The organism is Pandoraea sp., assembly GCF_004297875.1.
Taxonomy (GTDB): domain Bacteria; phylum Pseudomonadota; class Gammaproteobacteria; order Burkholderiales; family Burkholderiaceae; genus Pandoraea.
In genome coordinates this window covers 1-55323 of sequence record NZ_SCSK01000005.1, presented here as the reverse complement: position 1 = coordinate 55323, position 55323 = coordinate 1, and the positions used below count along the sequence as shown (strand labels likewise).

At 64.6% G+C, this 55323-nt stretch carries 54 protein-coding genes and 2 pseudogenes (1 of these 56 only partly in view); 28 read left to right on the top strand and 28 right to left on the bottom strand.

Annotated features, from left to right (window positions below; genetic code table 11):
* The 3 genes from EPN80_RS02175 to EPN80_RS02165 all read left to right on the top strand — a co-directional run.
* Window positions 1-1197 carry the 3' portion of a HipA domain-containing protein gene (locus tag EPN80_RS02175; RefSeq protein ID WP_293023130.1) on the top strand. 123 nt of this gene lie to the left of the window's left edge, so the window shows 1197 of its 1320 coding nt (coding positions 124-1320); the start codon falls outside the window, past its left edge; its stop codon occupies window positions 1195-1197.
* A gap of 257 nt (window positions 1198-1454) precedes the next feature.
* Window positions 1455-5135, top strand: a complete 3681-nt coding sequence (locus tag EPN80_RS02170) for an EAL domain-containing protein (protein ID WP_293023128.1) — start codon at window positions 1455-1457, stop codon at window positions 5133-5135.
* Window positions 5136-5200: 65 nt separating this feature from the next.
* Window positions 5201-7543 (top strand): PAS domain S-box protein, encoded by a 2343-nt coding sequence (locus tag EPN80_RS02165; RefSeq protein WP_293023126.1) that lies wholly within the window; start codon window positions 5201-5203, stop codon window positions 7541-7543.
* A 160-nt stretch (window positions 7544-7703) separates the two neighbouring features.
* On the opposite strand, the gene EPN80_RS02160 is transcribed toward EPN80_RS02165, so the two are convergent.
* The 5 genes from EPN80_RS02160 to EPN80_RS02140 all read right to left on the bottom strand — a co-directional run bounded on the left by EPN80_RS02160 (window position 7704) and on the right by EPN80_RS02140 (window position 11523).
* Entirely contained in the window at window positions 7704-8036 is a 333-nt protein-coding gene (locus tag EPN80_RS02160; protein WP_293023124.1) for a ribbon-helix-helix domain-containing protein, read from the bottom strand.
* Window positions 8037-8112: 76 nt separating this feature from the next.
* Window positions 8113-8694 (bottom strand): DJ-1/PfpI family protein, encoded by a 582-nt coding sequence (locus EPN80_RS02155; RefSeq protein WP_293023122.1) that lies wholly within the window; start codon window positions 8692-8694, stop codon window positions 8113-8115.
* Between the two features lie 137 nt (window positions 8695-8831).
* Complete coding sequence (locus EPN80_RS02150; RefSeq protein WP_293023120.1) at window positions 8832-10418, bottom strand: GMC family oxidoreductase; 1587 nt, start codon at window positions 10416-10418, stop codon at window positions 8832-8834.
* 24 nt (window positions 10419-10442) lie between these two features.
* The gene (locus EPN80_RS02145; protein ID WP_293023117.1) at window positions 10443-11057 is read right to left on the bottom strand and encodes a twin-arginine translocation signal domain-containing protein; all 615 of its coding nucleotides are present in this window, start codon (window positions 11055-11057) and stop codon (window positions 10443-10445) included.
* Between the two features lie 67 nt (window positions 11058-11124).
* Complete coding sequence (locus tag EPN80_RS02140) at window positions 11125-11523, bottom strand: VOC family protein (protein ID WP_293023115.1); 399 nt, start codon at window positions 11521-11523, stop codon at window positions 11125-11127.
* 256 nt (window positions 11524-11779) lie between these two features.
* Here EPN80_RS02140 and EPN80_RS02135 point away from each other — a divergent pair, with 256 nt between their 5' ends.
* Window positions 11780-12691 carry a bestrophin family protein gene (locus EPN80_RS02135; RefSeq protein ID WP_293023113.1) on the top strand — a complete coding sequence of 304 codons (912 nt, stop codon included), beginning with the start codon at window positions 11780-11782 and terminating at the stop codon, window positions 12689-12691.
* A gap of 60 nt (window positions 12692-12751) precedes the next feature.
* Here the strand turns inward: EPN80_RS02135 and EPN80_RS02130 are convergent, their stop codons facing one another.
* Both EPN80_RS02130 and EPN80_RS02125 read right to left on the bottom strand, forming a co-directional pair.
* Window positions 12752-13087: a hypothetical protein gene (locus tag EPN80_RS02130; RefSeq protein ID WP_293023181.1), complete on the bottom strand. Its 336-nt coding sequence runs from the start codon at window positions 13085-13087 to the stop codon at window positions 12752-12754.
* Window positions 13088-13307: 220 nt separating this feature from the next.
* Window positions 13308-14300 carry a GGDEF domain-containing protein gene (locus EPN80_RS02125; RefSeq protein WP_293023111.1) on the bottom strand — a complete coding sequence of 331 codons (993 nt, stop codon included), beginning with the start codon at window positions 14298-14300 and terminating at the stop codon, window positions 13308-13310.
* A gap of 182 nt (window positions 14301-14482) precedes the next feature.
* On the opposite strand from EPN80_RS02125, the gene EPN80_RS02120 reads away from it, so the two are divergent.
* The 3 genes from EPN80_RS02120 to EPN80_RS02110 all read left to right on the top strand — a co-directional run bounded on the left by EPN80_RS02120 (window position 14483) and on the right by EPN80_RS02110 (window position 17131).
* Entirely contained in the window at window positions 14483-15085 is a 603-nt protein-coding gene (locus tag EPN80_RS02120) for a TetR/AcrR family transcriptional regulator (protein WP_293023109.1), read from the top strand.
* A gap of 103 nt (window positions 15086-15188) precedes the next feature.
* Window positions 15189-16346 carry an iron-containing alcohol dehydrogenase gene (locus tag EPN80_RS02115; RefSeq protein WP_293023106.1) on the top strand — a complete coding sequence of 386 codons (1158 nt, stop codon included), beginning with the start codon at window positions 15189-15191 and terminating at the stop codon, window positions 16344-16346.
* Window positions 16347-16447: 101 nt separating this feature from the next.
* Window positions 16448-17131 (top strand): type 1 glutamine amidotransferase domain-containing protein, encoded by a 684-nt coding sequence (locus EPN80_RS02110; protein ID WP_293023103.1) that lies wholly within the window; start codon window positions 16448-16450, stop codon window positions 17129-17131.
* A 112-nt stretch (window positions 17132-17243) separates the two neighbouring features.
* Here the strand turns inward: EPN80_RS02110 and EPN80_RS02105 are convergent, their stop codons facing one another.
* The 3 genes from EPN80_RS02105 to EPN80_RS02095 form a co-directional block, all read right to left on the bottom strand.
* Window positions 17244-17645, bottom strand: a complete 402-nt coding sequence (locus EPN80_RS02105; protein ID WP_293023101.1) for a hypothetical protein — start codon at window positions 17643-17645, stop codon at window positions 17244-17246.
* Between the two features lie 236 nt (window positions 17646-17881).
* Window positions 17882-18892 (bottom strand): NAD(P)-dependent alcohol dehydrogenase, encoded by a 1011-nt coding sequence (locus EPN80_RS02100; RefSeq protein WP_293023098.1) that lies wholly within the window; start codon window positions 18890-18892, stop codon window positions 17882-17884.
* An 81-nt stretch (window positions 18893-18973) separates the two neighbouring features.
* Complete coding sequence (locus tag EPN80_RS02095; RefSeq protein WP_293023095.1) at window positions 18974-19363, bottom strand: hypothetical protein; 390 nt, start codon at window positions 19361-19363, stop codon at window positions 18974-18976.
* Between the two features lie 119 nt (window positions 19364-19482).
* On the opposite strand from EPN80_RS02095, the gene EPN80_RS02090 reads away from it, so the two are divergent.
* From EPN80_RS02090 to EPN80_RS02080, 3 genes are all read left to right on the top strand, one after another.
* Window positions 19483-20391: a LysR family transcriptional regulator gene (locus tag EPN80_RS02090; protein ID WP_293023093.1), complete on the top strand. Its 909-nt coding sequence runs from the start codon at window positions 19483-19485 to the stop codon at window positions 20389-20391.
* Between the two features lie 298 nt (window positions 20392-20689).
* The gene (locus tag EPN80_RS02085) at window positions 20690-21082 is read left to right on the top strand and encodes a cupin domain-containing protein (RefSeq protein ID WP_293023091.1); all 393 of its coding nucleotides are present in this window, start codon (window positions 20690-20692) and stop codon (window positions 21080-21082) included.
* Window positions 21083-21223: 141 nt separating this feature from the next.
* Window positions 21224-21898 carry an isoprenylcysteine carboxylmethyltransferase family protein gene (locus tag EPN80_RS02080; protein WP_293023088.1) on the top strand — a complete coding sequence of 225 codons (675 nt, stop codon included), beginning with the start codon at window positions 21224-21226 and terminating at the stop codon, window positions 21896-21898.
* Between the two features lie 212 nt (window positions 21899-22110).
* Here EPN80_RS02080 and EPN80_RS02075 read toward each other — a convergent pair.
* Window positions 22111-22274 (bottom strand): annotated as a pseudogene (locus tag EPN80_RS02075) (LysE family translocator); the annotation flags it as partial.
* A gap of 128 nt (window positions 22275-22402) precedes the next feature.
* On the opposite strand from EPN80_RS02075, the gene EPN80_RS02070 reads away from it, so the two are divergent.
* A complete protein-coding gene (locus EPN80_RS02070; RefSeq protein WP_293023085.1) occupies window positions 22403-22942 on the top strand; it encodes a hypothetical protein in 540 nt (179 codons plus the stop codon).
* Window positions 22943-23123: 181 nt separating this feature from the next.
* Here EPN80_RS02070 and EPN80_RS02065 read toward each other — a convergent pair whose 3' ends face one another.
* Complete coding sequence (locus tag EPN80_RS02065) at window positions 23124-23993, bottom strand: LysR family transcriptional regulator (protein WP_293023082.1); 870 nt, start codon at window positions 23991-23993, stop codon at window positions 23124-23126.
* A gap of 85 nt (window positions 23994-24078) precedes the next feature.
* On the opposite strand from EPN80_RS02065, the gene EPN80_RS02060 reads away from it, so the two are divergent.
* The gene (locus EPN80_RS02060) at window positions 24079-25044 is read left to right on the top strand and encodes a DMT family transporter (protein WP_293023080.1); all 966 of its coding nucleotides are present in this window, start codon (window positions 24079-24081) and stop codon (window positions 25042-25044) included.
* 77 nt (window positions 25045-25121) lie between these two features.
* On the opposite strand, the pseudogene EPN80_RS02055 reads toward EPN80_RS02060, so the two are convergent.
* Both EPN80_RS02055 and EPN80_RS02050 read right to left on the bottom strand, forming a co-directional pair.
* Window positions 25122-25304: pseudogene (locus EPN80_RS02055) on the bottom strand (DUF6566 family protein); the annotation flags it as partial.
* Window positions 25305-25322: 18 nt separating this feature from the next.
* Complete coding sequence (locus EPN80_RS02050; RefSeq protein ID WP_293023076.1) at window positions 25323-25904, bottom strand: TetR/AcrR family transcriptional regulator; 582 nt, start codon at window positions 25902-25904, stop codon at window positions 25323-25325.
* A 69-nt stretch (window positions 25905-25973) separates the two neighbouring features.
* Here EPN80_RS02050 and EPN80_RS02045 point away from each other — a divergent pair, with 69 nt between their 5' ends.
* Window positions 25974-26303, top strand: a complete 330-nt coding sequence (locus tag EPN80_RS02045; protein ID WP_293023073.1) for a hypothetical protein — start codon at window positions 25974-25976, stop codon at window positions 26301-26303.
* Between the two features lie 112 nt (window positions 26304-26415).
* On the opposite strand, the gene EPN80_RS02040 is transcribed toward EPN80_RS02045, so the two are convergent.
* On the bottom strand, window positions 26416-27309 hold the full coding sequence (locus tag EPN80_RS02040) for a LysR substrate-binding domain-containing protein (protein ID WP_293023071.1): 894 nt from the start codon (window positions 27307-27309) through the stop codon (window positions 26416-26418).
* A gap of 176 nt (window positions 27310-27485) precedes the next feature.
* Here EPN80_RS02040 and EPN80_RS02035 point away from each other — a divergent pair, with 176 nt between their 5' ends.
* A complete protein-coding gene (locus tag EPN80_RS02035; RefSeq protein WP_293023068.1) occupies window positions 27486-27869 on the top strand; it encodes a cupin domain-containing protein in 384 nt (127 codons plus the stop codon).
* A gap of 79 nt (window positions 27870-27948) precedes the next feature.
* Here the strand turns inward: EPN80_RS02035 and argC are convergent, their stop codons facing one another.
* Window positions 27949-28878 carry an N-acetyl-gamma-glutamyl-phosphate reductase gene (gene argC / locus EPN80_RS02030; protein WP_293023065.1) on the bottom strand — a complete coding sequence of 310 codons (930 nt, stop codon included), beginning with the start codon at window positions 28876-28878 and terminating at the stop codon, window positions 27949-27951.
* Between the two features lie 126 nt (window positions 28879-29004).
* Here argC and EPN80_RS02025 point away from each other — a divergent pair, with 126 nt between their 5' ends.
* A complete protein-coding gene (locus tag EPN80_RS02025; RefSeq protein ID WP_293023063.1) occupies window positions 29005-29889 on the top strand; it encodes a LysR family transcriptional regulator in 885 nt (294 codons plus the stop codon).
* A gap of 218 nt (window positions 29890-30107) precedes the next feature.
* On the opposite strand, the gene EPN80_RS02020 is transcribed toward EPN80_RS02025, so the two are convergent.
* Entirely contained in the window at window positions 30108-31037 is a 930-nt protein-coding gene (locus EPN80_RS02020; RefSeq protein ID WP_293023060.1) for a LysR family transcriptional regulator, read from the bottom strand.
* 112 nt (window positions 31038-31149) lie between these two features.
* On the opposite strand from EPN80_RS02020, the gene EPN80_RS02015 reads away from it, so the two are divergent.
* From EPN80_RS02015 to EPN80_RS02000, 4 genes are all read left to right on the top strand, one after another.
* Window positions 31150-32232, top strand: a complete 1083-nt coding sequence (locus tag EPN80_RS02015; RefSeq protein WP_293023057.1) for a tartrate dehydrogenase — start codon at window positions 31150-31152, stop codon at window positions 32230-32232.
* Window positions 32233-32426: 194 nt separating this feature from the next.
* Window positions 32427-33704 (top strand): glycerate kinase, encoded by a 1278-nt coding sequence (locus EPN80_RS02010; RefSeq protein WP_293023055.1) that lies wholly within the window; start codon window positions 32427-32429, stop codon window positions 33702-33704.
* Between the two features lie 19 nt (window positions 33705-33723).
* On the top strand, window positions 33724-35142 hold the full coding sequence (gene pyk / locus EPN80_RS02005) for a pyruvate kinase (protein WP_293023052.1): 1419 nt from the start codon (window positions 33724-33726) through the stop codon (window positions 35140-35142).
* Between the two features lie 104 nt (window positions 35143-35246).
* Entirely contained in the window at window positions 35247-36560 is a 1314-nt protein-coding gene (locus EPN80_RS02000) for an MFS transporter (protein WP_293023050.1), read from the top strand.
* Window positions 36561-36660: 100 nt separating this feature from the next.
* Here EPN80_RS02000 and EPN80_RS01995 read toward each other — a convergent pair whose 3' ends face one another.
* Both EPN80_RS01995 and EPN80_RS01990 read right to left on the bottom strand, forming a co-directional pair.
* Window positions 36661-37086 carry a sulfide dehydrogenase gene (locus EPN80_RS01995; RefSeq protein ID WP_293023047.1) on the bottom strand — a complete coding sequence of 142 codons (426 nt, stop codon included), beginning with the start codon at window positions 37084-37086 and terminating at the stop codon, window positions 36661-36663.
* Window positions 37087-37100: 14 nt separating this feature from the next.
* Window positions 37101-38375 (bottom strand): molybdopterin-dependent oxidoreductase, encoded by a 1275-nt coding sequence (locus tag EPN80_RS01990; protein WP_293023044.1) that lies wholly within the window; start codon window positions 38373-38375, stop codon window positions 37101-37103.
* 358 nt (window positions 38376-38733) lie between these two features.
* Here EPN80_RS01990 and EPN80_RS01985 point away from each other — a divergent pair, with 358 nt between their 5' ends.
* Entirely contained in the window at window positions 38734-39234 is a 501-nt protein-coding gene (locus tag EPN80_RS01985) for a hypothetical protein (protein ID WP_293023041.1), read from the top strand.
* An 88-nt stretch (window positions 39235-39322) separates the two neighbouring features.
* Here the strand turns inward: EPN80_RS01985 and EPN80_RS01980 are convergent, their stop codons facing one another.
* The 3 genes from EPN80_RS01980 to EPN80_RS01970 all read right to left on the bottom strand — a co-directional run bounded on the left by EPN80_RS01980 (window position 39323) and on the right by EPN80_RS01970 (window position 42143).
* Entirely contained in the window at window positions 39323-40258 is a 936-nt protein-coding gene (locus EPN80_RS01980) for a histone deacetylase family protein (RefSeq protein WP_293023039.1), read from the bottom strand.
* A gap of 215 nt (window positions 40259-40473) precedes the next feature.
* Window positions 40474-41310 carry a DUF2182 domain-containing protein gene (locus tag EPN80_RS01975; protein ID WP_293023036.1) on the bottom strand — a complete coding sequence of 279 codons (837 nt, stop codon included), beginning with the start codon at window positions 41308-41310 and terminating at the stop codon, window positions 40474-40476.
* 38 nt (window positions 41311-41348) lie between these two features.
* The gene (locus EPN80_RS01970) at window positions 41349-42143 is read right to left on the bottom strand and encodes a DUF899 domain-containing protein (RefSeq protein WP_293023034.1); all 795 of its coding nucleotides are present in this window, start codon (window positions 42141-42143) and stop codon (window positions 41349-41351) included.
* Between the two features lie 176 nt (window positions 42144-42319).
* On the opposite strand from EPN80_RS01970, the gene EPN80_RS01965 reads away from it, so the two are divergent.
* Both EPN80_RS01965 and EPN80_RS01960 read left to right on the top strand, forming a co-directional pair.
* Window positions 42320-43540 (top strand): helix-turn-helix domain-containing protein, encoded by a 1221-nt coding sequence (locus EPN80_RS01965; protein WP_293023031.1) that lies wholly within the window; start codon window positions 42320-42322, stop codon window positions 43538-43540.
* 47 nt (window positions 43541-43587) lie between these two features.
* Window positions 43588-44262 carry a PQQ-binding-like beta-propeller repeat protein gene (locus EPN80_RS01960; protein WP_293023029.1) on the top strand — a complete coding sequence of 225 codons (675 nt, stop codon included), beginning with the start codon at window positions 43588-43590 and terminating at the stop codon, window positions 44260-44262.
* Window positions 44263-44289: 27 nt separating this feature from the next.
* Here EPN80_RS01960 and EPN80_RS01955 read toward each other — a convergent pair whose 3' ends face one another.
* Both EPN80_RS01955 and EPN80_RS01950 read right to left on the bottom strand, forming a co-directional pair.
* Complete coding sequence (locus EPN80_RS01955) at window positions 44290-45069, bottom strand: amino acid ABC transporter ATP-binding protein (RefSeq protein ID WP_293023179.1); 780 nt, start codon at window positions 45067-45069, stop codon at window positions 44290-44292.
* 14 nt (window positions 45070-45083) lie between these two features.
* Window positions 45084-45752, bottom strand: coding sequence for an amino acid ABC transporter permease (locus EPN80_RS01950; RefSeq protein WP_293023026.1), 669 nt, complete (start codon window positions 45750-45752; stop codon window positions 45084-45086).
* 75 nt (window positions 45753-45827) lie between these two features.
* Here EPN80_RS01950 and EPN80_RS01945 point away from each other — a divergent pair, with 75 nt between their 5' ends.
* Window positions 45828-46517, top strand: a complete 690-nt coding sequence (locus tag EPN80_RS01945) for an aspartate/glutamate racemase family protein (protein ID WP_293023023.1) — start codon at window positions 45828-45830, stop codon at window positions 46515-46517.
* 12 nt (window positions 46518-46529) lie between these two features.
* Here EPN80_RS01945 and EPN80_RS01940 read toward each other — a convergent pair whose 3' ends face one another.
* On the bottom strand, window positions 46530-47369 hold the full coding sequence (locus EPN80_RS01940; RefSeq protein ID WP_293023020.1) for a transporter substrate-binding domain-containing protein: 840 nt from the start codon (window positions 47367-47369) through the stop codon (window positions 46530-46532).
* 511 nt (window positions 47370-47880) lie between these two features.
* On the opposite strand from EPN80_RS01940, the gene EPN80_RS01935 reads away from it, so the two are divergent.
* On the top strand, window positions 47881-49113 hold the full coding sequence (locus EPN80_RS01935; RefSeq protein WP_293023017.1) for an MFS transporter: 1233 nt from the start codon (window positions 47881-47883) through the stop codon (window positions 49111-49113).
* A 127-nt stretch (window positions 49114-49240) separates the two neighbouring features.
* On the opposite strand, the gene EPN80_RS01930 is transcribed toward EPN80_RS01935, so the two are convergent.
* Entirely contained in the window at window positions 49241-49822 is a 582-nt protein-coding gene (locus EPN80_RS01930) for a Crp/Fnr family transcriptional regulator (protein ID WP_293023014.1), read from the bottom strand.
* A gap of 40 nt (window positions 49823-49862) precedes the next feature.
* On the bottom strand, window positions 49863-50435 hold the full coding sequence (locus EPN80_RS01925; RefSeq protein WP_293023011.1) for an aspartate carbamoyltransferase: 573 nt from the start codon (window positions 50433-50435) through the stop codon (window positions 49863-49865).
* Between the two features lie 203 nt (window positions 50436-50638).
* On the opposite strand from EPN80_RS01925, the gene EPN80_RS01920 reads away from it, so the two are divergent.
* Window positions 50639-51841 (top strand): NnrS family protein, encoded by a 1203-nt coding sequence (locus tag EPN80_RS01920; protein WP_293023009.1) that lies wholly within the window; start codon window positions 50639-50641, stop codon window positions 51839-51841.
* Window positions 51842-51886: 45 nt separating this feature from the next.
* On the opposite strand, the gene EPN80_RS01915 is transcribed toward EPN80_RS01920, so the two are convergent.
* Complete coding sequence (locus EPN80_RS01915) at window positions 51887-52603, bottom strand: cytochrome P450 (protein WP_293023177.1); 717 nt, start codon at window positions 52601-52603, stop codon at window positions 51887-51889.
* Between the two features lie 47 nt (window positions 52604-52650).
* Between EPN80_RS01915 and EPN80_RS01910 the strand changes: the two genes are divergently transcribed.
* The 3 genes from EPN80_RS01910 (at window position 52651) to EPN80_RS01900 (ending at window position 55207) form a co-directional block, all read left to right on the top strand.
* The gene (locus EPN80_RS01910) at window positions 52651-53100 is read left to right on the top strand and encodes a hypothetical protein (RefSeq protein ID WP_293023007.1); all 450 of its coding nucleotides are present in this window, start codon (window positions 52651-52653) and stop codon (window positions 53098-53100) included.
* Between the two features lie 241 nt (window positions 53101-53341).
* Complete coding sequence (locus EPN80_RS01905) at window positions 53342-54370, top strand: YeiH family protein (RefSeq protein ID WP_293023004.1); 1029 nt, start codon at window positions 53342-53344, stop codon at window positions 54368-54370.
* Window positions 54371-54484: 114 nt separating this feature from the next.
* A complete protein-coding gene (locus tag EPN80_RS01900; RefSeq protein WP_293023002.1) occupies window positions 54485-55207 on the top strand; it encodes a YceH family protein in 723 nt (240 codons plus the stop codon).
* Window positions 55208-55323 lie beyond the last annotated feature (116 nt).

Below are 55323 nucleotides of genomic sequence, written 5' to 3'. Positions count from 1 at the left end.
CAGCGGCCGACGCTGAGCCTGTCGATCTCGGTGCCGACCGAAGCGGGCCGCCGCGCCACCGCGGAGGTGTTCGACAACCCGTTCCATCCGGCGCTCTACAACACCGGCCATGCGCTGCCGCCGTATTTCGCGGGGTTACTGCCCGAGGGCGAGTTGCGCAAGCGGCTCGAACTCACGCGCCACAACCCCGGCGACAGGGACGATTTCGGCGTCCTGGCCTCAGCCGGCGAAGATTTGCCGGGCGCGGTGGTGGTGGTGCCGGCCGATCTCGACGCCTTGCCGGCGGCGGTGCGCGCGTATGGCGTGACCGGTGGCGCCGACAATCTCGAAGTCTGTGTCGTCGAGGGGGCCACCCAGGGCGCGGCGTCCGTCTCGGGGGTGCAAAACAAGCTGGCCCTGTCGACCGCCGAGCAGGGCCGTCGCTATACCCTGCCGTCGCGCGGCCGGCTCTCCGATGTGATCGCCAAGCTGCCAGCCAGGGGCGACGACTCGCAAATCATCAACGAGTCGATTTGCATGCGGCTGGCCGCTGCCGCTGGCGTCGACGTCGCGCCGAACACGGTGCTGCCGCTCTCGACGATCGAGGTCGATGGCCTCGCCGCGTCGCTGGGTGAAAATTTGCGCTACCTCGCGGTCGACCGCTTCGATCGCACGCCGAGCGCCCGCGTCCACGCGGAGGATGCCTGCCAGGTGCTGGGGCGCATGCCGGCGGCCAAGTATGCCGGGCCTGATGCCTACGTGCAGTTCGTTGCCGTGCTGTACCGGCTCAGCCAGAGCGGCGTCGAACATGTCCGTCAGTTTTTTCTGCGGCAGGCGGTCAATGCGCTGATCGGCAACAGCGACGCTCACCTGAAGAATTTCTCGGTGGTGTACCCCAACGGGCGCTTGCCGGCATTGTCGCCCGCCTACGACATCGTCTGTGTGGCGGCGCTACCTGGTTTCGCGGCATATGGCCAGAACGTCGCGATCGATCGCCTGCAACGCGAGGAGACCCTGGCGACCTACGGGCAGATCGCCGAGCAGGCCGGCGTGCCGCGGCGTATCGCCACGGCGGCTGTCAGGGACGCGGTGGCGCAGGCGCGCGCGCATTGGCCGCGCTTGCTCGACGAACTGGATGCACCGCCCGCGCTGCGCTCGGTGATCGGCCATCGTCTGGCAAGCCTGCCGCTGGCCAGGGAGGTCAGGCCGCGCGCCTAGCGCAGCCCGCGTCGGACCGGCACGCCGTTCGGACACCACCTTAGGAGATATCGCACCGGTATCCAAACGAGGTACACTGCCGTATCGCGCGCTGCGCGCACTCCCGACCCTACCCGCGGAGACATGCCACCCAGGAAAACCATCGAGCCGCATGCGGCATGTGATGCAAATTGATCGACTCAAAAGTTTGACGACTCCCTGTCCGACGATAGTCTCAATGTCGAACCCAAGAAGAAGGGAGCAACGGGGCCAATCCAGTGCGAAAGTTCTCAACACGCTGGTTCAGGGGATTGCGGGTAAGGTTGCTGCTGCTGGTGGTGTTGGCAGCGGTGCCTGCCATTGCGCTGCTTACCTATAACGCCTCGCGCGAGCGCGATGACTTGGGTCGCGCCGAGCAGGCCGAGGCGATCCGGATGGTCCAGCTGGCGGCCGACTATCACGGGTGGCTGGTCAACAGCACCAAGGAGGTGCTCTCCTCGATGGCCGCGACACCCGTGGTCGCTAACCGCAACTGGCCGCGCTGTTCGGCCTTCATGAGCCAGTTTATCGCCAAAAACCCGCGCTACAGCAACATGGGGGTCGCCTCGATCTCGGGCGAGATTCTGTGTAGCGCCCTGCCTGTCAAGCCAAATGTCAACCTCAGGGATCGCGCTTACTTTCAGCGCGCGCTGCGCGCCAAGGATTTCGCCATTGGCGAATACCAGATCGGGCGGGTCACCGGCTTGCCCAGCGTCGGCATCGGCTACCCATTGGTCGATGCGCAGGGCCGGGTAACGGCAATCGTGTATGCGGCGTTACGGCTGTCGTCGCTGCAGTCCACGGTCGATGCCCTGCCGCCCGGGCGCGAGGCGCTGCTGCTGATGTTCGACCGCAATGGCCAACTGCTCGCCAAATACGCGACGCAGACGCAGCCCGCCGTGCCGGCGCCGGTCAGCGCAGAGGTGTTCCACCGCAGTCTTGAACACCTGAGCGGCACTGTCGATGAAAAACTCGCCGGCGAGCAATGGATTTTCAGCTACGCAGCCGCCGGCTTGCCGGATGACCCGCATGGCTTGACGATCGCGCTCGGCTATCCGGTGAGTCGGCTGGTGGGCGCCGCCCAGGCGCGCTATCGCGGTAACGTTGCCGGCCTGATCGGGGTGGTGCTGGCCGCGTTGCTGGCGGGCTGGCTGGGTGCCGAAGCCTTCGTGCTCAAGCAGATCAAGGAGCTGGCCGGCGCGATGGGCAAGTTCGCGGCGGGGGATTTCAAGTCGCGCGCGCGCAACGCCGAATCACACGACGAGCTGGGCCGGCTGGCCCGGGATTTCAACCAGATGGCCGACCAGATCGAATCGCAGATGGAGCGGTTGCAATCGATCTCGTCGCGCCTGAGCGCGCAGAACCGCATCCTGCAACTCGTCAGCGCCGGCAAGCCGAACTCGACGATCTTCCAGGAGATCGTCGAGTTCGCGCAGACTTATATCCCCGGCGCGGTCTGTTCGATCATGCTGCTCGACACGCAGGGCAGGCGCCTGACGCACGCCGCAGCCTCGGCGTTGCCGCCCGATTACATGGCGGCCATCGACGGCGTGGCGATCGGGCCCAACGTCGGCTCCTGCGGCACCAGCGCCTACACGGGCCAACTCGTGGTCGCGGCCGATATCGATGCCGACCCGCGCTGGGCCGACTACAAGGCGCTGGCGCTGCGTCATGGCCTGCGCGCGTGCTGGTCGACACCCATCTTCGCTTCGACCAACCGCGTGCTCGGCACGCTTGCGGTCTATTACCGGGAGGTGCGCCGCCCCGCGCTGCAGGAGCTCGAGCTGGTCGAGCTGGCCGGCGGACTCGCGGCGATCGCGATCGAGCAGACTCAGGCCAAGCGCGCCCTGGTCGAGTCGGAACATGAGTACCGGTATCTATTCGAGCGCAATCCGAATCCGATGTGGATCCACGACGCCGAAACCCGCAAAATTCTCGCCGTCAACGATGCGGCTATTCTGGGCTACGGCTTCACCCGCGAGGAGTTCCTGACGCTGTCGCTGGCCGACATTCAGCAATTGCCCGTCGACGACGAGGCGGGTGCGGTTGAACCTCAGGACAACGCATCCTACATCGATCGGGGGATCTGGCGCCACCGAAAGAAATCCGGCGAGTGCATCGACGTGCGGGTCAAGACGTTCCGCATCCGTTTCCAGCAGCGCGACGCGCAATTGCTGCTATTGCAGGACGTGACGTCGACCCGGCGGGCGATCGCCGCGCTGGCCGAACGGGACCGGCAACTCGAACTGTTGCTCGAGTCGACCGCCGAGGCGATTTACGGGATCGACACGGCAGGGCGATGCACCTTTGTCAATCGCGCCTGCATCACACTGCTCGGCTTCGAGCGCGAGGAGGAACTGCTGGGTAAGTCGATGCACGACCTGGTGCATCACACGCGCGTCGACGGCAGCGGCTATCCGCGCGAGGATTGTCCGATCTGCCGGACTTCGCTGCAGCCGACGCCGGCGCATAAGGATGACGAAGTGTTCTGGCGCCGCGACGGCGCGGCCATACCGGTCGAATACTGGTCATACCCGATGCGCCAGGACGGCGCGCTGGTCGGCGCGGTGGTCACTTTCTTCGATATCACCGAGCGCAAGGCACAGCGGGCTGCATTGCAGCATCAGGCCACGCATGACGCGCTCACCGGCCTGCCGAACCGCGCATTGCTGGCCGAGGCGGCCAGGCGCGCGATCGAGGCGGACAGCCAGTATGGGCGCGTGAGCGCGCTGATGCTGATGGATCTCGACCGTTTCAAGGAAGTCAACGACACCCTCGGTCACCAGGCCGGCGACCAATTGCTGGCCAAGCTGGCCGAGCGGCTCGTGAGTCTGCAACGCCCCGGCGACATCGTAGTGCGCCTGGGCGGCGACGAATTCGCCTTTATCGTCACCGGCGCCGAGAACGTGCCGGCGCTCCAGCAAATCGCCCACGATTTGCTCGGCTATGTGCGACAGCCGTTCGACATCCAGGGCGCGCGCCTGCAGATTGACGCGAGCATCGGCATTGCGATTGCCGGCCTGCATGGCAACGACGCAGGCAGCCTGCTGCGCTGCGCCGACGTGGCCATGTACGCCGCCAAGCAGGAGGGACGCGGTGTGTCGGTCTACGAGCGCAGCAAGGACCCCAACTCGCAGGAGCGCCTGGCGCTGACTTCCGATGTCAAGCTGGCCCTGGCGCAGAACCAGTTCGAGTTGTTTTTCCAGCCCAAGGTCGATCTTGGCACGGGGCGCATCGTCGGGGCCGAGGCGTTGCTGCGCTGGCGGCACCCGACGCGCGGCCTGATACTGCCGGGCGAATTTATTCAGTTCGTCGAGCTTGGCGACATGATTCATCCGCTCACGCGGTGGGTGGCCCGCGAGGCGGCCCTGGCGTGCCGCAGCATGCAGCAGCGCGGTTGCGAAATCTCGGTGTGCATCAATGTTTCGACCCGAAATCTGCTCGACGAGGATTTCCCGCAGGCGCTGCATGCCATTCTCGACGAAGTGGGGTTGGCGCCGTGCCACCTCGAACTGGAAGTCACCGAGAGCGCGATCATGCTCGATCCGCTGCGCTCGCGCGATGTGCTGGAGCGAATCCGCGCCGGCGGCATCAAGGTATCGATCGACGATTTTGGCACCGGCTATTCATCGTTGGGCTATCTGCAGGCGCTGGGTGTGGACGGCATCAAGATCGACCAGAGCTTCGTGCGCCGCATGTTCGATTCGCCGGGCGACATGACGATCGTCAAGTCGATCGTCAGTCTGGCGCAGAACCTTGGCTGCGAGGTGATCGCCGAGGGCATCGAAGACCGCCGCACGCTCGAGATGCTACGCCTGATCGGGTGCGACATCGGGCAGGGTTATTATTTCGGCCGGCCGATGCCGCTGGCCGAACTGCTCGAGCGCATCAGCGCGACCGAACACTGGGGGCCCGACTAGCCGCGCCGCCACGTGGCAACGCTGGTTCAAGCAACGAATACAAATAACAATACGACATCAAGACCATGATCATTCCGGCACACCCAGACGACGAGGCGCAGCGCATCCAGACACTGCTGGCGCTCGACGTGCTGGACAGCGAGCCCGTCGAGGAACTCGATCGCATCACGCGCCTTGCCGCACGGCATTTTCAGCTGCCGATCTCGCTGGTAACGCTCATTGACGCCGAGCGCCAGTGGTTCATCTCGCGGGTGGGCATGGCGGTGCGGCAGACCGCGCGCGACGTATCGTTTTGCGCACATGCGATCCTGAATCGGCCGGGCGTGCCGATGGTGGTCGCCGATACGCGCGAGGATGCGCGCTTTGCCGACAATCCGTTGGTGTGCGGCCCGCCGCACCTGCGCTTCTACGCGGGCGTGCCGGTGTACTCCCGCAGCGGCCACGCGCTGGGCACGCTGTGCCTGATCGACCGGCAGCCGCGTCGTTTCGGTCCGGACGACGCCGATTGCCTGCGCGATCTTGGCGCGATGGTCGAGCAGTATTTCCATCTGATCGAGGAGCGGCGCGACGCCGAGCGTACACGCCGCTCGCTGGCGACTACCGAGACGCTGTTCGAGCGCACCGTGAATCAGGCCGCGGTGGGGCTTGCGCTGCTTTCGGTCGAGGGGCGCTGGTGGCATGTCAACGACCGCCTGTGCGCGATGCTCGGACATGATCGGGCGACCTTGCTGGCCGCCAACTTCGAGCAGCTCACGCATCCCGACGACGTGCCCCACAATGTCGCGCTATTCAAGCAACTGCTGGCGGGCGAAATCGAAACCTACGCGCTGGAGAAGCGCTTCATCGGCGCGGACGCACGAGTGATCTGGGTGCAGGTTGTCACCTCGGTGATGCGCGACGAGGACGGCAAGCCGCTGTACTGCATCTCGGCCGTCAGCGATATCGGCCAACGCAAGCGCACCGAGCAGGAGCTGGCGGCGTTGCGCGCCGAACTCGAGCGGCGGGTGGTTCGGCGCACCAGCGAGTTGAGCGCGGCGGTGCGCGAGCTGAACGCCGAAATCGAGCGCCGCAAGATCTTTCAGCGCGAACTGACGCAGGAGCAGGAGCGTTTTCGCGGCACGCTGGAGAATGCCATCGACGCCTTTGTCGAGACCGACGAACAAGGCACGATCACGACCTGGAATGCGGCCGCCGAGCAGATTTTCGGCTGGCCCAAGGCCGAAGCCGTTGGCGCGGCGCTGATCGAGAAAATCGTTCCGCCGGCAATGCGCCAGGAGTATCGAAGCGCGCTCGAGCGCTTTGCGCGCAGCGGCGAGCGGACTCTTTTGGGCCAGCGTATCGAGGCGACCGGCCTGCGGCGCGACGGCACCGCTTTTCCGGTGGAGGTCACGCTCGGCGCCAGCCGCGTTGGCGGCCGCCTGCGCATCAATGCGTTCCTGCGCGACATCAGCGAGCGCAAGGCAAGCGAGGCCAGCATACGCGAGAGTCGCGCGCAATTGAAGACGGTGCTCGACAACGTGCCGGCGATGATTGCCTATATCGGCCCCGATCTGCACTATCGCTTCCACAATCGCGTCCACGAACAGTGGTTCGACGTGCTGCCCGGCGGGCTCGACGGCATGCATGTTCGCGATCTTTGGGGCACCGGATTGTTCGAGCAATTGGAGCCGGACGTTCAGCGGGTATTGCGCGGCGAGCACGTGAGCGTCGAATACGAGATGCCGGCCCGCTGGGGGACGATCTGGATACATTCGTCGTTCGTGCCTGACATCGATGCCGAGGGCCGCGTGGCCGGCTTTTATGTGCTCGGGCAAAACGTCTCCGAGCGCAAGCAACTGCAACAGCAACTCGAATTCGAAGCGCACCACGATGCGCTCACCGGCTTGCCGAACCGGCGCGCCTTCATGACGATGCTAAAGGAAACCATGGCCCGCACACGCCGCCAGCAGCACCACATGGCGCTGCTGTTCATGGATCTCGACGGCTTCAAGCAGCTCAACGACGCGCGCGGGCATGAGTTCGGCGACCAGGTCTTGCAGTGGTTTGCCGCCACGCTGCACGCGTCGATTCGCGAGACCGACCGTGTCGCACGATTGGCCGGCGACGAGTTCATCGTGATTCTCGAACACCTGAAGAACGGCCTGTGCGATGCCAAGAGCGTGGCTTACAAGTTGCGCGAAAAAATCAGCGCCGCGCATGTGATCGGCGGGGTCCCGATCCGGCTCTCGACCAGCATTGGCGTGGCGCTCTATTACGTCGACAGCGGCGAGAGCGCAAGCCGCCTGCTGGCCCGCGCCGACGCGGCGATGTATCAGGCCAAGGCCGCGGGCAGGAATCAAATCGTGTTGTCCGATCCGAGCGATCCCTCGGCCGAGCCGGGAGGGTTGGCGTCGCAAGCCTGCGGCTAAGCCTGCGCGGGGCGGCCTGGCAACGGGGATTGTCCGTCGCGCCCGGCTTGATAAGGCACCAGGCCGCACGCGATGCTACGCGGGGTCGTGGCGCCGAGGCCGACGACGAGATGCCCGAATCAGCGTGAGCCGGCGTTGGCGGCCGGCAACGCGCCGGGCATCAGGCGCTTTTGATCTGACGCAGTGGCGCGACCGCCTGCCCTTTGGCTTCGGCCGCGGGCGAGCGCTCCTGCTCGCGCGATGCCAGGTACCGCAAGCAGCACACGCGCAGAAACGACGCGAAATTGGTCACTTCGCCACGCAGGGTAGTGAGTTCGTCATACAGTTTGACGACGAACTGGCTGGTGGTCAGATTCTCGCGCTCGGCAATATCGTGGAGCACATCCCAGAAGAGATTTTCCAACCTGACCGTAGTGATCACGCCGTGCACACGCAGCGAGCGTGTTCGGGACTCGTAAAGCATCGGATCTGCCTTCACATAGACATTGCACATGGCGTGCCTCCTCACTCGAATGTCGTGCCCCGCCGCGAGCATGTGCGGGACGTGGACGTTGGCGCCAGCGTCGCAATCACGGCGTGATTTGCGTGCCCAGTACTTTCAGAAATTCCGCGATGAATCGAGGATGGGCCGGCCACGCGGGCGCGGTGACCAGATTGCCGTCGACCGCCGCCTGATCGAGACCGATCGCCTGATAGATGCCGCCAGCCAGTTCCACCTCGGGTTGACAAGCAGGATACGCCGAACATTTGCGCCCCGCCAGCACATTGGCGGCAGCCAGAATCTGCGCGCCATGGCACACGGCCGCAGTCGGCTTGCCCTCGCTCATGAAGTGTTTCACGATGGCGATGACCTGCGGGTTGAGCCGCAGGTACTCCGGCGCGCGGCCTCCGGCGATCACCAGCGCATCGTAGTCTTGCGCGCGCACCGCGGCGAAATCGGCGTTGAGCGTGAAGTTGTGGCCGCGCTTCTCAGAGTAGGTCTGGTCGCCCTCGAAATCATGTATCGCCGTCTTGATGGCTTGCCCGGATGACTTGCCAGGGCACACCGCATGGACCGTGTGGCCCACCATCAGCAGCATCTGGAACGGCACCATTACCTCGTAATCCTCGGCAAAATCGCCGACCAGCATCAATATTTTTTTCTGCGCCATGACGTCTTTCTCCAATGAAAAGCGGCCTGCAGCGGCGCGCCGTGCGGGCAATCGCCGCATCGAACTCTGATGCGGCGGCTGCCCGCCGTTGCCGCCCCTGCTCAGGCCGAGTCGCTATGCATCCGCCCGGCTTTCCATCAGATCACGCGCTGACGCATTTGCTCGGCGATGTGTTCGGCCTGCCGGATGGCGAGCGTGACAATCGTGAGCGTCGGGTTTTCCGCGGCACCGGTGGTGAACTGGCTGCCGTCGGAGATGAACAGATTCTTCACGTCGTGCGTCTGGCCGAATTTGTTGCACACGCCATCGGCCGCGCGCGCGCTCATCCGGCAGGTGCCGAGGTTGTGCGTGGACGGGTAGGGCGGTACCTGATAGACGCGCTTGGCCCCGACCGCTTCATAGACCGCCGAACCTTGACGCAACCCGTGAGCGCGCATCGCTTCGTCGTTGGGGTGGTCGTCGAAATGCACATTGGCCACCGGCATGCCGTATTGGTCCTTGACCGCCGAATTCAGGGTGATGCGGTTGGTCTCGCGCGGCATGTCTTCGCCGACGATCCACATCCCGGCGGTGTGAGCGTATTCGTCCATCGCCTGCGTGAAGTTCGTGCCCCACGCGCCCGGGTTGAGGAAGGCCGCGTAGAACGACAACCCCAGCGAGATCGTTTCCATGTGATAGCCGCCCACGAAGCCCCGACTCGGATTGAACCCTGCCTCGTCGCTGATGATGCCGGCCATCGTCGTGCCCTTGTACATGTCGACCTTGTTTTCGAACACGCCATAGACCGACGCGGTGGTATGCCGCATATAGTTGCGTCCGACCTGGCCCGACGAATTGGCCAGTCCGTTGGGGAACAGTGCCGATTCCGAATTGAGCAGCAGGCGCGGCGACTCGATCGAATTGCCCGCCACGCTCACCACGCGGGCCTTCTGACGCTGCAGCTTGCCCTGGGCGTCGTAATAGAGCACCGCCGACGCATTGCCGTGCATGTCGTGTTCGATGCGCACGACGTGCGTTTGCGTGCGCAACTCCATATGGCCGGTGGCTTGCGCGTGAGGGATTTCCGTATAGAGGGTCGACCACTTGGCGCCGGTGCGGCATCCCTGAAAGCAGAAGCCGCGCTGAAAGCAGTGGCTGCGGCCATCGCGAACCTGGCTGTTGATCGCCATATGCCCGGTGTTGCATTCCTTGTAGCCGAGCTTGCTCGCGCCGGCGTGCATCACCTTGAAGTTGTTGTTGCCGGGCAAGCCGGGAATGCCGTTGGTGCGAGTCACGCCCATTTTGTTTTCGGCGCGCGCGTAATACGGGTCGAGCTCCTCGCGCGTGACCGGCCAGTCCAGCAGGTTGGCGCCGGGCAGCGCGCCGTAGGTCGTGCGCGCCTTGAACTCATGCGGCTGGATGCGCAGGCTGGCGCCGGCCCAGTGAACGGTGGTGCCGCCCACAGTCTTGCAAATCCATGCCGGCAGGTTGGGGAAATCGCGGGCAACGCGCCACGATCCCGAGGTGGTGCGCTTATCGAGCCATGAAAGCTGCTGGAAGGCGGGCCACTCGTCGGCGATGAAGTCGCCCCGGTTGAGCAGCTTTCCGGCCTCCAGCACGACTACGTCGACGCCTTTCTGGGCAAGCTCATTGGCGAGCGTGCCGCCGCCGGCGCCGGACCCGATGATGACGACCACATGGTCATCGTCGAGCGAGAAATTGATTTTGTTGTAGTTCGCGTCCATCGATGTCTCCTGCAATAAGTCTATTTAGCTATCCTGGGGGATCGGCCCGCTGTCTTCGGCGGGAGGATTGGGCAGCCAGGCCAGATCGTCGAATCCCTTGTGCAGGTAGCCGCCGTCGCCTTCTTCCCCGCCGTAGCCGAAATGGGCATAGGCCATGGTGTTGCTGTACAGGGAGACCACCGCGGTGCTCCTGACCAGTTCGAAAAACGGGTCGCCCTCCATCGATGCCACGTCGACCGCCTGCAGCGACGCCGAACGCTTGAGCCAATTGGTGCCGGCGATGCCGTCGAGCCGCTTGACGCCAGCCAGCAGCGTTTTCCTGTTGGCCGAATCGGCCTTGGCCTTTTGATCCAGCGCCTTGACGACCAGCGCATAGACGGCGTCCTCGAGCCCCTTGTGCGGATAGAGGTGGCGCGTGAAGGCCAGGATGACCGCGCCCTGATGCGCATCGAACGACGACATTTCGAGCGCCCACACGCGGCTGGGCGCCACCATCGCCAGCGTCGACGAAACCGCCAGGGTGCCCGTCAGAATGCCGGCGCCCTTGAGCAGACTGCGGCGCGTAAGCCGGATGGCAGCGATACTTTCGACGGGACCCCGGCAATCATCCGCCTGGATCGGAATCACAGCACGTTTCATGTTTGTCTCCTGAATTTTTGATGGGGGGACTGCTGTTCTATGAATGTCGACCACTTCCTACCCGGCCTCACTGATAATGGCCGTGGCGCTCCAGCACTTCTATCTTGTAACCGTCGGGATCCTGAACGAAGAAATAGCGTGCCAGCAACTGGTTGGCGCCGTCGTGAAACTCGCGGATATCGGCCGGGTTGAAGCCAAGCTCCCGCATGCGCTGATGGGCCGAAGCGACGTTGTCGACGCAAACGGCTACATGCCCATAACCGTCGCCATGGGTGTAAGGCGCCGTGCGCGACTTGTTCCAGGTCAGCTCGATCTCATTGTCGGCCTCGGCATTGCGCAGGTAGACCAGCGAGAAATCGGGAAAATCGAGTCGGTGCGAGATATGCAAATCGAACGCCGTTTCATAAAAGCGCAGCGATTTGTCGAGGTCCAGCACGCGGATCATGGTGTGAATCAATTTGGCCATTCGGCACCTCCTTGAGCACGATTTTAGGAATGCCGATCGGTGCGAAGGTAATGCCTGGCTAAATTGGCCTAGGGGATTTCCCGGGGTTGCCGGGCATGCAGGAGAAAGGCGCGGCGCCAGCGCTCGCTGAGCCGATGTGGCGCACTCATCCTATAATGCGGCTGCCCGCGAGTCGCGCTTCGGCGCATCGCCGGCAGGCTTTTTTGCGCCGCATCGCCACGTGAGCGTGCGGCGTTTCATGTTGGGTCTGACAACTATGATCGTTCGTCCTCGCCTTCACTGGTTTCGCATGCTTTTTGTCCTGCGGGGCTCGGTGTTACCCGAAATCCTGCCGCAACTGTTGCTGACCATGGCATTTGCCGTGATGGTGACACTCGCGCACGGGCGCCTTTTCGCGTGGAAGGTGTCGCTGAATTTCGTGCCGTTTTCGCTGATCGGCCTGACACTCGCGATTTTTCTCGGCTTTCGCAACAGCACCAGTTATGCGCGCTATTGGGAAGCACGGGTGTTGTGGGGTGGCGTGCTCAACCAAACCCGCTCGCTGGCGCGCCAGGCGCTCACCGTGGTCGACGATCCTATGCCAGCCAAGGCATTCGTCTACCGCCTGATTGCGTTCGTTCATGCGTTGCGCCATCAGTTGCGGGGCACCGACGCGAGCGACGATCTGGCATGCTGGCTCGAGTCGGCCGATCGGGCTCGGCTGGAGGGTCTGCGTTTTCAGCCAGCGATGCTTCTGCTGATGGCCGGCGAGTGGATGCGCGAGCGGCGCCGCGAGGGCGTTCTGGCGCCGGCGCTCGCGCAGACTATGGAAACCCATCTGGGGTATCTGACCGATATGCTCGGCGGCTGCGAGCGGATTGCCGGCACGCCGATTCCTTTCACCTATGCGGTGATCATTCATCGGACTGTGTATCTGTATTGCCTGTTGCTACCGTTCGGTCTGGTTGACTCGATCGGCTTGATGACGCCGGTCGTGGTGACGTTTATTGCCTACACGTTCTTTGCGCTGGAAGCGTTGAGCGCGGAGATCGAGGAGCCATTCGGCACCGATGCGAACGACTTGCCGCTCAATGCCATGAGCGAAAGCATCCAGGCGTCGCTGCTGGAAATGCTGGGCGAGCGCGCGTTGCCGCCAATCAACGAGCCGCAGAACTATTTACTGATTTGACGCACTGCGCCCCGTCGGGCGTGCCGGGCGGGGCGTCGAGCGTGATGGTGCAGCGCGAGGTTAATTGCTCGCGTGGCCGTATTGATGTGCCACGTGCTTGCCCTCGTGGCGCTGAGTGGTGTGGTGGCGGGTGTGCGTATAACGCGTGCGAGTGCGGGAATCCGCCAGGTTGGCGTGCATGCTGCTGCGATCTTGCGCGCGCGCCATCCCGTTATCCCGATCCGATGCCGAGAAGCCGTTGGTATTGGCCATGCCGCTGGTGCTCATATGCGAGCTCGACATGCCGCCGGCCCTCAATCCCATGGAACCGCCGTCCACGCCGGCGCTCATGCCGGCGCCGACCCCGGCGCCCATGCCGCCACCGCGGGCCTGGGCGTTGAGAGCGACCAGCGACATCGCGGCCAACGCCACGCCGATCAGATAATTTGCTTTTTTCATGCCAACTCCTTAGACCGCCTGGGGTGAATGCGCCACTGATCGTGGCAATGTGTTCACACCCAATTTAGCGGTGCGCCGGGGCGGCATGTGCTACCGGCCTGTGACGTCTGTAACCAGCTGTAAAGATTTACCGATGCGCCGTCTGATCGCCGCGGCCGAACGTCCGGAGCGGGCCGCTTCATACCGCCGCCCCATGGCTCTCGATCTCGGCGTCGGTGCGTGCGGCTGGCGTGCCGTGCTTCTTGCGCTTGTTGGCGTACATGCTCGAGTCGGCCAGCGCGAACGCCTTTTTCAGCGAGCCGGCTTCGGATTTCATCGCCAGTCCGACCGAGACACTGATATCCACCGATTTCAGCGCGGCCGTCAGGCGCGCCGAAAGGGCTTCGGCCTCGGACGGCGCGATGTCCTGCAGCAAGATGGCAAACTCGTCGGCGCCGAGCCGGGCCACGCAATCGCGGCGGCGCAGCACGGCATGGATGGTCTGGGCGGCGCGCCGCAGCATTTCGTCGCCCGCGGCGCGGCCATCCCGTTCATTGACCGCCTTGAGGTAGTCGACATCGAGCACGGTGATCATTGCGTCTTCGTCGCGCCCCTTGAGTGCCGCCTCGATCTGTTGCAGGTATTGATCCCAGCCGGTCCGGTTGAGCGTGCCGGTCAGCGGGTCGAGCAGGTCTTCGTGGCGCGTCTCGAGCACTAGCCGTTCGGTGGTGATGAGTTCGGCATGCAAGTGCATTATGCCGACCATGCTCGCCAAGGCCGGCATCACAATGCGGGTGTCGGGTGTGGGCATCTGCGTGCCGCCATGCAGCCATCCAAGCAACGCGCCGCGGCTGTGGCCGCCGCTGGGCGTGAGGATGGCCCGAAAGATTCGCGATGTGCCGGCCTGCGCGCCCAGCAAGTCGAGCTCCGCGGCATTTGCCGGGCGAAATTCGAAGGGCGCTGTATCGTCGTCGTTGACACTCGCTCCGTCGAGAATGCTTTGCGCAAGTAACGCAAGATCGGTGTTCCCGACCTCGCCCGAGACGGCCAATGCGTGCCAGTCACCGCCCTTGTGCTGGAAAACCGCCCAGGCGGTCAAAGGCAGTCCGGTCTGCAGGACCTGCAACTGTGCTGTCAGGACTTCGCGGGCGAGATAATCGGCCCGACTGCCGCGAGATTCGAACCCCTTCATTATGATTGATATCCCCGTTGAGTCTGTCGTGCCCGTCCGGTGTTGCGGGCTGTATTGCGCTGATTCTCCCACAAGCCGGCGCGCTCGGGCGATCGCAATGACGTGTGTGTCGAATCGTTGCAACAGCGGCCGGCAGGGGTTTACTAGACGACTGGTCTAATTTTTGGTTATCATAAGCCCCCATGAACGCCACCAGCGCCGCCGAAATGCGGCAACACATTCTCGATACCGCCAAGCCCATCATGCTGCGCAAGGGCTTCACCGGTGTCGGCCTGAACGAAATTCTCGCCACCGCGGGAATTCCGAAGGGTTCGTTCTACCACTACTTCGGCTCCAAGGAAGCGTTCGGCGAAGCGTTGCTCAACGCCTATTTCACCGATTACCTCGACCATGTCGATCAACTGCTGATGCGCGATGCCGGCACGGGCGCGCAGCGTTTGATGCGCTACTGGGCTGATTGGCATGCCATGCAGTCGGGCGGCGCCCCCGATCGCAAATGCCTGGTGGTAAAACTCGGCGCCGAAGTGTGCGACCTGTCGGAAGCCATGCGCGCGGCGCTCGAGCGCGGCACCGCGCAAATCGTCGAGCGTCTGGCGCGCTGCATCGAGGCCGGGCAGGGCGACGGCTCGCTCGATGCCGGCATCGAGCCGTATGCCACGGCGGCGACGCTGTACGAACTGTGGCTGGGCGCCACGCTGCTGGAAAAAATCCGGCGCGACGGCCGGCCGCTCGACGTGGCCTTGGACGCCACCCGGCAGATGCTCGGCCTGGCCGCCACTTCCTGACGTATTCACCCGAGGCGTGCGATGGCGCGGCGTTCGCGCAAACGCTGGCATGCCGTTTTTTTGCCGTCTTTCGAGACGACTGGTCTAATAGGAAACGCGTCTTATGCAAAATTTTGATTACTACAATCCCACCCGCATCGTCTTTGGCGAAAACACCATCGGTCGCCTGGCCGAGCTAGTGCCGGCCGGCGCGCGCGTGCTGGTTTTGTATGGCGGCGCCAGCGCCGAGAAAAGCGGCACGCTGGCTGAAGTGCGCGCGGCCCTGGCCAGGCACGACTTCGCGGAATTCGGCGGGATCGAGCCGAACCCGTCGTATGAAACGCTGATGCGCGCCGTCGCGCAGGTGCACCGCGAACAGCGTGATTTTCTGCTGGCCGTGGGCGGCGGCTCGGTGATCGACGGCACCAAGTTCGTCGCCGCCGCCGCGCTGTTCGACGGCGAGCCGTGGCAGATCATGGAGGCGCGCGGCGAGAACGTTACCCGCGCGCTGCCGCTGGGCAGCGTGCTGACGCTGCCGGCTACCGGCTCCGAGATGAATAGCGGCGCGGTGATCACCCGGCGCGCCACACACGCCAAGCTGCCGTTTCACAGCCAGCACACCTTCCCGCAATTCTCGATTCTCGATCCGCGCAAGACTTTCACGCTGCCGCCGCGCCAGATCGCCAACGGCGTGGTCGATGCCTTCACGCACATCATCGAGCAATATCTGACGTATCCGGCCGGCGGCCTCGCGCAAGACCGTTTCGCCGAGGGGCTGCTGCAAACGCTGATCGAAATCGGCCCGCGCGCGCTGGCCGAGCCGCACGACTACGAAGTGCGCGCCAACCTGATGTGGGTCGCCACACTCGCGCTCAACGGGCTGATTGGCGCGGGCGTGCCGCACGACTGGGCCACGCACATGATCGGGCACGAACTCACCGCAAGGTATAACATCGACCATGCGCGCACGCTGGCCATCGTGCTGCCGCCGATGCTGCAGGTGCGCCGCGACAGCAAGCGTGCCAAGCTGCTGCAATACGCGCAGCGCGTCTGGGGTATCACGCAGGGCAGCGAAGACGCGCGCATCGACGCGGCCATCGAGCGCACGCGCGCGTTCTTCGAAAGCCTCGACGTGAAAACCCGCCTGCAAGACTATGCGATCAACGCCGCCGCGCTCGACGACCTGGTCGCGCAGCTGGAAGCCCACGACATGACCGCGCTCGGCGAGCGGCAGGACGTCACCCTCGAGGTCAGCCGCCGCGTGCTCGAGGCGGCGCTTTAAGCGGTGCCCTGAGCCGCACGCCAAGCCCCATTCGAGACGCCGGCCTCAACCGGCCGGTGCCTCGCCCGCTGATCCTGAGCCCTATCCAAGGAGCCTTTCCCATGAAGATTCTCTTCGTTCTGACCTCGCACGACCAGCTCGGCAATACTGGCAAGAAGACCGGCTTCTGGCTGGAAGAATTCGCAGCGCCGTACTACGCGCTCAAGGACGCCGGGGCCGAGCTCACACTCGCCTCGCCGCGCGGCGGCCAGCCGCCGCTCGACCCGAAAAGCAGCGACCCGTCGGCGCAAACCGACGCCACGCGCCGCTTCGCCGCAGACCCCGCCGCGCAGGCCGAACTCGCCAACACCCGCAAGCTTGCCGAGGTACGTGCCACCGACTTTGACGCTGTGTTCTATCCGGGCGGTCATGGCCCGTTGTGGGATCTCGCCGAAGACAAGCACTCGATCGCGCTGATCGAGCAAATGATCGCTGCCGGCAAGCCGGTGGCCGCGGTCTGCCATGCCCCTGGCGTGCTGCGCCACGTCAAGGCGCAAGACGGCGAGCCGCTGGTCAACAGCCGCAAGGTCACGGGGTTTTCCAACAGCGAGGAAGCGGCGGTGGAGCTCACCGACGTGGTGCCGTTCCTGGTCGAGGACATGCTCGCGGCCAATGGCGGCGAGTATTCGAAAGCGGCCGACTGGGCGCCGCACGTGGTGGTCGACGGCCTGCTGATCACTGGCCAGAATCCGGCTTCGTCGGAGCCGGCGGCCAAGGCGCTGCTCGACAGACTGCGCGGCGCCTGAGGCTCAAAAAGCGCGGCCTCCGTTCGTGGCCGCTGCCATGCCAATTCGCGACGGCGGCCGGTGGCGATCCGCGCCGGCTGCCGTTGATGTCTGGAAAGTTGATTGCGCGAGCTCACATCGTGCGGTTGTGATGCGTGCGGTCATGCACCGCGTGCTGCACGTCGCGTCTGATATCGCGCCGCACCGAACGCTTCACTGCGTGCTGCCGCGTGATGGAGCGATGTATCTCTTGTCCAGAGACACGATGACGCGCGCGATCGCGCGTCATCGGCGTACGCCGGACGTCATGCCGCTGCGCCATCTCATGCGGCGGCGCCACGCGCCGGTCGTCCGGGTGCTGGCTCGGGCTGACCTGAATATCGGACCCCGCGCTTGCCCCCATATGATCCGCCCCGGAGGCGACGCCGGCCTGCATGCCGCTGTTCATGCCAATGTTCTCGCGCGCCTGCGCATTCATCGCAAGCACCGCCATCGCGGCCACCATAGCCGCCACAAAATAATTTGCTTTTTTCATATCGACTCCCGGTTACTGGCCCGCCAGACGATCAGGCGGGTCGATGAAATGCAGTCTAGCCGCGCCGATGCGCGCCGGGTGATACCGGGGAGTGACGTGTGTAACGGGGTGTAAAACGAGCGGACATCGCTGAGCAAACCGAAATAGTTGACGCATTGAGAATGCGGGGTCCAAGGCACGAGCTGAGCCGGCTGGCAGATGAGGCGGGGCAGTGAGCCAGACGGCGTAGCGCGCCATCAAGGGAGCCGCACCACCACCTTGCCGAAGGTGTTGCCTGCCTCGAAATAGCGGAATGCCGACAGCGTGTCGGCGAAGTCGAAGACGCGATCGATCACCGGTGCCGTGAGGTGAGCCGAGATCGCGCGGTTCATCGCTTCGAACTGGGCGCGACTGCCGACCGCAACGCGGCGCATGGTGGCTACGCTGCCGGCGATCGCACGAACATCGATTGTCGTGGTCTGGTTGGCAAGCCAGCCGACGATCGCGATCTGGCCTTCGATCGCTACCGATTTCAGTGACTTCTCAAGCGTGCCGCCGCCGCCCACTTCGATGACATGATCGACGCCGCGGCCGCCGGTCAATTCGCGGACCGCCGCTTGCCATTCCGGAACGGCCCTGTAGTTGAGGACTTCGTCGGCCCCCAGGCGACGCAGGCGTTCGGCTTTGTCGTCGCTGGAGGTCGTGGCGATCACCCGCGCGCCGTGCATTTTGGCGAACGCGAGTGCGAACAGCGACACCGATCCGGATCCGAGCGTCAGTACGGTGTCGCCAGGCGACGGTGGACGAAGCCCGGTCAGCGCGTTCCACGCGGTCACGCCGGCGCAGGGCAGCGTCGCCGCCTGCTCGAACGACAGGTGATCCGGAATGCGCACCACCGCATCCTCGCTTGCCACGACGAATTCCGCGAGCATCCCATCGAGCGAGCCGCCAATTTGCGCGGCGACATCCAGGCTGAATCGGCCGTCGATCCAACGCGGAAACACCGAGCCGGCGACGCGGTCGCCGACCTTGTGGCGCGCCACGCCAGTGCCGACGTCAACGATCTCGCCGGCCCCGTCGGCCAAAAGTACGACGTCGGGCTTGACGGGCAGCGTGTAATACCCGCGCAGGATCATCAATTCACGGGCATTGAGGGCACAGGCGCGGATGCGGATGAGCACCTCGCCGGGGCCCGGCGCGGGCCTTTGCCGCTCGCGAACGCTGATTCCAGCGATGCCGGCGCCCAGGCTGGCGTGATAGCTTTTCATGGCTTTTTCTCCTCGGTTCAGATGGTCACGGATATGGCCACTTGCCGGCGCGGACCCACGTCGACGCCACGCCGGCGCCGGTCAACCCCTTGTCAGCGGCTGCGCCTGGCCGGGCACGAATTGGTAGTCGGTGACGATGCGCCCATCGGTATCGAGCACCAGGAATTCAAGCCCGACGGCCAGGACCGTGTCATCGTGCCCCGCCAGCATCTCCCAGTGGAAAGTGACAACGTCGCGCAGCGCGCACGCGTCCCTGACCGCCCGGAAGCGGTTGCCCGCCTGCGCGACGTTTTTCTCGTGCGACCCGATAATCCGCTGCTCGAGTTCCTCGTAGCCACGGGCCTCGCGCGTGCCCACATAATGGGTGCCGTTGGTCACCCACAGCGCCGCGATCTGCTGTCGCCGCTGCTTGGCGTCACGCTCGTTCCAGACTTCCACATATCGGTTGGCAAGTTCCTGCGGATCAATCATGGCAACTCTCCTCAAAATGGCGGCAATGGCCGTCTCGGCAGTTATGATGGCAGTGCCAGATAGAAAAATAAATTGATATTATGAACATGGTTTAATTAGATTTTCTTAACAATGCTGCGATGACCTATACCAACGAATTCACAGGCCTTGCCGAGTTTCTGGCGGTTGCCAGGCATGCGAGTTTCCGCGCGGCCGGGGCCGAGCTGGGCGTCACGCCGTCCGCGGTCAGCCAGGCCATTCGCTCGCTCGAGACGCGCATCGGATTGCCACTGTTTCTGCGCACGACGCGCAGTGTTTCCTTGACCGAGGCAGGAGCCCGACTGATGAGCCGGCTGGCGCCTGCAGCGGTCGAAATCAATGAGGCGTTGGGGGCACTCGACGCCTTGCGCGAGCGTCCGGCCGGCAATCTGCGCCTGTCCGTGCCGCGTATCGCCATGGAATTGATAGTCGCGCGCATCCTGCCCGAATTCCGGCGGCTTTACCCTGAGGTGACGGTCGAAATTGACGTCAACGACGCCACGGTCGATCTGTCCACCGCGCAGTTCGATGCGGGGATTCGCATCGAGGAGTTTGTCGAGCGCGATATGGTTGCTGTGCGGCTGACGCCCGACTTTCGGTGGGCCGTCGTCGGATCGCCCGCCTATTTCGCGGCGCGCGGCCGCCCACGCTCGCCGAAGGATTTGATGCAGCACGAGTGCATCCGCTATCGTTTTCCATCGGCGCACACGATTTATCGCTGGCAATTCCTGCGGCGCGGCGGCGAATACTCGCTCGATGCGCCCGGTGGAATTGTCGTCAACGACCATCTCGGGATGGTCGAGTTCGCCAGGCTGGGGCTGGGTCTTGCCTATACCGTCGATCTCCTCGTGAAAGCCGATATCGAATCCGGTGCACTCGAGGAAGTGCTTGCGCCGCACCTGCCGACCAAAGCCGGCCTGTTTCTCTATTTTCCGGTTCGAAGCCAGACGCAGCCGAAACTGCGGGCCTTCATTGACATTGCGACGGCGTACTGGGGAGGGCGCAGATAGCGAGCGACGGCCACGATGGTCCGGGCGATGACGCCAAACGACTCCAGTTGCCAGAATTCCTGTCCGTGAGGACTTCGCCGCGCGACATGCCGGAGCAACTCGGCGTATTCCGGGGTTGCCGCGATACGCTGCGTTCGGTGAGCCCGTGGAGAGTGTGCTAACTTTGCCAACATCCGAAGCGAGTTGGCTGGCCGGATGGCGAATTCGAAAATTCAGTATTTGGGCGGCATGTCGAGACGCCAGCGCGCTGTTTCCGCCGTCCGGATCGACTACCTCCGATGGAGAGCGCCAGATGTTTGTGTATGAATTAACCCAACATCCCCTGCATCTCGGGCTTGGCGCGACCGCCTCCGTGGAGCCCACGTTCACCGGCTCAATGGACTGGTACTCGGCTTATGAGGCCCGTCACGCGAAGGACGGCATCGAGGGGCGTCTGGTAAGCATGCACTCGTTCGCCGAGTCCTGGGCAACGTGGGAGATGCATCCTCATGGCAGCGAGGTCGTGCTCTGTACCGGTGGACGACTGACACTGCATCAGGAGCACCCGGATGGAACGACCTCGAGCATCATCCTGGGGCCGGGGCAGTATGCCGTGAATCCGCCAGGGACGTGGCACACGGCGGATGTCGACGGTGAAGCTACGGCGGTGTTCATCACTGCGGGCATGGGTACGCAGCATCGGCCGAGGTGAGCGCGAATCACGCTCGCCTGTCCGGGGCCCGCGCTCATTGCATGCACGGGGCCGCCCGCTATAGCTTACTCAAGCGCGCACTGGCCGCCGCGGTCCGCCTGGCCCGAATGCGGGGCGCACGACACGCTAGGGAGATTCTGCATGAGACTCATGATCCAGGCCTTCGCCGGGTTGGCCTTCCTGATGTCCATCATTAGCGCGGCGTTGTTCGTGGCCGCCGGATCCTTCGCATTCTCGCTGGCGTTGGTGTATCTCGCGGTCTTCGGCGGATCGACCATCCTCATCACGGCTTACCTTGCGCTATACGACAGAGCGCTCCTTGCCGGGCGGCTGCAGGCCGGTCCGGCCGCCGAGACGCGGCCACTGCAGCGGTCGATCCAGTCGATTGCGGGCCTGCTGTTCGTTGCGATGTACGTGGTCGCGGGCCTCGACTTCCGCTACTCGTGGTCCCGCGTGCCGCCGTTGGCCAGCATCCTGTGTGAGCTTATGGTCGCGATGGGTTTTGTCATCGTGTTTCTGGTGTTCCGGGAGAATCGCTACACCAGAGGCACGATCGCGGTCTCGGCCGGCCAGCAGCTGGTCGCGACCGGGCCCTACCGGTGGGTCCGCCACCCAATGTACGCGGGCGCGCTGCTTATGCTCCTGTTCACGCCACCGGCGCTTGGCTCGCTCGTAGCCATCCCGTTGGTGGCCCCGCTCGCTGCCGCGATTGTCGCCCGGATTGGCGACGAGGAGCGACTTCTCGCAGACACGCTGCAAGGGTACCGGGGCTACCAGCGGGCAGTGCGCTACCGACTGATTCCATTCGTTTGGTAGGCGAAGGCGCCACTGGCTCGCGCCTGCCAACACCTGGCCAATGGCTGCGCCGGGCTCTACCGGTGGCTCGCCGTTGCCAGCAAGCGGCGCGCGCGAGCCTGACGTCCCGACTCTCGATGACCTGCCTCAGATGCCAACCTTGGGTGCATCAAGAATCAAACGCAGACCGAGCGCTGTAATGGGCCGGTGATCGGGCGGCCAGCGCCGCGCTATATCTTCGAGGCGACGAAAATCAGGTACGCGCCGCCCGCGATTTTCAGGCCGATGTAGAGCCATTCGACGGCCTGTAAAAGCGTGTAGAGCCCGGCTAGCGCGACGCCGCCGAAAAAATGCCTCTCCCCATCCCGAGAGCCGTGGCCAGTCCATCACGACGAGATTTCAAGGTCGCCAGCGGATGCCTGCGAGTTGGCTGTTGCACTTTCCCAGCGGCCCGGAGGGCCAGACGCAGCGGCGACGCAGTCCTGCCGCATCCGCTAACGCAGGGAAACCGGCCGGAGTTTGACTTTGGTCAAGCACGGTCAAACGCCCCGGGTATTCAATGATGGCATCCCGATTCAGACGGAAGAAAAAAGGGTGGGCACAATCATGAACATTTTGATGCGGCGCTTGGGGCTGGGCGCGGCGCTGTTGACGGCGTTGATTTTGGCGACGCCGGCAGCCCGCGCGCAACAGCAGCAGACCATTGACGGCTTGCACGTTAATATCGGCGTCGTGATCGCCCGGTGGGCCGGACACTTCCCGGAAGAGTCCACTTCGCACCCGAACCTTGGCAAGACGGGGTCCGACCATCATTTGGTGGTAAGCATCACCGACACAAAATCAGGGGCGAAGGTTGCCGATGCCGAGGTCCGCGCCGATGTTCTGGGTCCGGACCGGCAAGTGCAGGAGAAAAGACTGGTGCCTCGCGTCACGAGCGGAGTGCCTGATTACAGCGAAGCCTTCGACATGAGCAGGCCGGGGCGCTACAGGATCACCGTGTACGTGAAAACCAAGGCACACCCCAAGCCGCTCGTCGCAAGATTGAACTGGACCAACCCCGGTTGAACCCACGTATCTGACAAATCCTGCCGGGCCGACATGCGGTTGACGGCGCGTTCTGCGGCAAGCGAGTTTCCGGTTCTGTCAGGCACAACCATCATCGGCCTTCGACCAGGCCGTGCCCTTTGACATCCAACGTTGGCGCCGATGTGCTTGATCCGCGGGTCGCAAGCGCGTGCGACAAGCTTCAGTCTGACGCTGACTGGCGTAAGGTCTTGACCAGCAGGTCATGCAGGCTATCAACGGCCTTCGAGCCGCGCGAATCGCGGCTTCTGTAAGCCGCGACTTCCATCGGTTCGAGCGGGCCCAAACCTTCGTCGCGACCCAGAATCCGCAGATGCCCGGGCGCGCTGCATTGCGTCAGCGCCGCGACCGCCAACCCGCTTTGGACTGCCGCGATTTGCCCGGCAAGACTGGAGCTGTTGTAGACCACTTTGTATCGACGCCCCTGCTGCGCCAGTGAATGAATGGCGCAGCGTCGCGCCAGACTCGCACTTTCGTAGACGGCGATCGGTATCGGATCGCGACGCCACAGCTCGAACTGCGCAGCGCCGACCCAGACCATGGGCTCGTGAAACAGCAGGGTGCCGCGCCGCGCGTGATCGCGCGACACCAGCGCGATGTCCAACTCGCCACTGGCCACGCGCGGGATGAGCGAGGTGGATTGCTCGCAGATCAGCTCGATTTCGACGCCACTGTGCCGCGGCGCGAACCGCTTGAGCACTGGCGTCAGATATTTCTCGGCATAGTCGTCCGGCACGCCGAGCCGCACGCGTCCGGTCAGTTGATCGCCTTGCAGCGCAATCTTCGCTTGCGCATGCAAGTCGAGAATGCGACGCGCATAGCCGAGCAGCGTCTGGCCATCGTGGGTGAGGACAAGCGCGCGCGAGCCGCGCTCGATGAGTCGAAGCCCGAGCGCGTTTTCCAGCTTCTTGAGCTGCATGCTCACCGCCGACTGTGAGCGATGCACTTCACCCGCGGCGCCCGAGAGCGAACCGGCATCGACCACGGCGACAAAGCACTTTAGCCAGTCTGTTTGCAGATCGCCTTGTTTCATGGCTCTCACCCGCTTTCGATTTTCGAATGAATAATCTTCGAATTATGCGCTTTTCGTTCGATGGGCGCCGGTACACACTGGGTGCATGAACGCCAACCAGCACATCCACAATTCAGCCTCCTGCTTGGTGACGACCCGCCGGTCGACCGGCGCGTGGCCGTTTGTTCTGGGTTGCGTGCTGCTCGGCACTATCGGCATCTTTGTAAAAAACGCCCACGCCGATCCGCTGACGGTAACGTGGTTTCGCTGCGCATTCGGCCTGATCGTCCTGACCGGCTGGGTGACGTTGCGCGGCCAGACGCGATTGCTGCGGCTGACGCGAACGACCGGACCGTGGGTATTGGCCGCAGGCTCCTTGATGGTACTGAGCTGGGGCTTGTTCTTCTCCGCCATCGAGCGCATGTCGGTGGGGGTCGCAATCGTGCTGTTTCACTTCCAGCCGATGTGGGTGCTGGTCCTGGGCGCCCTGTTTCTCAAGGAGTCGATCGGCAGGCGCCGCATTGGCGCGGTCTCGGTGGCGATGGTCGGCCTCGTACTGGCGACCGGAATCGTCGAGCACCCCTCAGGCGGCGACGTCCCGCAAGGTTACTGGCTTGGTGTGATGTATTGCCTGGTGGGCGCTTTCTGCATGGCATGCGTGACGATCATCGCCAGACATCTGCGCGAGTTGCCCGCGGGTATTCTCGCCTGGTGGCAATGCGCGATCGGCACGCTGACGGTGTGGATCTGGCCGATGCAGCACGGTTGGCCCGGGTTGGGTGTCTCGTGGCTGTGGCTTGCCGGGCTCGGTATCATTCACACAGGCCTGGCCTACACGTTGATATACATTGGCATGGCGCGCCTGAACACAGGCCGCATCGCCCTGTTTCAGTTCGTGTATCCGGCGGTCGGCGTCTTTATCGACTGGATTTACTTCGGACAGCGTTTGAGCGGCCTGCAACTGACAGGCATCGCGTTGATGGCGGCCGCCATCTGGTTTGCCGAACGCGCTTGCGCAATGGCGCGAACGCCGCCCCCTGGCGTCGAGCCTAACGAAGTAAGCGGAACCTGATCACGCTGCGCAAAGGTCGCGATCAGGCTCCGTCTGGATTGAGTCCCGTAGCTCCCGCCGGGCACGCGGTGGCCGAGTCAAGGCTCGTCGTTCGGCGCCAGCTTGCGCTCGATAAAATGCATGCCTCGTTCGATGCCGTCGCGCACCGCTTCCGCCTCGGTGAGCCATTCGGGCTGAACTGCTGCGGGGCGAACCTCCGTGATCTCGCCTTCGGTACTGCGCACGCTGACCCTCGCCCGCCACACGCCAAGCTCGGTCCGCGCGGGCTGCGTGGACGCTCAGGGTACCGCGGGCCAAACCTGCTGCAGCGTGGATTCGGGCCAGTTGTCGGGCAGGTCGGACGTGGCGATATAACGCGCGTAGAACGAGCCGATCAGCATGCTCGCGAGTATCTCGGGGTCGGCGCTGCGCGGCAGTTCTCCGGCGTCGATACCTTCGATGAGTATCTGGCGCAGCGCGGCCCGGCGCGGTTCCACCAGCCGGCGGCGAAAAGCGTCGAGCAGTTCAGGATAGCGGCGCTCCTCCGTGAGCAGCGAACCGACCACCGCCAGGGAGTTCCGGCGCGAAAGATTGGCCTGGAAATTCCGCAGCAATGCAAGCGCGCGCTCGCGTAGCGGGCCCGCAGCGGCAGGAATGCCCTGGATGCGGAGCGAGTCGATCACGGCGACGACGATCTCTGCCTTGCTGCGAAATCGGCGCCGTACGGCGGGCACGGTCGTGCCGGCGGCTGCCGCGATCGAGTCCAGGGACATGCCGGCATACCCAGCCTCGCCAAGCTGTCGCTCGGCCGCCGCGAGGATCGCCCTGTCCAGCCCGGGGTCTCTGGGTCTTCCCGCTGGGCGCACGTCGGCAGATGGCATGGTTGCTACTCCTGATTGAAATACGTTACGATACCATGCCAAAACGAAATTACCCCGGGAGAACTGCTCATGTCCGCGAAACCGATGCCCGCTAACGCCGTCGTCCGCGTCTCACGCGGTGCATTCAATCCCGCGAGATTCGCGGAGGTCCAGGCCATGACGGAAGCAACGGGCCGCTATCTGATTCCCGCGATCGAAAAGCTGCCCGGCCTGATCAGTTACTACGCCGGAGCTTCCCCGTCCGGCTCCATGGTGCATGTCAGTGTCTGGGAGTCGGACGAGCATGCCCAGCAGATGGGGCGGCTCAGAGAGATGATCATGGATGCCAGGCAAGCCGCGGAAGAAGCCGGGGTTGAGTTCGACCCCATCGTCAACTACCCGGTTGACTGGTCTATCTGAACTTGGGCGATGTGCCGGGCCGGTTATCTCGCGGTAAAAGGCTTGGGAAAGGCGGCCCCCTTTCGCCCTCGGGCGCGGCGACGCCAACCCCCCGCCCGGGCAGGGGGCTGGCTTACGCCGTCTTCGCTGCTGCCCGTGCGCGGCGCACGCCGGCGTCGTTCGATATCGATTCGCGCACGCAGCGCGCGAATTCCTGCGCTGCGGGCTGGACCGTCGCGGGCAACCGCAGGCAGATGGCGAATGGCGGCAGCGCGGGCAAGCCGCTTGCCTTGGATGCGATCGGCTCGACATCGGCGGGCAGGGTGGAGCCGAGCCAGGTGGTGACCGCGAGACCCGCGCGCACGATTGCCGCAGTTGCTTCGATGTTGCCGTTCTCGAACACGGTACGCCAGGCGATACCGGCGTCGGTCAGCGCATCGAGCACGACGGGGCGGAAAACGCAGCGTTCGTCTACCATCGAAAGCGGCAACGGCCGCCTTTGCCACGCGCTGCTGTCGCGCCCTTTGACCCACACCAGCGGCTCGATGCGAAGCACTTCGCCGTCGGCTTCGCTGGCAACACATTCCACTATCGATACGTCCAGGCGACCGCCGTCGACGGCTTCGCGCAGTTCAGACGAGGTTGCGCACACCAGGGAAATATCGACGTGCGGATGCGCCTCGGTGAATGTCTTCATCGCGGGCGCGAGCTGCGCGACCAGATCGTGAGGCACGCCCACGCGCAGCGCGCCGCGCAGTGGCTGGCCGGTCATTTCGGCCCAGACTTCATCGTTGAGCCGCAGCAGCCTGCGGGCATTGACGAGAAACTGCTCGCCCCGGCGCGATAGTCCCAGCTTGCGCGTCCTGCGCACGAACAGTTCGCAGCCGAGCAGCTCTTCGAGGCGCTTTACCTGCTGGCTGACCGCGCCTTGCGTCATATGCAGCAGATTTGCCGCGACGGTCATGCTGCCGCTGTCGGCTACGGCCACGAACGTGCGAATCAGATCGAGATCGAGATTTCGGTTCATCGGCACATTATGCCGCGTAATGCGTCTCATAAAAATTATTGTCTTTTGCGATATATCGGTGCTCCGTACAATGCGATCTCCCCCTTGCGAAGGTGCGTCGATGGCGCCGCTTGCGCGGCTTCGACGTCGGCCGTCGTGGCGCCCGCCGCCCTTTGCCTTTCGAGCTGGAGATATGCATGGCCTCTCATCCGTTTGCCGAGTCTTTCGACCTCGAGGCGGCGTTCGCCGATGTCTCGGACTATTGGTCGCCCAAAGTCGTTGCGCAGGTCAACGATCAGTACGTAAAAATCGCAAAAGTGCGCGGGGAGCTTGTGTGGCACGACCATGAGCACGAGGACGAATTGTTCTACATCGTGCGCGGGCATCTGACGATCGAATATGAAAACGGGCGTGCCATCGATTTGCCGGCCGGTTCGATGCACGTGGTGCCGCGCGGCACGCTGCATCATCCGGTTGCCGAAAATGAATGCTGGGTCGTGCTGATCGAGCCTGTGCAAACCAAGCATACGGGCAACATCCAGTCGCCGCAGACCCGCTCGATCGAGGAGCAGTTGGGCTGAGCGCGCTGCGCTCTCCGGCCGCATGCGGATGGTGACGGGCGGCCGTGGCAGTACGCCCGCCAGCCCGGCTCGATGACTTTTATTGCCGCCCAAGCATCAGGTCCAGGTTTTGCACGGCGGCCCCGGATGCGCCTTTGCCGAGATTGTCGAACACCGCGCTGAGCACCACATGCCCATGCTCCTGGTTGGCAAACACGCTCAGGCGCATGTCGTTGGTGCCGTTCAGCGCGCACGGGTCCAGGTGCGTGATGGCATTCGACGCCTGCGGCGGCATCACTTGCACACGGGGCGCGCCGGCGTAGTGCCGCGCGAGGCTGGCGTGCAGCGCCTGGGCGTCCGCCCCGGGCGCCAATTGCCGCAACGCCAGCGGTATGGTCAGCACGATGCCCTGGCGGAACGCGCCATAGGCCGGCACAAAAATGGGCCGTTGCGCGAGCCCGGCATGCCGCTGAATCTCCGGAACATGCTTGTGCGCAAGCCCCAGGCCGTAGATCTGATACGGCGGCGCCTTGGCGGCGTCCGGCCCCTCGTGGGCTTCGACCGCGGCCCGCCCGCCCCCCGAGTAGCCCGACACCGCGTGAATGCTGATCGGGTATTGGTCAGGGATGAGGCCGGCCAGCAGCAAGGGCCGCAGCAGGCCGATGGCGCCGGTCGGGTAGCAACCTGGATTGGTCACCCGGCGTGCGCGGGCAATGTGTTGCGGCTGGTCCGGCATCATTTCGGGAAAACCATACGTCCAGTCGGAATGAGTGCGGTGCGCGGAACTGGCGTCGATGATCCTGACAGCCGGATTGACGATGACGTCGACCGCCTCGCGCGCCGCAGCGTCAGGCAGGCACAGGATGGCGATATCGCAGGCATTGAGCGCTTCGGCGCGCCGCCGCAGGTCCTTGCGTTCGGCCTCGGGCAGCGTGAGCAATTTCAGGTCGGTGCGCCCGCGCAACCGTTCGTGGATTTGCAACCCGGTGGTGCCCTGGTCGCCGTCGATGAAAACGAGAGGGAGGTTCATGCGTGAAAGACTCCGGTGACTGCCCATGACAGATTGAGCGAGCACCTATTTTGCGGATACCTATAGAATAGGAAAAGTTGAATTTCATGATGATGAAATTCAGTTTTTCTGAATCAGGATTCCGACATGCGAGAGATCAGCCTTGACCGCTTGCGTACCCTGGTCGCCATCGCCGATGGCGGCTCCTTTGCCGAAGCGGCGCGCGCCTTGCACCTGGCGCCGCCGACGGTGAGCCTGCATATCGCCGAACTGGAGGAGCGCATCGGGGCGCGACTGCTGTCACGAAAGCGCGGGCAGGTGCGGCCCACGGCGATCGGCGAAGCGCTGGTCGAGCGCGCGCGCCGGCTGCTTGCCGATGCGGCGCAGGCAATCGACGACGTCCAACGTCAGGTGATGGGACTCGCGGGGCGGGTGAGGCTCGGCGCGTCGACCGGGGCGATCGCGCACCTGCTGCCGCAAGCGCTCGAGGTGCTGCGCCAGCATCATCCGGCGATCGACGTGCAGGTCGCGGTGCTCACGTCGCATGAGACGCTCACGCGGCTGTCCGAGGGCACGCTCGACGTCGGCCTGGTCGCGCTGCCGCAGCCCCCGGTGGCGGGGCTCGTCATCAAACCGTGGCGGCGCGACCCAGTGATGGCGTTCGTGCCGGCACACTGGGGCTCGCCGGCGCGCGTCACGCCGGCGTGGCTTGCTGCCCGGCCGCTGATCCTGAACGACGCGACCACGCGGCTGTCGCGCCTGACGGCCGAGTGGTTCGCCGCGGGCGGCCATCATCCCGCGCCGCGCATCCAGCTCAACTACAACGACGCCATCAAGAGCCTGGTCGCGGCCGGTTACGGCGCGGCGCTGCTGCCCCATGAGTCGACCACGCCCACGCCCGATCCGCGTATCGTCATGCGGCCCCTGCGCCCCGCGTTATGGCGCTGCCTCGGCATCGCGCACCGTGCCGGAGGCGTCGAGCGCTCCACGCAGCATGTGCTTGATGTGTTGTGGAAACAGCGGCTGGGGTAGCAAGCGGCGCCGGCCGCATCCGATAGTTCCTTTGGGACATGTCCATGATGCGGCAGGATGAGTGTGCGCGTAACGCTCGAAAGACGCTGCTCCGATCACATCGGGACGCGCCGGCTCGCCGGGACCGGCAAGCTGACCAGTCTGGTATCGGAGGTGTTGAATTGCATGCTTCGATGCTCAATACCGTGTCTCTCATTATCGCGGTGCCGGCACAGTTACTACACTGTCGAAACCTCCCGAGACTTTCCCAATTCTCCCGCCAGGAAATCCACAAACGCCCGAATGCGCGTCGATAGCTGGTGACGCTGCGCATAGACCGCGTAAATGTCCGCTGCCGGTGTTTCATAGTCGGGCAACACGACGACAAGACGTCCGTCTGCAAGATATTCATGGATGTCCCACTCGGCGCGCATCAGTATGCCGTGTCCGTCAAGGGCCCATTTGACGGCGATTTCGCCGTCGTTAGTGGTCAGGTTGCCGTTAATGCGGATAGCTTCGACCTTGCGTGCGGCACCGCGCTCGCTGGTGAGCCGCCAGATGCCATACGCCTCATCGCCCTGGCGAATGCCGATGCAGTTGTGCCTGACCAGATCGCGCGGTGTGGCGGGCACGCCGCGCCGCGCAAGGTAGGCGGGCGTCGCGCAAAGCAGCCGCCGGTTGGGTGCGAGCCGTCGGGCAATGATACGGCTGTCGGGCGGCTCGCCGAAGCGGATGCAGACATCGAAGGTGTCGTCGGTCAGTGGCGGCGGCGTGACCGAGAGTTGCAACTGCACAGCGACCTGGGGGTATTGCACGACGAATTTCGAGATGGCGGGTGCGATGTGGCTGCGTCCAAAGCCCAGCGTCGCGTTGACGCGCAATAACCCGGTCGGGTGCTTCTTCGAACCCCCAAGCAATTCGCCGAGAGCGTCGAGCTCGTCGAGGATACGACGCGCGTGCTCCAGATAGACCTCGCCTTCCGGCGTGAGCATCATGCGACGTGTCGTGCGATTGATCAATGGCACGCCGGCCCGTTGTTCCATTTGCGTGAGTCGTTTGCTGACGGCCGCTGGTGTCAGCCCCATTTCACGGGCGGCGGCGCTGAGGCTGGCTGACGCGGCCAGCGTGGAAAAGAAGCCCAGATCGGCAGCTTGGACAGAGTCGGTCATCGCCTTATTTGTGAATTAAAGTTAATGATGCTTTGATTCTACGCCGGGTTTTTGAAACTGGGGTTGGGTAAAGTGCTGTCACATCGCGTTATCCACTTTCAAGGACGGAGACATGAAGACGTATCGCATTGCAACGATTCCTGGTGACGGCATCGGCAAGGAGGTGATTCCTGCGGGCAAGCAAGTGCTTGAAGCGCTGGCGCGCACCACGCGGCGGTTCGTCTTCGGGTTCGAGGATTTCGACTGGGGCGCCGACCACTATCGCGCGCATGGGGTGATGATGCCTGCCGACGGCCTCGATGCGCTACGCGACAAGGACGCGATATTGTTCGGTTCGGCCGGCGACCCGCACGTGCCCGATCACATCACGCTTTGGGGCCTGCGCCTGAAGATTTGCCAGGGGTTCGACCAGTATGCGAACGTGCGGCCCACCCGCATCCTGCCCGGTATCGATGCGCCGCTCAAACGCTGCAAGCCGGAAGATCTGAACTGGGTGATCGTGCGCGAGAACTCCGAAGGCGAGTATGCCGGCGTCGGCGGACGCGTGCATCAGGGTCACCCGCTCGAGGTCGCCACGGACGTGTCGGTGCTCACCCGCGCCGGCGTCGAGCGCATCATGCGCTTCGCGTTTCGCCTGGCTCAATCGCGGCCACGCAAGCTACTCACCGTCATCACCAAAAGCAATGCACAGCGCCATGCGATGGTGATGTGGGACGAAATCGCGAGGCAGATTTCGTTGGAATTTCCCGACGTCAAGTGGGACAAGGAACTGGTCGACGCGGCCACCGCGCGCATGGTAAATCGCCCGGCCTCGCTCGACACGATCGTCGCTACCAATTTGCACGCCGACGTGCTGAGCGATCTGGCCGCCGCGCTTGCCGGCAGCCTTGGCATCGCACCGACCGGCAACCTCGATCCCGAGGGGCGTTACCCATCGATGTTCGAGCCGATCCACGGATCGGCGTTCGACATCATGGGCAAGGGGCTGGCCAATCCGATCGGCACCTTCTGGTCGATCGTGATGTTGCTCGAACACTTGGGCGAGGCCGAAACGGCGGCGCGGCTGATGGGGGCGATTGAAACCGTGACCGCCAATCCGGCCCTGCACACGGGCGATCTCGGCGGTACCGCGACAACCGAGCAAGTTACCGTCGCGATTTGCCAACTGGTGGAAAGGGAAGCCGTTGCCGCCTAAGCGGCCGGCAACCGCCGGGCCAGTCGCGCATCGCGCCCCGGCGGGCGCACCACGCCGGTTCAAACGAATGCCACCGCCAGGCTGCGCCACGCGCAGCGAGTGTCGTTCGTCCGGGCGATAACGACCAACAGGAGATCTCATGCGCGCCGCAAACACAATGCCAGACTCGCGCATCACCCGGGGCCGGGGCTGACATGGATGGGCATCATGCCGAGCGCCTGCTCAAGCGAATGTTCGAAGCTGCGATCGATGTCGCGCAGCCCGCACTGCGGATACCGGCTTTTCTTCCGGCGCCGCCGCGCGGCAGAACCGTTGTGATCGGTGCGGGCAAGGCATCGGCTGCGATGGCGCGGGCGGTCGAGAGTCGCTGGCCGGGAGAACTGAGCGGCCTCGTCGTTACGCGCTACGGATATCGCGTGCCGTGCGAACGCATCGAAATCGTCGAAGCGGCCCATCCCGTACCTGATGAAAACGGCTTGCGCGCGGCGCAGCGCGTGATGTCGATGGTGGCCGGGCTCACCGAAGACGACTTGGTGATCTGCCTGATTTCAGGCGGCGGCTCGGCGCTGCTGCCGCTGCCTGCCGATGGGCTGACGCTCCCGCTCAAGCAGGAGATAAATCGCGCATTGCTCGTGAGCGGGGCAACGATTTCGGAGATGAACTGCGTGCGGCGCCACCTATCGGCGATCAAAGGGGGGCGGCTTGCTGCCGCATGTTATCCCGCGCGTGTGCTGAATCTGATCATCTCCGATGTCCCGGCCGATGCAGCAACCGATGTCGCGTCGGGCCCGACCGTGCCTGACCCCACCACCTGCTCCGATGCGCTGGCCGTGCTGCGTCGCCATGACGTGCCAGTGCCGCCGACGATACTCGACTTGCTCGAGCGGGGCGGGCGCGAAACGCTTAAACCGGGCGATGCGCGCATGTCGCGTATCGAAACGCGTTTCATCGCAACGCCTCAGATGGCTCTCGAAGCAGCCGCTTGCTGCGCGCGAGCAGCGGGTATCGACGCCCATATTCTGGGCGACGCGATCGAGGGCGAGGCTCGCGAGGCGGGCATCGTGATGGCCGGTGTGGCACGGCAAGTGGCTCTGCGCGCTCAACCATTCGACGCACCATGCGTGCTGCTCTCGGGTGGCGAGACGACAGTCAGCGTCAAGGGTCAGGGGCGGGGCGGCCGCAACGTCGAGTTCCTCCTGTCGCTGGGCGTGGCGCTCAATGGAACCCCAGGCGTGTTCGCGCTTGCCGGCGATACGGATGGCGTTGACGGGCAAGAAGATATCGCCGGCGCCTTGCTCAGACCCGACACGCTGCAACGCGCCCGCGATCTGGGCATCTCGCCGCGCGAGCGTCTTGCAGACAACGATGGGCACGGCTTTTTTCAGGCGCTGGGCGACTCTCTCGTGACCGGGCCGACGCTGACCAATGTAAACGACTTTCGGGCGATCTATATCGATCGCCGTTTTCCCTGAGGGCAAGGAGAGGATTCGCATGGGCCGTACACGCAACGCAAAAATCGTCGCCACTCTGGGACCGTCGAGCACGAGCCGAGAAATCATCGAGGCGCTTTACCGCGCCGGCGCCGACGTGTTTCGCCTGAACTTCAGCCACGGCACCCATGAAGATCACCGGCAACGCCACGAGATTATCCGGGCGGTGGAGCGCGACGCAGCCCGGCCGATCGGCGTACTGCTGGACCTGCAGGGGCCCAAGCTGCGCATCGGCACGTTTGCAACCGGGCCGGTGGTGCTGGAGAAGGGCATGCCGTTTCGGCTGGATCTCGACGCGCACGTGGCTGGCGACGCGCATCGGGTGGCGTTGCCGCATCCGGAGATTTTCGCGGCACTGCGCCCAGGCGCGATGCTGCTGCTGGACGACGGCCGAATTCAGCTCAAGGTAGAGCGCTGTGGTGGCGGGTTTGCGCAGACTACCGTGATGGTCGGCGGGACGCTTTCCGAACGCAAGGGGGTCAATGTACCCGACGTGGTGTTGCCATTGTCGGCGATGACCGGGAAGGACCGCCGCGATCTCGAATTCGGTCTTTCACTCGGCATCGACTGGGTCGCGCTTTCGTTCGTACAGCGGGTCGAAGATATTTTCGAAGCGCGCGAGATCGTGGGCAACCGTGCCGCCATCCTGGCCAAGCTGGAGAAGCCGGCGGCCATCGACGGGTTGGACGCGATTGTCGAGGCGGCCGACGCGATCATGGTCGCACGCGGCGATCTTGGCGTGGAGATGCCCGCCGAGCGGGTGCCGGCGATTCAGAAGCGGATCGTGCGCGCCTGCCGCAGCGCCGGAAAGCCGGTGATCGTCGCGACCCAGATGCTTGAGTCGATGGTCTCGGCACCGGTTCCGACACGTGCCGAGGCCTCGGACGTGGCCACCGCGATCTATGACGGCGCCGATGCCGTGATGTTGTCTGCCGAATCGGCCAGCGGCAAATATCCGGTCCAGGCGGTGCACATGATGGACCAGATCATCGCGCGCACGGAGTGCGACCCGTGGTACCGGGAGGCATTGGCAAGTTCACCTTCGCAGCCGCGTGCCGAGATCGCCGATGCCGTCGGATTTGCGATGCGCCACGTTACGAACCTGCTGAACGCGTCGGCGACCGTGGCTTACACGAGTTCCGGTTATTCAGCGTTGCGCATGGCCCGCGAGCGGCCGGGCGCGCCGATTATCGGCATGACTCCTCAGGTGGCGGTCGCTCGTCGTCTGGCGCTGGTCTGGGGCGTGCATCCGGTGCTCTGCCGGGAAGTGGTCGATCTGCTCGATATCAGCGATCTCGCATGCCAGACCGTGCGTAATGAAGGATTTGGGCGGCCAGGCCAAACCATCGCGATTTCAGCCGGTATGCCGTTCGGCACGCCCGGCACGACCAATTTGCTCCGTATCGCCACAATCGAGTGAGGCGCCGATGAAGTTCGAGCCGCGTCGCGATCCGCAGGCGCTGCTTGATTTGCAACGCACGACTATTCCAACAGAGCAACACACCACCCCAATGGAGGAGACAAGTGTACTCAGATATTGAATCCCGGGTATCCCGGAAACTCATGTGGCGCATCATCCCGTTCGTCATGCTGCTTTACTTCGTCAGCTTTCTCGACCGGGTCAACGTGGGCTTCGCCGCGCTGTCGATGAACAAGGAAATTGGCCTTTCCCCCGCTGCGTTCGGCCTGGGTGGCGGTCTGTTCTTCGTTGGCTATTTTCTGTTTGAAGTACCGTCCAATCTGATTTTGCATCGTGTCGGCGCGCGCATCTGGATCGCCAGGGTAATGATCACCTGGGGGCTGGTATCGGCCGCCTCTGCGTTGACCGCCGGCCCCACGAGCTTCTATGTACTTCGCTTTCTGCTGGGTGCAGCCGAGGCAGGCTTCTTCCCAGGGATCATTCTTTATCTGAGCCTGTGGTTTCCGATCAGGCAACGGGCGGCAGCCGCTGCATGGTTCATGGCCGCGGTGCCATTGTCGACTGCCATTGGCTCGCCGATCTCCGGCGCCATCATGCAGTTGCCGCCTATGTTCGGGCTTGCCGATTGGCAACTGCTCTACATTCTCGAGGCCGTGCCGGCCGTCCTCCTTGGTTTCGTAGTGCTAAAGCGCATGGTCGACACGCCGGCGCAAGCGACTTGGCTTGAAGCGGACGAGCGGGACTGGCTGATCGCCAAAATGAAAGAGGAAGCGGATCTGCGTCAGGCGCATGCCGGCCACACCGCCAGCGCCATGAGCGCGCTGCGCGACCTCCGGGTGCTGGCTCTGGCGCTGATCTACTTTGGCACCTCTGCCGGGCTATACACGCTCGGCCTATGGGCACCGCTAATGATCCACCACTACGGCTTCGACGCGCTGCATACCGGCTTGATCAATGTGATTCCCAGTGTCGCCGCGATCGTCGCGATGATTCTCTGGGCACGGCACTCCGACCGCACCGGGGAGCGGACCTGGCACGTGGTTATTCCTTGCGTATTGGCGTGCCTTGGTTTCGTGCTTGCCGGCCAGGCCGGTACGGCCATTACGATTGTGCTGGCGCTGATCGTGGTCAACGGGGGTATCAGCGCCGCCAAAGCTCCGCTGTGGGCGATGCCCAGCATGTTTCTGTCCGGCGCGGGTGCGGCAGCCGGTATTGCTTCAATCAACTCGATTGGCAACCTCGGTGGCTTTGTCGGGCCGGCGGTGATCGGCTGGCTCAAGGGAAGGACCGGCGGCTACACGGCGGGGCTGTATGTGGTGGCTGCGACACTCGCGATCTCGGCGATTTTGACGCTGGTGTTGGCGCGCAGGTCAAGCGCTCCGGTCGCGCTGGGCGCGGCTGGACACAAGGAGCGCTGAGACCGCCGAATTTCAGGGAGGGAAGACCTGGCCCCGAACATCGGGCGCGGGGCTGGCCCTCATTGCCTGACCCAGGCGCCCGCCTTTGGCTGCGCAACGTTTACTTGCGCGTCTCTGGCGTGTAATGGGCCTGCAGGTACGCGATGATCTCCTGCGCATCGGCTTGGTTGATAGGCGCGCCCAGCGCGGTGATCATCTTGTGCACCTCGGCGCTCCAGGTCGCGGCGCTCAGAGGCGGTTGCATGGTGACGTAGGTTACCGAATGGCACATCATGCAGTGCGCCAGCACGAGATCGCGTCCTTTTCCAGGGGCGAGCTCGGCGGTGTAGGTGGGCCACTGGCCAACGCGAAACACACTGCCGCTTTGCGCCGCGCCACGTGCCGGCTGCTGCGCCATGCCGAGCGTGCCGTCGGCATATACGCCGGCCGATTCCAGTCCGGGGCGGGTTTGCGCCTGCGCCGGGAAGCCGGCGCTCAGCAGCGCCAGGCCGATCGCGCCGAGGCAACTGGGTATGCGGATGTTCATTGACTGTCTCCCGCTTATGCCGATAGGACCGTGACTTCCTGGCGCTCGATTCGATTCCACAGATAGCCGCCGGGGTTCCACACCGCCTGGTCGGTTTGGACGCTGCCGGTTTGATCGGTCGCGCGCACCGCGAGGGTGAAGGCGCCGGCCGATTTCGGCGTCCATAGATACGTGTAGGTGCGAAACGCATAAACACCGTGGTCTTGCCCCAGCGTCGCATGCTGCCATGTCTTGCCGTCGTCGGTGGACACTTCGACTTTGGTGATGCGCCCGCGTCCGCTGAAGGCAATGCCGCGGATTTGCGCCGGCATGTTGCGTATCAGCGGGGCGCTGCCATCGGGCTCGATGATGAAGGAGCGCACGGGCATGTCGACCGTGCCGATCGGAACGGTTTTTATTTTCCCCGTGGCCATGGCTTCTGGCGTGACGTTGCCGCCGGGCGTAGCCGGAATCCGGTAGGCGGGATTCATCCAGAAGTTATTGTCGGTTTGCGTCAGGGCGCGAATGAAGGTGAGGTGCTTGGTCCAGTACGTGGCGAATTTCCCGGGCACGACCAGCCGCACCGGAAAGCCGTTGAGCATCGGCAGCGGCTCGCCATTCATCAGGAATGCCACGATGGCCTTGCCGAGTATGGCGTCGGTGGCGTCAAACGATTTCATGAATCTTCCCGATCCCTTGTCGACTGGTCCGACGCCGTGATCGAGACCCTCGAACTGGATCTGCACGGTGCCGCGGCCGATGCCGGCGCGCTCGAGGATGTCCTGCAGGCGAACGCCGGTCCACATCGCATTACCCATCGCGCCGTTGCCCCACTGGCCACCCGCCACGCGCGGCTGGAAGCGGCTGCGCGAATTACCCGAGCACTGATTGACCGCCGCGATGGAGACCGGCTTGAAGTCATGCAGCAACTGCGGCAGCGACAGCTCCATCGGTTTGGAGAAGTTGCCCTCGAGCTTGAGCCGCCAGGCGGCCAGATCGATCTCGTTGGGAATCACCGAAAGGTGGTAACGGACGAAAAACGCGGCATTCGGGGTGAACGCTTCGGTGAAATACTGGCGCGGCGTCTCGAGCTGAATCGGACGATCGGTGAGCCGTTGCAGCGGTAATTTCTGAGGATACGTGACGTAGGGCCCGACGCCGTTCCAGTAGGGATTGGGCCCGGGGCCGGTAAATGGCTGCAGCGGCGCTTCGGCTTGCGTCGAAACGACGGCAAGCGAGGGTTTTGCCGCGAGGGCAGCTCCGCTGCCGAGAAGCGCGAGCAATCGTCTGCGGGTCATGAGTTCAGCCATGCCGGGATCCTCCTCTGGTTGCGATGCTTCGAACGGACCGACGGGGATGACTCGCGCCAGGCGACAAGCCCTGGCTGCTTCTCAATGGATTGAATTCTATGTGCGGTGGGCCGGATTGTTATGAGGGAATTCCCTTCCGGTCATGCGATTGTGCGTCGTCAACGCTTGGTTTGGCCAGGATGGCGATGCTCGGCGGTTTGATGCCGCAGGGGCGTCGGCGCGAGCCGGTCCGCCAACCTCATCCATTCGTCCTAAGCCGTTTGCCTTGCGGCGTAAATTTAAGCCAGTTTTAAGCTTTTTCATCCAGACTGGATGCGGCCCCATCGGGAGTCTCGTCCATTCTCACGGAGGTATGAAAATGCACTTACGCACTGCAATTTTCGCCGGTGCCTTCGCCCTGGCGCCGGTTCTCGCATCGGCAGCGCAGCCAGCCACCCCGCAGCCGACCACGGCGCAGCCTTTGATGGTGCGCTTCGATGGCCATCTCGTGCCCGCGCAGGGCAGCACGCATATCGTGCAGACGGCGGCCGGCCCGGCGCGCGTGAGCACGTGGCACTGGCAGAGCCCGAACGGCGACGCCAGCTTCGTGGTGCAGACCAGCACCGGCGGTGCGCCGCCGGCATGGGCATTGCAGCAGATGCAGGCAATGCAGGCTCAGTTCGGGATGATGCAGGCTCAGATGCAGCAGCTCGAACAGGCGGCGTTGATTCAGCCTTTCACGCTGCCGGGGCCGCTTTCGGTGGTGTTCTCGCCCGGGTGGGTGTTCAACGGCATGCCGGACGTGGTGACGGTGGTCGGGCCGTCGCATGACAGGCCCGCAACACCGTTGCCGCACGCAACCACGTTGAAGAAGGTCTGACTTCGGCCGGCCCGGTTCGACCCTTCAGCGGCCGAAAGTGAACGCCCGCCGCCTGACGTGGTGGCCGGCGGGCGTGCCTGAGTTCACGCTATTCCCACATCAACTCCCGCACGTGCGCCATCGTTCCGGTGGCGAGCCCCTCCAGGCTGTAGCCGCCTTCCAGGATCGACACGATGCGTCCGCGGCATGCCGCCTCGGCAATTTGCATCAGCTCGCGGGTAATCCACGCAAAATCCGCGTCTTCGAGATTCAGGCCGGCGAGCGGGTCGAGCCGGTGCGCGTCGAAGCCGGCCGAGATAATGAGCAGCTCCGGTTCGAACTCGCGCAGCGCCGGCAGCATCTCGGCCTGGATGCGCTCGCGGAATGTCCCGGAGCCGCAGCCGCGCGGCAGCGGCACGTTGACGATGTTGTGACTCACGCCGGTCTCGGCCGCAAATCCAGTGCCGGGGTAAAGCGGCGACTGGTGGCTCGATGCGTAGAATAATTCGGGGCGGTTGTAGAACGCCGCCTGCGTGCCGTTGCCGTGATGCACGTCGAAGTCGACCACCGCCACGCGCGCGAGTTGGTGCATCTCGTGCGCGTAGGCCGCGGCGATTGCCGCCTGATTGAAAATGCAGAACCCCATCGCCCGGGCCGGTTCCGCGTGGTGCCCGCATGGACGCGTGGCGCAGAACACGTTGCGCGCCTGGCCGCCAAGCACCGCGTCGACACCCGCGCAGGCCGCGCCGACGCAGCGCATGACCGCTTCCCAGGAGCCGGGCGACATCACGGTGTCGCCGCCGTCGAGCGGTATAAAGCCCTGGCGCGGGGCGATGCCGGCCACCTCGTCGACAAACGCCGGGTCGTGAATCAGGTGGACCTGCTCGAGCGTGCCCAGTGGCGCATCGCGCCAGGCAAGCGCGGCAAACTGGGGCGAGCGCAGGGCGGCCAGCACCGCCCTGAGCCGCTCGGGTGACTCCGGATGGCCGGGGCCGGGGCGATGATCGAGGCATGCTGGGTGGGAAATCACAAGGGTAGGTGTCATGTGCTGCGATGCGCGGCGCAAGCCGCGTGGTCTCCTGGATTATCGTGGGCCGCCGGGGCGCGCGGCACGTTCTGGCGCCGCGCCCGGGCGGTCCGACTGCAGGCGTCAGCATACGGCGGCCCAGCTATTCAAACCAGTTAGACATTGTTTGAGACATCATAGGGATTTGCTTATGGGTGCCGCGCCCGACCAGGCGCGGGCGCGCCGCAAACCACTCAGCCCAGGCCGGCGGCCCGCGCAATGAAAAACACTCCCGCGCCGATCGCGACGAGGCCAACGACACGCGCGACGCGCGCGCCGCCCGGCAAGAGCCGTTCGGCGGTGATGCCGATGCCAACGAGCGTCATCGCGCGCACGTCCATCACGCCGACCGCCAGCAGACTGGCGGTGAGGCCCGCGCAGCAAAGGACGCAATGCCGGCCCAGGCGCAGCCCGTGGCGCAAGGCGGCGCGCACGCCCGGTGCCGGCGCGCCGCCGCAAGCCCCGTACGCCTCACGCGCCGCTGGCCTGCAACAGGCGAGGTGGCGCGATTTCCACGCGCTGAATTGGAGTGCGCCGGCCGCCAGCATCACCAGACCGGTCGCCGCTGGCGCCAGTTGCGCGAGCGCCGGCACGCGCATTTGCGCCGTCGTGAAGAGGGCGCCCAACGCGAAGGCGATCACGCCGAGCGCAGCCCACAAGAAGAAGTATGCGAGGCCCGCCAAGGCGCTCAGCCCGCCAGGATGCCTGGTACCGGTGGCGTCCAGGCTCAGGCGGTAGCGCCACAGCATCGGCGCGAGCGAGGGCAACATCATCGCAACCATCATCACGCTCCACATGGCGGTGAATGACGTGGCCATGCCGAGCCATGTCTGGCCGGGCATGGGCATCCACAGCATTGATGCGCCGCCGGACATCGCCATGCCGCGCATGCCTGGCGCGGCGCTCGACCACATGACGATGAGCGCCGCGCTGGCGGCGAACAGCAGCGCCGAGACGCCAAGGAAGGCACGCCCGGCGGAACGTTCGGACGAACGCTGCGATACCTGCTCGGCAATGGGGCGTTGCGCCATGTCAGTTCTCCAAATTGTCGCGGTGAGAGCGACCCGGCTCAGCGTTGGCCGGCGCGCGCCGGAGTGGGCCGTAGCGCGTACTCGTCGTGGCGACGCCACCAGACGCCGGTCTCGTTGCGACCGAGGGGAGCCCGGTCGAGCCACTGGTACATGCCCCACAGGCCGTCAAGGCCTCGCGCGTAGGTGGAGTAGGTGTGATAGATCACGCCGCTCTCGCGCACGAAGGAACTCATGCCGGGCCGGTCGCGCACATAGGTGGCCGCGTCGGTGCCGCAGGTGGCAGCCATATCGGCGACGATTTGCGGCGGTGCCGATTCGTCCATCGCGTGACCGCCGCGGCGATAGTTGTATTCGATCAGTCCCTCGCGCTGCTGTGCCTCGGTGAATGAGACGTTGAAGTCGAAGTTGAATTCGCCGTTGTGTGCCGAGGCCCACGGAAAATGCCAGCCCATGCGCTCCCGGTAGGCCAGCAGTTTCTCCAGCGGCGCGCGCGACACTGCCGCGAGCGTGACGTCATGCTGGGCGAGATGGCTGACAAAGCCGTTGAAGCCGTCGGCAATTGCCGAGCACGACGGGCAGCCGGCCTGATAGTCGGGGCCGAACATGAAGTGATAGACCAGCAGTTGCGAGCGGCCCTCGAACAGGTCGGCCAGCGTGGCGCTGCCGTGTTCGGTGTCGAACCGGTAGGTCTTGTCGACCTTGACCCAGGGCAGCGCCTGACGGCGCCGCGCCAGTTCGTCGCTGCGCCGGGTGAAGTCTTTTTCCGCCTCGAGCAGTTCGAGCCGGGCGGACAGCCATGCCTCGCGCGTGGCGGTGGGGTGATTCGTCGTCATGCTTGCCTCCGTTGGGTTTGCCGCGCCGGCATGCATCGCGTGCAAGCTGAACCGCGGCGGGGATGTTGTGGCCGAGGGCCTGTTTGCGCCAATTGCCAGCTTGCTTTTGGCGTGAACAGGTCCTAGATTAGCCGCGGGTATCCGACGACGGGAGTGACAAGTGTGGCGGGATTTCGATGGACTCGATAATTACGGCGGCGGCCCGCGCGCTGGCTGCGGGTGATCCGCTCGGCGCGCTCAATCGTGTGGCCTTGCGCGACGACGCGCCGGCGCTGGCGCTGCGCGGCATCGCGATGGCCCAGCTCGGCGATTGGGCGCGCGCCAAGGCCCTGCTGCGCCAGGCGGCGCGCGCGTTCGGCCACCGGGAGGCAGTAGCTCGCGCGCGCTGCGTGGTCGCCGAGGCGGAGATTGCGCTGGTCTCGCGCGACCTGGCCTGGCCGACCAGGACGCTCGAGGCCGCCCGGGCGACGCTCGAAGCGCACGGCGATTTCGTCAATGCGGCCCACGCCGGCTATCTCGAAGTGCGGCGTCTGGTGCTGATTGGCCGGCTCGGCGAGGCGGAGCAGCGGCTGGCCGCACTGGTGCCCGCACCGCTGCCGGCCGCGTTGCGCGCCGCGCATGAATTGATCGTCGCCGGCCTGGCGATGCGGCGTCTGCAAACGCAAGCGGCCCGGGCGGCGCTGGACGAGGCGGCACGGGCCGCTCGCGAGGCTGGCATTCCGGCGCTGATGGCCGAGGTCGACGGCGCCTGTCAGGTGATGGACGCACCGGCCGCGCGCCTGATCGCGCACGGCCGGAGCACATCGTTGCTGCTCGACGAAGTCGAGGCATTGCTGCATTCGCATGCGCTGGTGATCGACGCGTGCCGCTACGCGGTGCGCAGCGCCGGCACGGTGGTGTCGCTGGCACGGCGACCGGTGTTGTTCACGCTGGCCCGCGTGCTGGCCGAGGCATGGCCGACCGATGTGCCGCGCGATGCGCTGATCGCCCGCGCATTTCGCGGCAAGCATGCGGACGACTCGTACCGCGCGCGATTGCGCGTCGAAATCGGACGCCTGCGCGTGGCGTTGCGTCCATTGGCGGGCATTGGCGCGACCGCACGCGGCTTCGCGCTGATGCCGCACGACGGGCGCGAGGCGGTGGTGCTGGCGCGGCCGGTCGACGATGCGCATGCGGCCATGCTGGCGTTTTTGTCCGACGGCGAGGCATGGTCGAGCTCGGCCCTGGCGCTGGCGCTGGGTGCGAGCCAGCGCACCGTGCAGCGCGCGCTCGATGCGCTGGCCGCCGCCGGCAAGGTGCAGCCGTGTGGCCAGGGGCGGGCGCGCCGCTGGATGATGCCGCCATTGCCGGGATTCGCGACGACCTTGTTACTCCCGGCTGCGCTGCCGGGTGACTAGAATCGAAGCGTGAATCACAACACAACGCGAAAACCGGAGCGAACAACATGACAAAGACGAATCGATCGGCCGCCGAAATCATCGACGAAATGGGGCCCTTTGCGGATATCGACGCCGTGCATGGGGTGAGTTACGACGGCCGGCACGTGTGGTTCGCGGCCGGCGATTCGCTCAAGGCGGTGGACCCGGCCAGCGGCAGGATACTGCGCTCGATCGATGCGGCAGCGCACGCCGGCACGGCGTTCGACGGCCGGCATTTGTTCCAGGTAGCCGAGAGCCGCATCCACAAGATCGACCCCGACACGGGCGAGGTGCTCGGGTGGATTCCCACGCCCGAGGGCGGCGCGGCGGGGCTGGCCTGGGCCGAAGGTACGCTGTGGGTGGGGCAGTACCGGGCGCGCAAGATCCATCAGGTCGATCCGGAAACCGGGGCAATTCTGCGCACGATCGAGACCAACCGTTTCGTCACTGGAGTGACCTGGGTCGACGCCGAACTCTGGCATGGCACCTGGGAGGACGAGCAGAGCGAGCTGCGGCGTATCGATCCGCATACCGGAGAGGTGCTCGAGTCGCTGGAGATGCCGCCCGGCACCATTGTCGCAGGGCTCGAATCCGACGGCGGCGAGCGTTTCTTCTGCGGCGGCGGCAGCAGCAAAAAAGTGCGCGTCGTGCGCCGCCCCCGGTACGCGGGCCAGACAGCGGCCGGCCCTACCGGCAAGTAAGCCGCGCCTTCGACCCGCCGGTTGGATTCACGCGGTGCCCGCGCCGGCGCCTGGCATCGCCGCATTGAAGCGCGCCAGGAACTGCCGCGTAGCGGCCTGTTGCGGCGCGTCGATCACCTGAGCCGGCGGGCCGGCTTCGACCACCACGCCGTCGCGCATGAAGATCACGCTGTCGGCCACTTCCCGCGCGAAGGCGATTTCATGCGTGACCAGCAGCATGGTCATGCCTTCGTCGGCCAGTTGCCGGATGACGTTGAGCACTTCGCCGACCAGTTCCGGGTCGAGCGCCGAGGTCGCCTCGTCGAACAGCATGACCTGCGGCTGCATTGCCAATGCGCGAGCGATCGCCACGCGCTGCTTTTGTCCGCCGGAGAGCTTGTCGGGGTAGGCATCGGCGCGCTCGGCCAGCCCCACGCGGGTAAGCAGCGTCATGGCTTTTTCGTGGGCGATGTCCTTGGCCATCTTGCGTACCGTGACCATGCCTTCCATCACGTTGCGCACCACGCTCATGTGCGGGAACAGGTTGAAATGCTGGAACACCATCCCGGTGTTGGCGCGGAATGCCGCCAGCTTGCGGTCGCTCGGAATGTGCGAGGCGGTGCCGTCGAAGGTGATGGCGTGGTCGCCGACGCGGATACGCCCGCCGTCGGGCTGGGTGAGCAGATTAATGCAGCGCAGCAGCGTCGACTTGCCGGAGCCGGAGGGGCCGATGATGGCCACCACGCCGCCTTTTGCCACGCGCAGCGAAATGTCGCGCAGCACCACGTTCTGGCCGAAGCGCTTGCTGAGGTTGTCGATTTCGATCATGTCGTCGGCCATGCTCAGCTCCTGTCCTGTTGCGCGAGCCGGGTTTCGAGCCGCTTGGAGAAAATGGTGGCCGGAAACAGCACGATGAAATAGCCGATCGCGACGATCGTGTAGCACTCCAGTGGGCGGTACAGCTCGTGCGCGGCGCTTTGTCCCTGGTAGAGCAGGTCGGGAATGGCCAGCACCGAGAGCAGCGAGGTGTTCTTGAGCTGCATGATCGACTGGCTCATGAGCGGCGGGATCATGCGCTTGAAGGCTTGCGGCAGCACAATGCGGCGCATGATCTGCGGCTTGGTCATACCGATCGCCTGGCCGGCCTCGGTCTGGCCCAGATCGATCGACACGACCCCGGCGCGGAAGATTTCGGCATAGAAGGCGCCGCCGTAGAGCGCCAGCGCCAGCACCGAGGCCGTGGCCGGCGAGATCTGGATGCCGCTGAGCACGGGCAGCGCGTAGTAGAACCAAATGAGCTGCACCAGCACGGGCGTGCAGCGAAACAGTTCAACGTAGGCACGCGCCGGGCCCGAGATCAGCACGCTTTTCGACAAGCGGGCCAGGCCCGCCGCGAGGCCGACGATCAAGCCGAGCGCCACGCACGCTACGGTAAACATCAAGGTATAAAGCAAACCGTTGAGCAACAAATGCCGGTATGGCCAGAGCGCCCCGAAATCCCAGTGATACACATCGACTCCTGTTGCCCGGGCGCTGCGATGCGCGCCCTGTTAATATCTGCGGCAAAACGCCACCCCTGGATCAAGATGCGGCCGCTCGGAATTCTGTTGCTCGATACTCGTTTTCCCCGACCTGTGGGCGATCTCGGCAACCCCGCGACGTTCGCATACCCGACGGTGCTAAAGCGTATCCCAAATGCGTCGCCCGCGCGAGTCATTCACGACCGGGCCGCCGGCCTGGTGGGCGCATTCTGCGAGGGCGCCCGCGAACTCGAGCTCCAGGGCTGTGCGGCGCTCGTCACCAGCTGCGGCTTCATGGTGCTGCATCAGCAGCGCCTTGCCTCGGCTGTGTCGATTCCGGTGGCGACATCGTCGCTGTTGCTGATTCCGCTGCTCAAGGCGCTTTTCCCAACCGAAAGGAAAATTGGTGTGCTGACCGCTTCGGCAGGGGCGCTCTCGGCGGCGCATCTGGCTGCCGCGGGCGCGCCGGCCGACACGCCGGTGGGTGGCGTACGGGGCGATGGAGAATTTGCCCGGGTGATCGTCGGCAACCAGCCCGAGGGCGACTTCGCGCGCATCGGCGACGAAGTAGTGGCGGCGGCGCAAGCCTTGAAGGGCGCGCATGCCGATCTCGGTGCGCTGGTGCTCGAGTGCACCAATATGCGTCCGTATCTTGAGGCGATTCGCCGCGCCTGCGGCGTACCGGTGTTCGACTTGCTGGATCTGGCGGATCTGTTGATGCGCCGGCCGGCCGGGGAGGCCGGCGGCGCTGTATGAGGATGTGCGGCGTTACAACTGCACTTCTTTCGGGAAGTTGCTGGGATCGATACCGACCAGCTTCTGCATGTTTTCCAGGATGATTTTCTTGGTGGCGCCGCTCTGATGCATTTTCGCCAGCCAGGCGTCGAGATAGCTCAGGAAGGCCGTGTCGGCTTCCTTCTGCACGCCGACGCACACCGGCGAGCCCTGCACCGGCGTCGGGATCACCAGATGGCCGAGGCCAGGCGACTTGGCCAGCACCGTCACGCCGAGCAGGGCCACCAGCACCTGCGCATCGACCCGTCCGGTTTGCAGCGCCAGGGTGGCGTCGCCCGAGGTGTCGAAGCGCTGGATGCTCGCCTTGCTCAGGTTCTGCGTGGCGAATGCGTCCTGGTTGGAACCGACGTCCACGGCCAGCTTGACCTTGGGGTTGTCGACTTCGGCCCAGGTTTTCGGGTCGAAGCCCTTGCGCGCGACGATCGTGAAAGTGTTCTGGAAGATCGGCGTGGAAAATCCGACCATCTTCTTGCGCTGCTCGGTCGGGGCCATGCCGAACATGCAGTCGATCTTGTTCGATTGCAGATCGAGCACGGCATTGCCCCAGGTGGTCTCCACCAGTTGCAATTTCACGCCCATCGATTGCGCCAGTTGCGCTGCCAGATCGGGGCCGAAGCCTTGCCATTGCCCGGTGGCCACCGACTTCTGGAAGTACGGCGGGGCCCCGGCGACCACTCCGGTTCTCAACGTCTTGGTGCGCTTGATGCGCGCCATGGCCGACTCGGACCCCTGTGCGTGCGACGTTGCCAAGGGCAGCATGGCCCCCAGTCCGGCCGCGCCCAAGCCCGCTACAAAGCGCCTGCGTGATGGCATTTCAGACTCCCGAAAGTAATTGAACAAGTGATATTGCGCACCGGCACCGCGCCGCGCAGCCTGTCCCGGCTCGGCAGATTATAGCTGTCACATGCCTTTAACAGAGCAGGAAAAACAGGGCGGACAACCGGGTGCTGGCAACCTGATGCCCATCGCCCTGGTGGGGGGCGCATGGCTGCCTGGAAGGCCACGGGCACCGGCCAGGCGGCCCGCACCGAGCGCAGAGAACCCCGCCAGCAAAAAACCGGGTCGGCCGGCACTACCCGCTGGGTTAATGGTGTGCCAGGCCTGATGCCTCTATGCCGACGACGGGTACCACAGGGCTGCCCGGCGCGATGGCGGCGTCTCCATAGCCCGACTGGCGCGCTTTCCCGGGGGGGGGGGCGGATCATGGTGCGGGCCGGCACGTCTGACGATGGCACGCTCGCGCGAGCAATCCAATGCCGGCACGTGGCACCTCGATGCGATAATCCCGACATTCAGGCCCCCACGGCGAGTCGGCCACCGCCCCATGCCAGACACCTCGTTTCGCAAATCGATGCGCTTGCTGGGTACCCGGCGTTTCGGCACATTCTGGTTCGCCAGCCTGCTGTCGAACATCGGCACCTGGGCGCAGCAGGTAGCACAGCCCTGGCTACTGCTGAGCCTGGGAGCGTCGCCATTCTTGCTCGGGCTCGACGCGTTTGCGATGGGCGCGCCGGCCTGGCTGCTCACGCTGGTCGGCGGCGTGCTGGCCGACCGCTACGATCGCCGCCGAATCATTATGTCGTTCCAGTCGTTCCAAATGCTTTGTCCACTGCTGGTGGTCGTGCTGCTGCTCCTGGGCGTCGTGCGGCCATGGATGGTGATCACGCTGTCGCTGGTGATCGGCGTGACGGATGCGTTGTCGATGCCGTCATTCCAGTCGATCGTGCCGTCGATCGTCACGCACGAACAGATCCCCACCGGCATCGCATTGAATTCGACGCAGTTCAATCTTTCCCGCATGCTCGGGCCGGCCATTGCTGGCATCCTGATGGCCGGTGTCGGCGCGCTCGGCGCTTATGCGGTCAATACCGCGTCATACGTGCCGTTCATTCTTGTGGCGCTGTGGATTTTGCCGCGAGGGGGCAGTGCGTCGCCGGACTACCGCCCGGCCGAGCGCGGACTGCTGTTTGCCGGCGCGCGCGAGACACTGCGCGCGCCCGCCTTGCGCGGTGCCCTGTTGACGGTGTTTGCCACCAATTTGCTCTGTGCGCCGTTGGTCACGTTTTGCCCAGTGCTGGTCAAGGATGTGTTTCAGGGCAGCATTGCGCATTTCAGTTTGGCCGTCGGTGCTTTTGGCGCGGGTGGACTGCTTGGCGCCCTGGCGCTGCTGGCAGTCGACCCAAAGCGCGACCGACGGCCGATCAGTTCGTGGCTGGCAGTGGCCTATGGCGTCGTCGTCGTGCTGGCTGCGCTCAATCGCATGCCGTGGGCCTTGGCGCCGCTGTTCGTGCTGGCCGGCATGGCGATGACCGCGAGCAACGCGTCGGCCAATACGCTGCTGCAGGCTGCCGCCCCGACACGCGTTCGTGGCCAGACGGTGAGCCTGTATATGCTCGCCATGCGCGGGGGCGTATCGCTCGGCGGGCTTCTCACGGGGATCTCGGTGGGTTGGCTGGGCGTGCGCGAAGCACTCCTTGTCAACGGCCTTTTGGCAGTCGGCGCGCACTTAGCCATCGGCCGGGCTTGGCGGCACGTGACGCTGCCGACGGACCGGTGAGCGCCGGAGGTTCGCGGTTAGCTCAGCGGGACGCACAGGTATTGGCGAAATCCAATTCGATCGGATACTCGCCTGCGTTGCCGACCGGCCATCCACCGTGCGCTGAATTCCTTGTTTGGCGGTTCGATCACACCAGCCGAATGGTCGTGCCGTCACGCGCTATCAGGCCTTCCTGCTCGAGCTGGGCGAGCGTGCGGTAAAGCGTTTCGTGGGCCAGGCCGAGTCCGTGCGCCCATTGCATCAGTGTGCCGGGAGCGGTGAATCTGCGCTGCGCGTCGCTCTCTAGCCGCAGGCAATGCAACACGCGCTGGCGGGGTGTGCGCAGTATCAGCCGTTCCTCGCGGGCGCGGCTGCGCATCAATTGCGTGGACAGCAGGCGCACCCAGTCCAGCGCGAAAGATGCGTCGCTTTGCAGACAGGCCAGTACGGTGGACGCGGGCAGCATCAGCACCTGGGTGTCCTGCAGGCAAACGGCGTCGCAGTGGTAACTAGTTGCGAAAAGGCTGGCTTCGGCCAGGAAATCGCCTGGGTTGGCGGTCTGAAGTGTCAGGGACGTGCCATCGGCCTCGTCGCGCCGCAACGCGATGCGGCCGGCACGAACCTGGTAGACCGCCTGTACAGGCTGCGCCCGGCGAAAGACGCAGGCGCCTGCCTGGTAGCCGCGCGCCGATGCGGCCGCCTGCAGTGCCGCGGGCCAGGTCGAGGGCAAGCCTGCCGGCGCAAGCTCGCCCGTGGCGCCCGGTGGCGCCTTAGTCGGGTTTGGCGGGCGCGGCGGGCGCATGGGAATGCAGGGCGGCCATGCCACCCATGTCATGCATGCCTGACATGTCCATGGTGGAACCGGCCATCGCATCGTGGCCGTGGTCGGTCAACTGGGCGTCGAACCATTGGTGCACCGCGTGGACCAGGCGCGGCTGCGCGCTGCGATAAACGATTTCTCCGCCGTTGGGCACATCGCGGTAATGCACTTGCAGTGCGCCGGGCTTGGCCGCGCGCAAGGTCGCCAGCCCAGGCATGGCCATGCCGTGAATCTGCGCGGGGGCGGAGAAGTTGCCTTGGGCGAATTGCTTGGCGATCAGCGCCAGATGCTGGCGAATCAGCGTTGTTTGCCGCTGGTCGGGCCGTTTTGTCACGACTTGCTGAATGCCGCCGTGCGCAGTTTTGGTAAAGATATGGGTGGTTGCGCTAAGGGCGAAAGGCATGACCTCGGCGCCACGCTGGGCGACCTCCTTTTGCCGGCTGGATTCGCCGGCGATGGCGTGGCTGCCCAGGGCTCCGGTGACGATCGCCGCGCATAGCCATGCGGTGCAAGGGCGGATCATGGGTGTCTCCGATGATTGATGTGACGGAAGTCTAGCAGCGCGGGCGACGGCTCGGTATGACTGCAATCATAGGCCGGAAATGCAGTCAACAGTACGGCGTTGCGACCATGCGCTAGATCATCTCCCACGCGCGAGGCGCTACTCGGCGGCTCACCAATGGTTTAATATGCATCTAAAGTGCATATTAATGTCGGGAGTGCAAGATGATGAAGATCAGCGAACCCACGGCCGATCGGGTTGCACCGGGCGCGATGGGCATACCGGTGTTGCGGCTGGGCTTTCGGCCGTTTTATCTGGGCGGAACCCTTTTTTCGTTGGTGGCCATCGGCATGTGGGTCCTGGCGCTGCATGGCATTGCCGTGGCAGGACATGCGCCGCAGATCCAGGGAATAATCTGGCACGCTCACGAGATGGTGTTTGGCTTCGTGGCCGCCATCGTGGTGGGTTTTTTGCTTACCGCGGTGCGCGCCTGGACCGATATGGAAACGCCGCGGGGCGCGCCATTGGCCGCACTCTGGCTGCTGTGGGCGGCGGGCCGCGTGCTGGTGTGGACGGGGCCCGAGCCGGTGGCGGCAGTCGTCGATAGCGCTTTCTTGCCGATCGTCGCGCTGGTGTTGCTGCGCGTGCTGATTCATGCGCGCAATCGGCACAATATCTTCCTGCCCGTGGCGCTGGCGCTGTTTGGTTTGCTGAACGTGCTGTTTCATTGGTGGGTGTGGTCGGGCCGCGCCGACCTGGCGCTGCGCGCGGCGTATGCCGCAGTCGGCCTGGCCGTGATGTTCGTCTCGGTGATCGCCGGCCGGGTGTTGCCGATGTTCACGCAGAATGCGATTCCCGGCTTTGTCGTGAAGCGTTGGAAAATGATCGAGGCGCTAGCGATGCCGGTGATTATTTTGGCTGTGCTGGCAGATACCGTGGGCGCGCCAGCGCCGCTGATCGCGGCCCTGGCCGCAGGCGCCGCGGTGGTGCATGCGGCGCGCATTGTCGGGTGGCGCTCGTGGCGTGTCGGCGCGCGGCCGATCCTGTGGATTCTGCACGTGGCCTACGCCTGGATCGCGGTCGGCTTTGCGATGCTGGCGCTCTCGGCGATGGGCCTGGCGGCCCACTCGCTGGCCCTGCATGCGCTGGCGGTGGGGGCCATTGGCTGCGCCATCGTCGCCATGGTGACGCGCACTGCGCTGGGCCACACCGGTCACCGGCTGGTGGCCGGCCGCGCCGAAATCGCCGCGTACTGGCTGATGATCGCGGCCGCGCTGCTGCGTGTCTTCGGGCCATGGCTGGTGGCCCGTGCGAGCCTGATGTGGATCGACGCGGCGGCAGCATGCTGGTGCGTTGCCTGGGGGCTGTATTTGATCAAATACGTGCCTTATCTCACGTCGCCGCGGGCCGACGGCAAGGCGGGCTGACACGCGCCGCGGCACGATGCGCAAGGCATCGGCCGCGCGCCGCGCTTATTCGATGCGCAGGGGCAGGCTGGCAAAGCCGGCGCCCGGATAGACTTCGGCGACCGGCGGGTTGCCCGGCACCAGGGAAATACGGCGGGTGTGCGCCAGGAGCGCCTGCATTATCGCGCGCAATTCCAGCCGCGCCAGCGGCGCGCCGGGGCAGGCATGAATGCCGGCGCCATACAGCAGGTTACGGGCGGCATTTTGCGCGGGACGGCATTCATCCGGCGTGCCGAACACAGCTTCGTCGCGGTTGGCCGAGGCCCACATGATCGTAATGCGTTGGCCGGCCGGAATGTGACGGCCGCCGATTTCCACCGGCCTGGTCGTTACCCGGCGGTTGGTGATCAGCGGGGCGTGGATCCGCAGGATTTCGTCGATGGTGTCCGGCAACAGCGCCGGCTCGGCGCGCAGGTCTTGCTGCAGCGACGGGTGCTCCGCGAGATAATGCGCGAGAATGCCGACGCATGCGGCAATCGTGCCCAGTTCTCCGACAGTCCAATTGCGCACAATGCTGACAATCTCCTCGTCCTGCAGCGGCCTTTGATCGATCTGCGCGCGCAGCAGGCTGGTGGTGATATCGTCCGGCGCCGCGGCGCCGCGGCGCCCGCCGCGCGACGTTGTGTCAGCAGCGCCTTGATGTATCCATCGAACTCGAGCGCGACGCGCTCCATCTCTGCTTTGTCGGCCCCCAAGGTAGCTGCGCGGTTTTTGCGAATCCATTCGAGCAGCGGCGTGCGCCAGGCGGGCGGCCAGCCCAGAAATGCGCATTGGATCTGCAACGCGAATTCGCGCGCGAAGCGGCTCATGAATTCGATCTCGCCGTCGCGGGGCAGCTGCGCTGCCAACTCCTGCGCAATGTCCCGGCAAGCCGGCTCGAAGGCCTGCATGCGTTGGGTGCTGAAGTAGGGGTCGAGCAACTGCCGGTAACGCGTGTGCTGCGGCGGATCCATGCCATTGGGAATGGAGAGGTAGGTGGAGGCCGCATTGCTGAATGTTTGCGGATCCTCGAGCACTCGCATGACGTCCGCATGCCGGAACAGCGACCAGTGCAGATAGTCGCTGCGGGCGACCGGGCAGCGGCGGCGCATTTCGTCATAGGCGGCCGTCTGATTTTTCAGGACGCCATCAGATCTGGGATCCCAATCATTTTCTGGTTTATCTTCCATGTCGTTTCTCGCGTTGTCGATACGCATGCTGTCATGCCTTTTTACTTATAGCGAATCGACCGGCAGTCTCGCTTGACCGTTGTCAAGCAGCGGGCTAAACACACTGACGCGAACGTCGACCGCGCGGTGCGCCGCATGATGGCCTTGCCGTGTGGCGCGGCTTGTCGCCCTGCGGCAACGCGCATGCGTTGTTGAAACATCGGAAATTCGAATAAATCTCATCTAATATAACGATTTTTGTTATTCATGGAATACCCCTAGACTTGGCGCATCACTTATCGGATCGTTTGCCATGTCTTCATCATCTTCCACGTTGTCGCTCGCGCCCGAAGGGCGCCAGAATTTCTGGGCCGGCCTGGTGCTGGTCACCGTGATTGCGTTTCTCGCGCTGGTGGCCGGGCGTGCTTTGCCGCTGATCGGCGGCCCGGTATTCGGCATCCTGATCGGCATCATCGTCCGTAATGTCTTCGCGCCCGGCGTGGCTTACGAGGCCGGTATTCGCTTTGCCGCGAAGTATGTGCTGCAATGGTCGATCGTCGCGCTGGGCGCGGGTCTGAGCCTGTCGCAAGTCGCTCACACCGGGCTCGATTCGCTCGCTGTGACGAGCGTGACGGTCACTGCCGCCGCGCTGGCAGCCTGGAGCCTGGGGCGTCTGCTCGGCGTGAGCGGGCGGCTCAAACTGCTGATCGGCGTGGGCACGGCCATTTGTGGCGGCTCGGCAATCGCGGCGGTCACGCCGATCGTCAAGCCCGACGACCATGAAACGGCCTTCGCGATTTCCACCATTTTCCTGTTCAATGTGGCCGCGGTGCTGTTGTTCCCGCTGCTCGGACATTGGTTGCATTTGTCCGACACAGGTTTTGGTATGTGGGCCGGCACGGCGATCAACGACACCTCGTCGGTGGTTGCGGCCGGCTACAGTTATAGCAAAGCGGCCGGCGATTTCGCCACCATCGTCAAACTCACCCGCGCCACGCTGATCATCCCCATCTGCCTGGTGCTGGCGCTGGTGGTTGCCTACCGTGAAAAGAAGCACGGCGCGGGCGACTTCCGCCTGGCACGCATCTTCCCGTGGTTCATCCTGTGGTTTCTGGTGGCCTCCGGGCTGCGCACGTCCGGCGTGATACCGGCCGGGTGGCTGCCGTGGATTCATCAAGCCGCCGAATTCCTCATCATCGTCGCGCTTGCCGCCATTGGGCTGTCGTCGAACTTGCGCCGCATGGCCGGCACCGGCGTGCGGCCGATCCTGCTGGGCCTGGGCGTATGGGGAGCCGTCTCGCTGAGCAGCCTGGCGGTGCAGGTGGCGATGGGGCAGTTGTAAGGCGCGGTCGGCAAGGGCGCTGGCGGAGGCTATCATTGGGGCTGCGCCCGCTCCGGGCCGGCCAGGTGCCGGGGTGGGGTTCTGTTACCGCTCTTGCGAGATCACGATTTGTCCATGACGCCTGAATCCGATACCGCCGTCCCGCGCTCCGCCGTTCGTTGCCTGACCCTCCTGGAGGGCCGCGTGCTCGGGGTGCTAAGCGAGAAGCAGCATACCGTGCCGGACACTTATCCGCTTTCGCTCAATGCGCTGGCCGCCGGCTGCAACCAGAAGACCGCGCGCTCGCCGGTGATGAATGTGAGCGAGGCCGAGATCCTGACGGCCATCGATGGACTGAAGCGCCTGAGCCTGGTGTTCGAGGGCAGCAGCAGCCGGGTGCCGCGCTTCGAGCACAATCTGGGCCGCGTGCTCGGTATCCCGAGCCAGGCCACCGCGCTGCTGACGGTTCTGTTGCTGCGCGGCCCGCAAACTGCTGCCGAGCTGCGCCTGAATTCGGCCCGGCTGCACAACTTTGCCGATATTTCCTCGGTCGAGGCCTTTCTGGACGAATTGGCCGCGCACGAGCCACCCTATGCGGTGAAGTTGCCGCGCACGCCCGGCGAGCGCGAGAGCCGCTGGATGCATTTGTTGTGCGGCCCTGTCAGCATGGCTGAAGAAGTGCCGCAAGCCTACGGCGGCGGGGAGAGCGGTGCATCCCTGGTCTCGCCGGCCGAGTTCGAGGCGCTCAAGGCCGAGCAATTGCGCCTGGCCGGCGAAGTCAGCCGGCTGCAGGCGCAGGTTGCCCGGCTGGCGGGCGAACTCGGCATTGCGTTGCTATCTCCCGGCGACGATACCTAGCAGGCTGTTGAATTTGGGTCCCGTGTAAACGGGGTTTGAGGGACGGGCGTTATGGATATCGTGTTCATGATTTTTGGTAGCGGATGCGATGCGCGGAATGGATGAGATGCAGGAAC

Excerpts from the sequence above, each read along its gene's own strand:
- EPN80_RS02165 (WP_293023126.1), top strand. The coding sequence starts at position 5,201 with ATGATCATTCCGGCACACCCAGACGACGAGGCGCAGCGCATCCAGACA.
- EPN80_RS02160 (WP_293023124.1), bottom strand. The coding sequence starts at position 8,036 with ATGTGCAATGTCTATGTGAAGGCAGATCCGATGCTTTACGAGTCCCGA.
- EPN80_RS02155 (WP_293023122.1), bottom strand. The coding sequence starts at position 8,694 with ATGGCGCAGAAAAAAATATTGATGCTGGTCGGCGATTTTGCCGAGGAT.
- EPN80_RS02150 (WP_293023120.1), bottom strand. The coding sequence starts at position 10,418 with ATGGACGCGAACTACAACAAAATCAATTTCTCGCTCGACGATGACCAT.
- EPN80_RS02145 (WP_293023117.1), bottom strand. The coding sequence starts at position 11,057 with ATGAAACGTGCTGTGATTCCGATCCAGGCGGATGATTGCCGGGGTCCC.
- EPN80_RS02140 (WP_293023115.1), bottom strand. The coding sequence starts at position 11,523 with ATGGCCAAATTGATTCACACCATGATCCGCGTGCTGGACCTCGACAAA.
- EPN80_RS02135 (WP_293023113.1), top strand. The coding sequence starts at position 11,780 with ATGATCGTTCGTCCTCGCCTTCACTGGTTTCGCATGCTTTTTGTCCTG.
- EPN80_RS02130 (WP_293023181.1), bottom strand. The coding sequence starts at position 13,087 with ATGTCGCTGGTCGCTCTCAACGCCCAGGCCCGCGGTGGCGGCATGGGC.
- EPN80_RS02125 (WP_293023111.1), bottom strand. The coding sequence starts at position 14,300 with ATGAAGGGGTTCGAATCTCGCGGCAGTCGGGCCGATTATCTCGCCCGC.
- EPN80_RS02120 (WP_293023109.1), top strand. The coding sequence starts at position 14,483 with ATGAACGCCACCAGCGCCGCCGAAATGCGGCAACACATTCTCGATACC.
- EPN80_RS02115 (WP_293023106.1), top strand. The coding sequence starts at position 15,189 with ATGCAAAATTTTGATTACTACAATCCCACCCGCATCGTCTTTGGCGAA.
- EPN80_RS02110 (WP_293023103.1), top strand. The coding sequence starts at position 16,448 with ATGAAGATTCTCTTCGTTCTGACCTCGCACGACCAGCTCGGCAATACT.
- EPN80_RS02105 (WP_293023101.1), bottom strand. The coding sequence starts at position 17,645 with ATGAAAAAAGCAAATTATTTTGTGGCGGCTATGGTGGCCGCGATGGCG.
- EPN80_RS02100 (WP_293023098.1), bottom strand. The coding sequence starts at position 18,892 with ATGAAAAGCTATCACGCCAGCCTGGGCGCCGGCATCGCTGGAATCAGC.
- EPN80_RS02095 (WP_293023095.1), bottom strand. The coding sequence starts at position 19,363 with ATGATTGATCCGCAGGAACTTGCCAACCGATATGTGGAAGTCTGGAAC.
- EPN80_RS02090 (WP_293023093.1), top strand. The coding sequence starts at position 19,483 with ATGACCTATACCAACGAATTCACAGGCCTTGCCGAGTTTCTGGCGGTT.
- EPN80_RS02080 (WP_293023088.1), top strand. The coding sequence starts at position 21,224 with ATGAGACTCATGATCCAGGCCTTCGCCGGGTTGGCCTTCCTGATGTCC.
- EPN80_RS02065 (WP_293023082.1), bottom strand. The coding sequence starts at position 23,993 with ATGAAACAAGGCGATCTGCAAACAGACTGGCTAAAGTGCTTTGTCGCC.
- EPN80_RS02060 (WP_293023080.1), top strand. The coding sequence starts at position 24,079 with ATGAACGCCAACCAGCACATCCACAATTCAGCCTCCTGCTTGGTGACG.
- EPN80_RS02050 (WP_293023076.1), bottom strand. The coding sequence starts at position 25,904 with ATGCCATCTGCCGACGTGCGCCCAGCGGGAAGACCCAGAGACCCCGGG.
- EPN80_RS02045 (WP_293023073.1), top strand. The coding sequence starts at position 25,974 with ATGTCCGCGAAACCGATGCCCGCTAACGCCGTCGTCCGCGTCTCACGC.
- EPN80_RS02040 (WP_293023071.1), bottom strand. The coding sequence starts at position 27,309 with ATGAACCGAAATCTCGATCTCGATCTGATTCGCACGTTCGTGGCCGTA.
- EPN80_RS02035 (WP_293023068.1), top strand. The coding sequence starts at position 27,486 with ATGGCCTCTCATCCGTTTGCCGAGTCTTTCGACCTCGAGGCGGCGTTC.
- argC (WP_293023065.1), bottom strand. The coding sequence starts at position 28,878 with ATGAACCTCCCTCTCGTTTTCATCGACGGCGACCAGGGCACCACCGGG.
- EPN80_RS02025 (WP_293023063.1), top strand. The coding sequence starts at position 29,005 with ATGCGAGAGATCAGCCTTGACCGCTTGCGTACCCTGGTCGCCATCGCC.
- EPN80_RS02020 (WP_293023060.1), bottom strand. The coding sequence starts at position 31,037 with ATGACCGACTCTGTCCAAGCTGCCGATCTGGGCTTCTTTTCCACGCTG.
- EPN80_RS02015 (WP_293023057.1), top strand. The coding sequence starts at position 31,150 with ATGAAGACGTATCGCATTGCAACGATTCCTGGTGACGGCATCGGCAAG.
- EPN80_RS02010 (WP_293023055.1), top strand. The coding sequence starts at position 32,427 with ATGGATGGGCATCATGCCGAGCGCCTGCTCAAGCGAATGTTCGAAGCT.
- pyk (WP_293023052.1), top strand. The coding sequence starts at position 33,724 with ATGGGCCGTACACGCAACGCAAAAATCGTCGCCACTCTGGGACCGTCG.
- EPN80_RS01995 (WP_293023047.1), bottom strand. The coding sequence starts at position 37,086 with ATGAACATCCGCATACCCAGTTGCCTCGGCGCGATCGGCCTGGCGCTG.
- EPN80_RS01990 (WP_293023044.1), bottom strand. The coding sequence starts at position 38,375 with ATGGCTGAACTCATGACCCGCAGACGATTGCTCGCGCTTCTCGGCAGC.
- EPN80_RS01985 (WP_293023041.1), top strand. The coding sequence starts at position 38,734 with ATGCACTTACGCACTGCAATTTTCGCCGGTGCCTTCGCCCTGGCGCCG.
- EPN80_RS01980 (WP_293023039.1), bottom strand. The coding sequence starts at position 40,258 with ATGACACCTACCCTTGTGATTTCCCACCCAGCATGCCTCGATCATCGC.
- EPN80_RS01975 (WP_293023036.1), bottom strand. The coding sequence starts at position 41,310 with ATGGCGCAACGCCCCATTGCCGAGCAGGTATCGCAGCGTTCGTCCGAA.
- EPN80_RS01970 (WP_293023034.1), bottom strand. The coding sequence starts at position 42,143 with ATGACGACGAATCACCCCACCGCCACGCGCGAGGCATGGCTGTCCGCC.
- EPN80_RS01965 (WP_293023031.1), top strand. The coding sequence starts at position 42,320 with ATGGACTCGATAATTACGGCGGCGGCCCGCGCGCTGGCTGCGGGTGAT.
- EPN80_RS01960 (WP_293023029.1), top strand. The coding sequence starts at position 43,588 with ATGACAAAGACGAATCGATCGGCCGCCGAAATCATCGACGAAATGGGG.
- EPN80_RS01955 (WP_293023179.1), bottom strand. The coding sequence starts at position 45,069 with ATGATCGAAATCGACAACCTCAGCAAGCGCTTCGGCCAGAACGTGGTG.
- EPN80_RS01945 (WP_293023023.1), top strand. The coding sequence starts at position 45,828 with ATGCGGCCGCTCGGAATTCTGTTGCTCGATACTCGTTTTCCCCGACCT.
- EPN80_RS01940 (WP_293023020.1), bottom strand. The coding sequence starts at position 47,369 with ATGCCATCACGCAGGCGCTTTGTAGCGGGCTTGGGCGCGGCCGGACTG.
- EPN80_RS01935 (WP_293023017.1), top strand. The coding sequence starts at position 47,881 with ATGCCAGACACCTCGTTTCGCAAATCGATGCGCTTGCTGGGTACCCGG.
- EPN80_RS01925 (WP_293023011.1), bottom strand. The coding sequence starts at position 50,435 with ATGATCCGCCCTTGCACCGCATGGCTATGCGCGGCGATCGTCACCGGA.
- EPN80_RS01920 (WP_293023009.1), top strand. The coding sequence starts at position 50,639 with ATGATGAAGATCAGCGAACCCACGGCCGATCGGGTTGCACCGGGCGCG.
- EPN80_RS01915 (WP_293023177.1), bottom strand. The coding sequence starts at position 52,603 with ATGGATTCGCAAAAACCGCGCAGCTACCTTGGGGGCCGACAAAGCAGA.
- EPN80_RS01905 (WP_293023004.1), top strand. The coding sequence starts at position 53,342 with ATGTCTTCATCATCTTCCACGTTGTCGCTCGCGCCCGAAGGGCGCCAG.
- EPN80_RS01900 (WP_293023002.1), top strand. The coding sequence starts at position 54,485 with ATGACGCCTGAATCCGATACCGCCGTCCCGCGCTCCGCCGTTCGTTGC.